Annotated in this window: 50 protein-coding genes (1 of these 50 running past the window's edge); 30 read left to right on the top strand and 20 right to left on the bottom strand. The window is 60.0% G+C overall.

The features are described from left to right. The 5 genes from AACY11_RS21720 to AACY11_RS21700 form a co-directional block, all read right to left on the bottom strand. Window positions 1-880 carry the 5' end (the start) of an aminopeptidase P family protein gene (locus tag AACY11_RS21720; protein WP_339464771.1) on the bottom strand. Its footprint begins 929 nt before the window's first position, so only the first 880 of its 1,809 coding nucleotides appear in the window; the start codon lies at window positions 878-880; its stop codon lies beyond the left edge, outside the window. Between the two features lie 55 nt (window positions 881-935). Next, entirely contained in the window at window positions 936-2,102 is a 1,167-nt protein-coding gene (locus AACY11_RS21715; RefSeq protein WP_339495699.1) for an aminotransferase class V-fold PLP-dependent enzyme, read from the bottom strand. A 205-nt stretch (window positions 2,103-2,307) separates the two neighbouring features. Further along, entirely contained in the window at window positions 2,308-2,922 is a 615-nt protein-coding gene (locus AACY11_RS21710; RefSeq protein WP_339431259.1) for a LysE family translocator, read from the bottom strand. Window positions 2,923-3,023: 101 nt separating this feature from the next. Further along, a complete protein-coding gene (locus AACY11_RS21705) occupies window positions 3,024-3,293 on the bottom strand; it encodes a hypothetical protein (protein ID WP_339431258.1) in 270 nt (89 codons plus the stop codon). 137 nt (window positions 3,294-3,430) lie between these two features. Next, entirely contained in the window at window positions 3,431-3,796 is a 366-nt protein-coding gene (locus AACY11_RS21700) for an antibiotic biosynthesis monooxygenase (RefSeq protein WP_339495698.1), read from the bottom strand. 93 nt (window positions 3,797-3,889) lie between these two features. On the opposite strand from AACY11_RS21700, the gene soxR reads away from it, so the two are divergent. The 10 genes from soxR (at window position 3,890) to AACY11_RS21650 (ending at window position 11,412) form a co-directional block, all read left to right on the top strand. Then, window positions 3,890-4,336 carry a redox-sensitive transcriptional activator SoxR gene (soxR, locus tag AACY11_RS21695; RefSeq protein WP_339431256.1) on the top strand — a complete coding sequence of 149 codons (447 nt, stop codon included), beginning with the start codon at window positions 3,890-3,892 and terminating at the stop codon, window positions 4,334-4,336. 119 nt (window positions 4,337-4,455) lie between these two features. Further along, a complete protein-coding gene (locus AACY11_RS21690) occupies window positions 4,456-4,914 on the top strand; it encodes a VOC family protein (RefSeq protein ID WP_339431255.1) in 459 nt (152 codons plus the stop codon). A 294-nt stretch (window positions 4,915-5,208) separates the two neighbouring features. Beyond that, on the top strand, window positions 5,209-6,408 hold the full coding sequence (locus tag AACY11_RS21685) for a PepSY-associated TM helix domain-containing protein (protein ID WP_339431254.1): 1,200 nt from the start codon (window positions 5,209-5,211) through the stop codon (window positions 6,406-6,408). Continuing rightward, a complete protein-coding gene (locus AACY11_RS21680; protein WP_339431253.1) occupies window positions 6,405-6,947 on the top strand; it encodes a thiamine pyrophosphate-binding protein in 543 nt (180 codons plus the stop codon). Before AACY11_RS21685 ends, AACY11_RS21680 begins: the two co-directional genes overlap by 4 nt. After that, window positions 6,944-7,285 carry a hypothetical protein gene (locus tag AACY11_RS21675; RefSeq protein WP_339431252.1) on the top strand — a complete coding sequence of 114 codons (342 nt, stop codon included), beginning with the start codon at window positions 6,944-6,946 and terminating at the stop codon, window positions 7,283-7,285. The genes AACY11_RS21680 and AACY11_RS21675 overlap by 4 nt, the downstream gene beginning before the upstream one ends. Continuing rightward, window positions 7,282-7,857 (top strand): DUF6162 family protein, encoded by a 576-nt coding sequence (locus tag AACY11_RS21670; protein ID WP_339464773.1) that lies wholly within the window; start codon window positions 7,282-7,284, stop codon window positions 7,855-7,857. The genes AACY11_RS21675 and AACY11_RS21670 overlap by 4 nt, the downstream gene beginning before the upstream one ends. 35 nt (window positions 7,858-7,892) lie before the next feature. Next, window positions 7,893-8,822 carry a metal ABC transporter substrate-binding protein gene (locus tag AACY11_RS21665; RefSeq protein WP_339431250.1) on the top strand — a complete coding sequence of 310 codons (930 nt, stop codon included), beginning with the start codon at window positions 7,893-7,895 and terminating at the stop codon, window positions 8,820-8,822. Continuing rightward, window positions 8,819-9,598 (top strand): metal ABC transporter ATP-binding protein, encoded by a 780-nt coding sequence (locus AACY11_RS21660; protein WP_339495697.1) that lies wholly within the window; start codon window positions 8,819-8,821, stop codon window positions 9,596-9,598. The genes AACY11_RS21665 and AACY11_RS21660 overlap by 4 nt, the downstream gene beginning before the upstream one ends. Continuing rightward, window positions 9,598-10,497 carry a metal ABC transporter permease gene (locus tag AACY11_RS21655; RefSeq protein WP_339495696.1) on the top strand — a complete coding sequence of 300 codons (900 nt, stop codon included), beginning with the start codon at window positions 9,598-9,600 and terminating at the stop codon, window positions 10,495-10,497. Before AACY11_RS21660 ends, AACY11_RS21655 begins: the two co-directional genes overlap by 1 nt. After that, complete coding sequence (locus AACY11_RS21650) at window positions 10,498-11,412, top strand: metal ABC transporter substrate-binding protein (protein WP_339495695.1); 915 nt, start codon at window positions 10,498-10,500, stop codon at window positions 11,410-11,412. 82 nt (window positions 11,413-11,494) lie between these two features. On the opposite strand, the gene AACY11_RS21645 is transcribed toward AACY11_RS21650, so the two are convergent. The 5 genes from AACY11_RS21645 to AACY11_RS21625 form a co-directional block, all read right to left on the bottom strand. Continuing rightward, window positions 11,495-11,719 carry an MbtH family protein gene (locus AACY11_RS21645; RefSeq protein ID WP_221729142.1) on the bottom strand — a complete coding sequence of 75 codons (225 nt, stop codon included), beginning with the start codon at window positions 11,717-11,719 and terminating at the stop codon, window positions 11,495-11,497. 83 nt (window positions 11,720-11,802) lie between these two features. Beyond that, on the bottom strand, window positions 11,803-13,215 hold the full coding sequence (locus AACY11_RS21640) for an aspartate aminotransferase family protein (protein WP_339495694.1): 1,413 nt from the start codon (window positions 13,213-13,215) through the stop codon (window positions 11,803-11,805). A 143-nt stretch (window positions 13,216-13,358) separates the two neighbouring features. Beyond that, window positions 13,359-13,844, bottom strand: coding sequence for a GNAT family N-acetyltransferase (locus AACY11_RS21635; RefSeq protein ID WP_339495693.1), 486 nt, complete (start codon window positions 13,842-13,844; stop codon window positions 13,359-13,361). 129 nt (window positions 13,845-13,973) lie between these two features. Then, the gene (locus tag AACY11_RS21630; RefSeq protein WP_339431244.1) at window positions 13,974-15,296 is read right to left on the bottom strand and encodes an ATP-binding protein; all 1,323 of its coding nucleotides are present in this window, start codon (window positions 15,294-15,296) and stop codon (window positions 13,974-13,976) included. Beyond that, the gene (locus AACY11_RS21625; protein ID WP_221729146.1) at window positions 15,296-15,976 is read right to left on the bottom strand and encodes a response regulator; all 681 of its coding nucleotides are present in this window, start codon (window positions 15,974-15,976) and stop codon (window positions 15,296-15,298) included. Before AACY11_RS21625 ends, AACY11_RS21630 begins: the two co-directional genes overlap by 1 nt. A gap of 270 nt (window positions 15,977-16,246) precedes the next feature. On the opposite strand from AACY11_RS21625, the gene AACY11_RS21620 reads away from it, so the two are divergent. The 5 genes from AACY11_RS21620 (at window position 16,247) to dsbG (ending at window position 21,148) form a co-directional block, all read left to right on the top strand. Then, a complete protein-coding gene (locus tag AACY11_RS21620; RefSeq protein WP_339431243.1) occupies window positions 16,247-16,939 on the top strand; it encodes a hypothetical protein in 693 nt (230 codons plus the stop codon). A 76-nt stretch (window positions 16,940-17,015) separates the two neighbouring features. Then, window positions 17,016-17,708: a hypothetical protein gene (locus AACY11_RS21615; RefSeq protein WP_339431242.1), complete on the top strand. Its 693-nt coding sequence runs from the start codon at window positions 17,016-17,018 to the stop codon at window positions 17,706-17,708. A gap of 91 nt (window positions 17,709-17,799) precedes the next feature. Next, window positions 17,800-19,533, top strand: coding sequence for a protein-disulfide reductase DsbD (gene dsbD, locus AACY11_RS21610; RefSeq protein WP_339495692.1), 1,734 nt, complete (start codon window positions 17,800-17,802; stop codon window positions 19,531-19,533). Continuing rightward, window positions 19,533-20,402: a TlpA disulfide reductase family protein gene (locus AACY11_RS21605; protein WP_339495691.1), complete on the top strand. Its 870-nt coding sequence runs from the start codon at window positions 19,533-19,535 to the stop codon at window positions 20,400-20,402. The genes dsbD and AACY11_RS21605 overlap by 1 nt, the downstream gene beginning before the upstream one ends. Continuing rightward, window positions 20,378-21,148: a thiol:disulfide interchange protein DsbG gene (gene dsbG, locus AACY11_RS21600; RefSeq protein ID WP_221729151.1), complete on the top strand. Its 771-nt coding sequence runs from the start codon at window positions 20,378-20,380 to the stop codon at window positions 21,146-21,148. The genes AACY11_RS21605 and dsbG overlap by 25 nt, the downstream gene beginning before the upstream one ends. Window positions 21,149-21,256: 108 nt before the next feature. On the opposite strand, the gene AACY11_RS21595 is transcribed toward dsbG, so the two are convergent. Next, on the bottom strand, window positions 21,257-22,072 hold the full coding sequence (locus tag AACY11_RS21595) for an alpha/beta fold hydrolase (RefSeq protein WP_339431239.1): 816 nt from the start codon (window positions 22,070-22,072) through the stop codon (window positions 21,257-21,259). A gap of 121 nt (window positions 22,073-22,193) precedes the next feature. Continuing rightward, window positions 22,194-35,192 (bottom strand): non-ribosomal peptide synthetase, encoded by a 12,999-nt coding sequence (locus AACY11_RS21590; RefSeq protein WP_339495690.1) that lies wholly within the window; start codon window positions 35,190-35,192, stop codon window positions 22,194-22,196. 366 nt (window positions 35,193-35,558) lie between these two features. Between AACY11_RS21590 and AACY11_RS21585 the strand changes: the two genes are divergently transcribed. Continuing rightward, window positions 35,559-36,113 carry an RNA polymerase factor sigma-70 gene (locus tag AACY11_RS21585; RefSeq protein WP_339431237.1) on the top strand — a complete coding sequence of 185 codons (555 nt, stop codon included), beginning with the start codon at window positions 35,559-35,561 and terminating at the stop codon, window positions 36,111-36,113. Window positions 36,114-36,250: 137 nt separating this feature from the next. Here the strand turns inward: AACY11_RS21585 and AACY11_RS21580 are convergent, their stop codons facing one another. The 3 genes from AACY11_RS21580 to AACY11_RS21570 form a co-directional block, all read right to left on the bottom strand. Next, complete coding sequence (locus AACY11_RS21580) at window positions 36,251-37,264, bottom strand: GNAT family N-acetyltransferase (protein WP_339495689.1); 1,014 nt, start codon at window positions 37,262-37,264, stop codon at window positions 36,251-36,253. Between the two features lie 86 nt (window positions 37,265-37,350). Then, on the bottom strand, window positions 37,351-38,148 hold the full coding sequence (locus AACY11_RS21575; protein ID WP_339431235.1) for a substrate-binding periplasmic protein: 798 nt from the start codon (window positions 38,146-38,148) through the stop codon (window positions 37,351-37,353). Window positions 38,149-38,240: 92 nt separating this feature from the next. Next, the gene (locus AACY11_RS21570) at window positions 38,241-38,864 is read right to left on the bottom strand and encodes a TetR/AcrR family transcriptional regulator (RefSeq protein ID WP_221729157.1); all 624 of its coding nucleotides are present in this window, start codon (window positions 38,862-38,864) and stop codon (window positions 38,241-38,243) included. Between the two features lie 184 nt (window positions 38,865-39,048). On the opposite strand from AACY11_RS21570, the gene AACY11_RS21565 reads away from it, so the two are divergent. From AACY11_RS21565 to ppnP, 8 genes are all read left to right on the top strand, one after another. Next, complete coding sequence (locus AACY11_RS21565; RefSeq protein ID WP_339431234.1) at window positions 39,049-40,839, top strand: acyclic terpene utilization AtuA family protein; 1,791 nt, start codon at window positions 39,049-39,051, stop codon at window positions 40,837-40,839. Between the two features lie 12 nt (window positions 40,840-40,851). Beyond that, window positions 40,852-41,721 (top strand): SDR family oxidoreductase, encoded by an 870-nt coding sequence (locus AACY11_RS21560; RefSeq protein WP_339431233.1) that lies wholly within the window; start codon window positions 40,852-40,854, stop codon window positions 41,719-41,721. Window positions 41,722-41,724: 3 nt separating this feature from the next. After that, window positions 41,725-43,341, top strand: coding sequence for a geranyl-CoA carboxylase subunit beta (gene atuC / locus AACY11_RS21555; protein WP_339431232.1), 1,617 nt, complete (start codon window positions 41,725-41,727; stop codon window positions 43,339-43,341). A 30-nt stretch (window positions 43,342-43,371) separates the two neighbouring features. Then, a complete protein-coding gene (atuD, locus tag AACY11_RS21550) occupies window positions 43,372-44,529 on the top strand; it encodes a citronellyl-CoA dehydrogenase (protein ID WP_339431231.1) in 1,158 nt (385 codons plus the stop codon). After that, window positions 44,526-45,323: an enoyl-CoA hydratase/isomerase family protein gene (locus AACY11_RS21545; RefSeq protein ID WP_339431230.1), complete on the top strand. Its 798-nt coding sequence runs from the start codon at window positions 44,526-44,528 to the stop codon at window positions 45,321-45,323. The genes atuD and AACY11_RS21545 overlap by 4 nt, the downstream gene beginning before the upstream one ends. 52 nt (window positions 45,324-45,375) lie before the next feature. Then, window positions 45,376-47,337, top strand: coding sequence for an acetyl/propionyl/methylcrotonyl-CoA carboxylase subunit alpha (locus AACY11_RS21540; protein ID WP_339464787.1), 1,962 nt, complete (start codon window positions 45,376-45,378; stop codon window positions 47,335-47,337). Window positions 47,338-47,407: 70 nt separating this feature from the next. Further along, the gene (locus tag AACY11_RS21535; RefSeq protein WP_339431228.1) at window positions 47,408-47,950 is read left to right on the top strand and encodes an exonuclease domain-containing protein; all 543 of its coding nucleotides are present in this window, start codon (window positions 47,408-47,410) and stop codon (window positions 47,948-47,950) included. Window positions 47,951-48,021: 71 nt separating this feature from the next. Next, window positions 48,022-48,306 (top strand): pyrimidine/purine nucleoside phosphorylase, encoded by a 285-nt coding sequence (ppnP, locus tag AACY11_RS21530; protein WP_221729165.1) that lies wholly within the window; start codon window positions 48,022-48,024, stop codon window positions 48,304-48,306. A gap of 75 nt (window positions 48,307-48,381) precedes the next feature. On the opposite strand, the gene AACY11_RS21525 is transcribed toward ppnP, so the two are convergent. Together AACY11_RS21525 and AACY11_RS21520 are read right to left on the bottom strand one after the other, a co-directional pair. Beyond that, window positions 48,382-49,188, bottom strand: coding sequence for an MOSC domain-containing protein (locus tag AACY11_RS21525; protein ID WP_339495688.1), 807 nt, complete (start codon window positions 49,186-49,188; stop codon window positions 48,382-48,384). A gap of 91 nt (window positions 49,189-49,279) precedes the next feature. Beyond that, window positions 49,280-50,215 carry a chemotaxis protein CheV gene (locus tag AACY11_RS21520; RefSeq protein ID WP_339431226.1) on the bottom strand — a complete coding sequence of 312 codons (936 nt, stop codon included), beginning with the start codon at window positions 50,213-50,215 and terminating at the stop codon, window positions 49,280-49,282. 453 nt (window positions 50,216-50,668) lie between these two features. On the opposite strand from AACY11_RS21520, the gene AACY11_RS21515 reads away from it, so the two are divergent. The 3 genes from AACY11_RS21515 to AACY11_RS21505 all read left to right on the top strand — a co-directional run bounded on the left by AACY11_RS21515 (window position 50,669) and on the right by AACY11_RS21505 (window position 53,164). Continuing rightward, window positions 50,669-51,139 carry a hypothetical protein gene (locus tag AACY11_RS21515; RefSeq protein WP_339431225.1) on the top strand — a complete coding sequence of 157 codons (471 nt, stop codon included), beginning with the start codon at window positions 50,669-50,671 and terminating at the stop codon, window positions 51,137-51,139. A 475-nt stretch (window positions 51,140-51,614) separates the two neighbouring features. Beyond that, on the top strand, window positions 51,615-52,508 hold the full coding sequence (locus tag AACY11_RS21510; RefSeq protein WP_339495701.1) for a sensor histidine kinase: 894 nt from the start codon (window positions 51,615-51,617) through the stop codon (window positions 52,506-52,508). After that, window positions 52,505-53,164 (top strand): response regulator transcription factor, encoded by a 660-nt coding sequence (locus AACY11_RS21505; RefSeq protein WP_339431224.1) that lies wholly within the window; start codon window positions 52,505-52,507, stop codon window positions 53,162-53,164. The genes AACY11_RS21510 and AACY11_RS21505 overlap by 4 nt, the downstream gene beginning before the upstream one ends. Here AACY11_RS21505 and yegS read toward each other — a convergent pair. Further along, a complete protein-coding gene (gene yegS / locus AACY11_RS21500) occupies window positions 53,148-54,065 on the bottom strand; it encodes a lipid kinase YegS (protein ID WP_339431223.1) in 918 nt (305 codons plus the stop codon). The genes AACY11_RS21505 and yegS overlap by 17 nt on opposite strands. 313 nt (window positions 54,066-54,378) lie before the next feature. On the opposite strand from yegS, the gene AACY11_RS21495 reads away from it, so the two are divergent. Next, complete coding sequence (locus tag AACY11_RS21495) at window positions 54,379-54,687, top strand: hypothetical protein (RefSeq protein ID WP_339431274.1); 309 nt, start codon at window positions 54,379-54,381, stop codon at window positions 54,685-54,687. A gap of 61 nt (window positions 54,688-54,748) precedes the next feature. Here the strand turns inward: AACY11_RS21495 and AACY11_RS21490 are convergent, their stop codons facing one another. Next, window positions 54,749-55,975 carry a molybdopterin molybdotransferase MoeA gene (locus tag AACY11_RS21490; protein WP_339495687.1) on the bottom strand — a complete coding sequence of 409 codons (1,227 nt, stop codon included), beginning with the start codon at window positions 55,973-55,975 and terminating at the stop codon, window positions 54,749-54,751. After that, window positions 55,959-56,498, bottom strand: coding sequence for a molybdenum cofactor biosynthesis protein B (moaB, locus tag AACY11_RS21485; protein ID WP_339431221.1), 540 nt, complete (start codon window positions 56,496-56,498; stop codon window positions 55,959-55,961). Before moaB ends, AACY11_RS21490 begins: the two co-directional genes overlap by 17 nt. An 81-nt stretch (window positions 56,499-56,579) precedes the next feature. On the opposite strand from moaB, the gene mobA reads away from it, so the two are divergent. Next, the gene (mobA, locus tag AACY11_RS21480; RefSeq protein ID WP_339495686.1) at window positions 56,580-57,182 is read left to right on the top strand and encodes a molybdenum cofactor guanylyltransferase MobA; all 603 of its coding nucleotides are present in this window, start codon (window positions 56,580-56,582) and stop codon (window positions 57,180-57,182) included. Window positions 57,183-57,260: 78 nt separating this feature from the next. Continuing rightward, window positions 57,261-57,482 (top strand): YgdI/YgdR family lipoprotein, encoded by a 222-nt coding sequence (locus AACY11_RS21475; protein ID WP_339431219.1) that lies wholly within the window; start codon window positions 57,261-57,263, stop codon window positions 57,480-57,482. Window positions 57,483-57,671 lie beyond the last annotated feature (189 nt).

Here is a 57,671-nt window from a genome sequence, read left to right as displayed (position 1 = left end):
CGCCGCTGTCGAGGTTATCCAGCAGACCGCTGGTGACTCGCGCCGGATCCACCAGCAGGCTGGCGCCATTCGGCACAGCGCGCAAGGCGTCAGCCACTTCGCTGTAATCGCGCAGCGTCACGCCATCTTTTTCGAGCACTGCGCGCAAATCTGCATCAACCTTGCTCAAGGCCACGAACAGCGTGGCTTGCTGTTGATTGATCAACGCGAAGGAAACAAACACCGGGTTGAACGAAACATCGCCGCCACGCAGGTTAAACAACCATGCAATGTCGTCGAGGGTGGCGATGAAATGCCAGTCTGCTCCGCGCTCCTGCATGGTTTCGCGAAGTTTGCCCAGCTTGTCGACACGGCTGACAGTCGCCTGTGGCGGCAGATGCTGATAGATCGGGGCATTCGGCAGACTCGGCCGATCGCTCCAGACTTCCTTCAGCAAATCGATATCGGTACGCAGTCGAGCGCCGCGTGCTTCAAGTTTACAGCTCAAGGTGCGCGCCGAAGCCACAGCCATTACTGCACCATCGACGGCAACCACACTACCTTGCGGCGTCTGCTCGGCCAGCCAGTCCAACGGACTCGGCTGACCCGGTTGCAACTTGACCAGTTCGATACCGCTACCCTTGAGTTCCTTGGTCGCCTGCTCCCAGTAACGACTGTCAGCCCAGACGCCGGCGAAATCTGCGGTGACAATCAAAGTCCCGACCGAGCCGTGGAAGCCCGAAAGCCATTGCCGGCCTTGCCAGTAGCCCGGCAGATATTCCGACAAATGCGGGTCGGCCGACGGCACCAACAACGCATGAATGCCTTCGCGGCGCATCAGTTCGCGGGTCTGCGCAAGGCGCTGGGGCACCGATCCTTCGGTCGAGGTCTGGTTACTCATCATGTCTCCTGCCAATCACTTCATCGTGATTATTCGTAGCCGTTAGGTCGGCTGGTTAAAGACCTGTCGCCCAGAATGCCGGAGCACTGGCGCAGGCGGTTTTGATCAATTCTACGGCCTTGTCGATATCCTCGGCCGTTGTAAAACGGCCAAGGCTCAAGCGAATAGTGCGTTCGGCTAGACGTGCGTCATGCCCCAACGCCAACAGCACATGGGACGGCGCGTTGCTTGCCGAGTTGCAGGCCGAGGTTGCGGAAAACGCCATCGAATGGCTCAGCGCCGCGCTGTTGAACTCGCCTTCGCCGAAGGTCAGGCTCAAGGTGTGCGGGATACGGTGGCTCGCGCTGCCGTTGAGATTGACGCCCGGCAAGCTCAGCAGTGGTTCGAGCAGACGCTCGCGCAGCGCGACGATGGACGTCTTCTCTTCATCAAAGGAGGCTGCAGCCAAGGCAAACGCCGCGCCCATACCGGCAATCTGGTGGGTCGCCAGAGTCCCGGAACGAAGCCCTCCCTCGTGGCCGCCGCCATGGATCTGCGCCTGCAAACGTTGCTGCGCCCGCGGGCCGACATACAGGGCGCCGATGCCTTTGGGACCGTATAGCTTGTGCGCCGAAAACGACATCAGATCGACCGGCCACTGCGCCAGATCGATTGCCACTTTGCCGGCACCTTGAGCCGCATCGACATGGAACAGTGCTTGGCGGCCACGCACGACCTCGCCGATGGCGGGGATGTCGTTGACCGTGCCGAGTTCGTTGTTGACCAGCATCAGTGACACCAGAAAGGTGTCATCGCGCATCGCTTCGCTGACAGCCTGCGGCGTGATCAGGCCGTCGGTGTCCGGCACAAGATAGGTCACGGTGATGCCGGCGTCCTGCAATTGGCGGGCGGTATCGAGGACGGCTTTGTGTTCGATCTGGCTGGTAATGATGTGGCCGCCCGGCACACCGCGCGCTTGGGCCACGCCTTTGAGGGCGAGGTTATTGGACTCGGTGGCACCGGAGGTCCAGACGATCTGTCCGGCTTGCGCACCCACCAGTTCGGCGACTTGCCGGCGAGCCTGCTCGACCGTTTTCCGGGCCTGCTGGCCGAACGCGTGGGAGCTGGAAGCCGGGTTGCCGAAATTACCGTGAAACCCCAGACATTCGATCATCACCTGGATGACACGCTCGTCCACCGGTGTGGTGGCGGCGTAATCGAAATACAACGGACGTGTGTTCATAAAAGACTCGCAGAGCGTGTTCCGGGATCAGGAGGCTCGTGTCTGCAAACGGCACAGCGCAGCCTCGTGAGCTGCGCGTCGGTTGGAGAGCGTCATCAATACCTGATCGGATGCCGTTAAAGAAGAACAACTTCATTTAAAAGTGCGTAGGAACGCTCCTGAAGCCGAGCTTAACAGGCATCGGGCCGGCGATTGAAGCAATGCGTCAGCTAAAGCTTTCGAGAAGTAACGGGTACAGCGAAATCAACAGCAACGTGGCCATTCCCCAGTTGAAAACACGCAACCAGCGCGGATCCTTCAGCACATTGCGCAATAGCGTACCGCACGCGGCCCAGACGCCGACGCTCGGTAGATTGATGATGGCGAACACGGCGGCGATCACCAGCACATTGGTGAAATAACCCTGCATCGGCGTGTAGGTACTGATGGCACCGATGGCCATGATCCACGCCTTGGGATTGACCCACTGGAACGCTGCAGCACCCAGATAGCTGATCGGCTTGCCTTCGCCTTGCGCGCTGTCACCGACAGGCCCGGAGCGCGCGATTTTCCACGCCAGATACAGCAGATATACGGCGCCGACGTAGCGCAGCACCGTATAAAGAATCGGATAGTTCTGAAATACCGCGCCCAAACCAAAACCCACCGCCACCACCAGAACAAAGAAGCCGCAGGTGATGCCGAGCATGTGCGGGATAGTACGGTTGAAACCGAAATTTACCCCCGATGCCAGCAACATGGTGTTGTTCGGCCCCGGCGTAATCGAGGTGACAAGGGCAAACAGGGCAAAGCCCAGCAGAAGATCAAGCGAGAGGGTCATGGTGGGCAATCCATCAAGGTCATTCAGATGTTGACCCTATCCCACGCAGCCCAGTAAACCCACGGACAGTTAGGTAAAACTTCAAGCAGTACAGTTGCCTTTCAGCTTGAGCGGCCATGCAGCTGTACGGCACGCTCGGCGCTCATTTCGCCTTGTTTATCGAAACCAAATGCTTTGGGTGACTGGCCAAGCAACAAGGCTTTTTTCGCGTGATATTCGTCAAAGGACAAACCACTGCGATTGAGGGCCTCCATCGCCAACTCACGGGTTTCTTCGGGGGTGTAGGGACGTTGTTCCGGGGAGACATGGGTGGCACATCCGGCAAGCACGGAAACCACGAGCAACAGCGAAAGGGTCAGTAAACGATTCATGGGGAGCGTCCTGGCAAGCAGTGTGGAGTCGATGGACAAAGGCTACGCCCGGCCGCGCTCGAGCAAAAATCAACGCTCTCGATAGTGGCTATCAGAATTTGACCATTTCCCCGCAAATGGCTGATCCGGTTTTCGATCTACCCGACCAGATGGCAGTGCAGTGCATCGTCCTGACTGCGGGCGATGCTGCTCAGCACCTGGAACGAATTGAACGTGACGGTTTTCGCTTGATGGGCGCGGATCAACTGCCAAAAATCCTGCTCACCATTCTCGAAACTGCTGAATGCCGCCTCCCCGGCCTCGCGGCTCTGCCATTGCAGAAAACTCAACACCCGCCGGCCATCGTCGCTGGCCTGCACGCTGGCGCTGACAAACCCCTCGTAGCGCAGGGCCAGACGCTCGGTTTGCACCGACAACGCCAAGACCAGTGCCGTTTGCTGCCGAGGTTCGATCTCGAATTCGATCAACTGGGTGAAGCTACGATTTTTCGCTGATGCTTGCATGAAAAGCCCCCTCGTATCTGTATGACGAATCTTGCGACTCGAAGGATCGCAGGGTAAAACCTCTAGTTAAGTCAAGGTCAAGAGCTGTTTCAGATGATCACCAAAGAAAACCTACACAAGCCGTTAAGCGTGGGTGAAGTCGCGGCCCGCAGCGGCGTTGCAGTCACCGCCCTGCACTTTTATGAAGCCAAGGGGTTGATCAAAAGCCAGCGCAATGGCGGAAATCAGCGGCGTTATCCACGCGCAGTGCTACGGCGGGTAGCGCTGATCAAGGTTGCACAGCGCCTGGGCATTACGCTGGCGGAGATTGGCGAGGCATTGAAAATCCTGCCGGATGATCGTGCCCCGACCGCGGCGGACTGGAAGATCCTGTCGCAGCAGTGGCAGCGCGAACTGGATGAGCGGATCAACCAACTGACGCTGCTGCGCGACCGACTCAATGGCTGCATTGGTTGTGGCTGCCTGTCGATGGAGGCTTGTCCGCTGCGCAATCAGGGCGATGTGCTGGGAGAACAAGGACCCGGGCCGCACTTTCTCTAATACGGATATGGGGTGCTGCTCGTCGGGCAAAAATCCTCGCCGCAAGGACAGTTCTATAGTGAATTTTCCACCTGTGGGGTGGAGCCACATCTCTTCGAATAAAAATCAGGGAGAACGTCATGAGCGTCAAACCCATCCCGGAGGGGTATCACAGCATTACCCCATACCTGGGCATCCAAAAGGCCGCCGAGGCCATCGATTTCTATAAGAAAGCCTTCGGTGCCACGGAAGTCATGCGCCTGGCCATGCCCGATGGCGGCATCGGCCACGCGGAACTGCGTATCGGCGACAGCGCAATCATGCTCGGCTCGCCGTGTGATCAAGGGCCACTGAGCAGCCCCGACAAAGCGGTATCGGTCGGTTTGCATCTGTATGTGACTGATGTCGACAAATCATTTCAACGGGCGCTGGACGCCGGGGCGACGACGGTGTCCGAGGTCAAGGACCAGTTTTACGGTGATCGCAGCGGCACGTTGAAGGATCCCTATGGGCATTTGTGGTTTCTGGCCACACGCAAGGAGGATCTGACAGAGGAGCAAATCAGGCAGCGGGCAATGGAGATGTTCAGTCAGGGTTAGATTTTTGCGTGGCAGGTCTGGCCTCCTCACGAGTAAGCCCGCTCTCACAGGGTTGTTTGGCGCGGTTGCTTCACCTGCCAGCGCTACTTACCGAGATCCCCAAGAGCAGTTCTGGATCATCCGGAGAATTGCGAAACATTTACTTTCATATCGTTTATCGGGATTTGCTTCGCTCATCCGTCTTATAGGGATACAGGCCTTTCGCGTAGGCAAAAGCCACGACTGCGCCTTTCAGGGACGCCAACTACGAAGCCCGTAGTCACGCGGCCTTTCACCGAATCAAGACGCGTAATCATGTCGAAGAAATCCCGCTCCAAACTGTGGTTCCTGGCACATAGCTGGCTTGCATTGCCCATCTGGTTTTTTGTCCTGATCGTCTGCGTCACCGGCACGCTGGCGGTCGTCAGCCAGGAGATTGTCTGGCTGGCCAACCCGCAAATGCGCGCCAGCCAGCCCTCAGACGATGCCCCGCTGCTCAGCTACGACCAGATTCTGGCTGCGATCAAAAAGGCCGAGCCCCAGACACTGGTGCAAAGCATCAGCCGTCCGGACGAATCACACTTTGCCCTTGATGTCGAAGTCAGCTACCCCGACGGGCGCTCACTGACGGTCTACGTCAACCCGTACACCGGCGTCATTCAGGGCACTGCGCCCGCCTTCGACTTCAAGGCTTTCACCCGCGCCCTGCATGGCTGGTGGCTGGTGCCATTCACCAACGGTTTCAGTTGGGGGTGGTATCTGGTGTCGTTTCTGGGCGTGCCCATGCTGGTCTCGTTGATGACCGGACTGGTGGTCTACAAGCGCTTCTGGAAAGGTTTTCTGCGTCCGACCCTGCGTGTGCGCCACGGAGCACGCATCTTCTGGGGCGACTTCCATCGACTGTGCGGCATCTGGTCGATCTGGTTCATTGCGGTCATTTCCATTACCGGCATCTGGTTCCTGATCCGGGCGATTCTGTTTGATAACCAGATTTCCATCTCCAGCGAACCGATCATCCCGGCCATGTCCCGAGAAAGCGTACCCGTTTCAGCAACAGGCACGCCGCCGCCACATATCAGCCTGGATCACGCCATCGAGATCGCTCAACAGAAGATTCCGGGGCTGCAAGCCAGTTTTGTCAGCCTGCCGGGTAACGCCTACAGCCACATGAGCGTCGGCGGTCGCGGCTGGTATCCATTGATGTTCCAGACCGCGACGCTCAACCCGTACAACGGTGACCTGGCCGCTTTACGGTTACTGTCCGATCGCTCCTCGCTGGAGTTCGTAACCGAATCCATGCGCCCGCTGCACACCGGTGACTTCGGCGGAATCTGGATCAAGCTGATCTGGTTTTTCTTCGGCCTGCTGCTGAGCATGATGGTGCTCAGTGGCCTGCTGATCTGGACCAAGCGTACCGCGCTGGCGACCGCCAACGCGCTGAAGCGCGAGGACAAGAAAACCCGCATCAAGGCGCAAGCGGCCATGAGCCGTGAACCTTCGCAGGCCAGCCTGTGAGCAAGTCAACCTTGATCAAGCGGCCATCCCGACTGTCTCGCTTCTGGCACAAGTGGCGGTTTCACATCAATGTTCTGCTGTTGTTGATCCCCCTGGGCTTCATGCCCAAATACTTCGCCGATGCCTCATTGTTTCGCGGCGACAGTGGCCTGGGTCAGCACGAGATCGGTGATATCCAGGTCGGGCCCTGGAGCCTGCGATTGGCCGAACTTCGCAATGAAGCCCCCATCCTCACGGGGCCGGCCGGCTATATGAAGAGTTTTAGCGCGGCCCTCTGCGAGACCTGTATCGAACAGGTCAAGGCCACCTATCTGCGCATCGGCAAGCCGCGCAGCCTGCGTGCAGCCGGCGTGATCTTCTTCGGTACGCCTTACCGAATGGGCACACAACTGCCGATCCCGGAAAAAACCAAAGCTGACGCCGAACTGTGGATCACCCTGGAGGGCTGGGACGGCAGCATGCATCAGGCCTCGATTCCCCTGAGCCAGGCCTCCCCCGCCACCATTGCCTGGCTGAACAAACAAGGAGCCAACCCATGAGCCCCGCTCAACGCCCTTCCCGTCTGCGACTGAGGGCCGCGCTGCTGGTACTGTGCGCCGGCTTCAGCGCCGGCGCCCTGGCGCACAACCCGATGTGCGAGTGCAAAGCCATTGATGCCGAGCAGATCAAATGCACCGGCGGTTTCTCCGACGGCAGCGGCGCGCCGGGGGTAACCCTCGACGTGATCGGCTACGACGAGACGATTCTGGTGCCGGGCAAACTCGGTAGCGACTCGACCCTGACCTTCAAGAAACCCGGCACCGAGTTCTACGTACTGTTCGATGCCGGTCCGGGGCACGTCGTGGAAATCGACCAAGCGGACATCGAGGCACCATGAGTACGCCAACCACCCAAGTTGTGCGCCCGGCTGGAGCCGGCCATGAAACCCTCAACGTTTTGCTGCTGTGCCTGCTGATCCTCGCGATAGCAGGTTCCGTGGTGGCATGGCGCAGGGTTTCCCACGAACCGGAGCCCGTTGCCAGCCATCAGTTCGATGCCCGGCGCGACCTCAGCGCCGCCGAGCAGGGCATTTATGCCGATCTGCGCGTGACGCTGGACGAAATCCAGTTGCTGCGCGAAGAACAGAAAACCCTGCCGTCCCCACAAGGCCTGGCCGATGAAGGTTTCGCCCCGTTTGCTCAGGACGTCAGCGCGATCAGCCGTGGCGGCCATGCCTGGCAAATACTCGCGGACAGCGCCTACTTCGGCCATAGCCAGACACCCGCCGTCGCCGGTTCGTTTCTGATGCGCGTAACCGCCGATGACAAGGCTGCACCGGATATCTGGCTCAATCGTGATGCGGGTCTGCAAGCGCCACCGAAACTGACCGACACCGCCCTGTCCGCCGCCGGGTGGAAACAGATCGTCGCGCAATACGATGCCGGGGTTACCCGCGAACATCGTCATTGATTCCTCGCCCTTATTCGAGAGAAGACCGCTTGCCCATGTCTATTTCATCGCCTCGCCGTCCGTTATTACGTTTGTTTCTAGCGGGCCTTTGCGCCTGCCTGCTGAGCCCGCTAGCGAGCGCCGATCCGGCCAAACGCCTGCGTATCGGCATCACCTTGCATCCTTATTACAGCTATGTGGCGAACATCGTCGGCGACAAGGCTGAGGTCGTGCCGCTGATTCCTGCGGGTTTCAATCCGCACGCCTACGAACCCCGGGCCGAGGACATCAAACGCATCAGCGGTCTGGATGTGATCGTGCTCAACGGTGTCGGCCATGATGATTTCGCCGACCGCATGATCGCGGCCAGCGAAACGCCAAACGTCAACACCATCGAAGCCAACGAAAACGTGCCGCTGCTGGCCGCCACCGGGGTCGCCGCACGCGGTGCCGGCAAAGTCGTGAATCCGCATACGTTCCTGTCGATCAGCGCCTCTATCGCGCAGGTCAACAACATCGCTCGCGAGCTGGGCAAACTCGATCCGGACAACGCCAAGACCTACACCCAAAATGCCCGCGCCTACGGCAAACGCCTGCGGCAGATGCGTGCCGATGCGCTCGCCAAACTGACCCAGGCACCCAACGCCCAATTGCGCGTCGCCACGGTTCACGCCGCTTATGACTACCTGCTGCGCGAATTCGGCCTGGAAGTGACCGCGGTGGTTGAACCGGCCCACGGTATTGAACCGAGCCCGAGCCAGTTGAAAAAGACCATCGACCAGTTGCGCGAACTGGACGTAAAAGTGATTTTTTCGGAAATGGACTTCCCATCCACGTATGTCGACACCATTGAGCGTGAGTCAGGCGTGAAGCTGTACCCGCTGTCGCACATTTCTTACGGTGAATACGCGGCAGACAAGTACGAAAAGGAAATGACCGGCAACCTCAACACCGTGGTTCGGGCGATTCAGGAGTCCGGCGCATGACGGTAAAACAAACCCTTTCTGACGCATCCAGATCCGCTGTGAGAGCGAGCTTGCTCGCGCAGGTTTCGGGGCCGACGCTGGATTTTGCCGAAGTCAGTCTGACGCTGGGGCGCACCACGATTCTCGACAACGTAACCTTTGAGGTACAGCCCGGCAGCGTGCATGCACTGGTCGGCCCCAACGGGGGTGGCAAGAGCTCGCTGATCAAGACGTTGCTGGGGCAAATGCCGCATCAGGGGCAGTTGAGCCTGCAATGGCCCGGCATGCCCGGCACCATCGGCTACGTCCCGCAGGCGCTGGAATTCGATCGCGGTTTGCCGATGACAGTCGACGATTTCATGGCCGCCATGTGCCAGCGCCGGCCGGCGTTTCTCGGATTGAGCAAGCGCTACGCCGGCGCCATCGGTGCGGCACTGGAGCGCGTCGGCATGCAGGACAAACGCAAACGCCGCATGGGCGCGCTGTCCGGCGGTGAACGTCAGCGAGTGCTCCTCGCGCAAGGGCTGATCCCGGCGCCGCAACTGCTGGTGCTCGACGAACCCATGTCGGCTCTGGACGAAGCCGGGATCCAGGTATTCGAACGCCTGCTCGGCGACTGGCGCACAGCGGGCATCACCGTGCTGTGGATCGAACATGATCTGGACGCGGTCGGGCGTCTGGCCGATCGCGTCACCGGTCTCAACCGTCGCGTGCTGTTCGACGCCACACCGCAACAGGCATTGACTCCGGAACGCCTGCTGAGTTTGTTTTCGACCCATCCACGGAGCGTTGCCTGATGAGTTATGAAGCCTTTCGTCTGATGGTCCAGGGCTGGGCCTCCTCCGGTTACCTGCCCGAAGCGCTGGCCTATGGTTTTGTGGTCAATGCATTGCTTGCCGGTCTGTTGATCGGCCCGGTACTCGGTGGCCTCGGCACGCTGGTGGTGGTCAAGCGCTTCGCGTTTTTCTCGGAGGCGGTGGGCCATGCGGCGCTGACCGGCGTGGCCATCGGCATCCTGCTCGGCGAACCCTACACCGGACCTTACGGCAGCCTGCTCGGTTACTGCCTGCTGTTCGGCATCCTGCTCAATTACCTGCGCAACCGCACCGGTCTGGCACCCGACACCCTGATCGGCGTGTTCCTGTCAGTGTCGCTGGCATTGGGCGCGAGTCTGCTGCTGATTCTGGCGGGCAAGATCAACGTGCACATTCTGGAGAACGTGCTGTTCGGTTCGGTGCTGACCGTCAACGGCAACGATCTTGCAGTGCTGGCCATCGTCGGTTCGCTGGTCATGGCGCTGGCCCTGCCGCTGTACAACCGCATCATGCTCGCCAGTTTCAACCCGCAACTGGCCGCCGTGCGCGGCGTGGCCGTAAAGACTCTGGATTACCTGTTCGTGATTCTGGTGACACTGATCACCGTCGCGGCCGTGAAAGTCATCGGCGCAATTCTGGTGGGCGCCCTGCTGGTGATTCCGGCGGCGGCGGCGCGTTTGCTCAGCCAGTCGCTCAAGGGCTTTTTCGGGTGTTCGGTATTGATTGCCACCGTCAGCACCCTGTGCGGGATTCTCGCGCCGATCGTGTTTGATCTGCCGATTCCGTCCGGCGCCGCGATCATTCTGGTCGCCGGCATCGCCTTCGCCCTCGCCGCCATCGCGCGCGGTGTCATCCCCAGTCTGAAAGGGAACCTTGGATAAATGGCTTTTTCATTGCGCAACCTGACGTTGGCCATGGCCCTGTGCGGCGTGGTCGCAACGCCTTTGATGGCCGCCGAAAGCGCCAAAACCCTGCGAGTGCTCGCCTCGCTGCCAATCACCTATGGCCTGGGCGAGGTGCTGCTCAAAGGCACCGACGTCAGCCTGGAACGTGCGGCACCGGCCAACCTGCCGGGCAGTCGCCAGACCGCCTACTTCACCGGGCGCGGCGCGCCGGCGTTGAGCAAACTGGCAACCGGCGCCGATGCGGTGATCGGTGTGCGCTCGCTGTGGGCCGATGATCCGCTGTACCCGATCGCCCGCCGCAGCAACATCCGTATCGTTGAAGTCGATGCTGCCCGTCCGGTCGACGGCGCCCTGCCCGGCATCGCTGTGCAACCGGGGTTGAAGGTCGATGGTTTGAACAGTCAGCCATGGCTGGCGAGCAACAACATGGGACGCATGGCCGACGTGATGGCCGCCGATCTGGTGCGTTTGGCACCGACCGCCAAGCCGAGGATCGAGGCGAATCTGGCGGCGTTGAAACAGCGCTTGCTCAAGCTCAGCGCCGACAGCGAAGCGCGTCTGGCCAGTACCGATAATCTGAGTGTGATGAGCTTGAGCGATCACTTCGGGTATCTGATCGGCAGCCTGAACCTGGAGCTGATCGGTCAGGACCCACGCCCTGATGCTGACTGGGCACCTGAAGATCTGAAGCAACTGACGGCGACGCTAAAAGACAATGAGGTGGCGCTGGTGTTGCACCATCGACAGCCGTCGGAGGCGGTAAAAGCGGCGATTGCTGAATCGGGTAGTCGGCTGTTGGTGTTGAGTACAGATGCGGCGGACCCGGTGGCTGAACTGGAAGGCAATGTCGACGAGTTGCTCAAGGGGTTGAGTGCAGTTACAGCGCATTAACGCTCTACATGATCAAATCCCGGAAATGACAAAACCCGCTGACTGCATCCAGTCCAGCGGGTTTCTTTTTTTGCCTGGCCGCTTATTGAGCGGCTGTCAGACCTTCCATCTTCTGGCGCAGGCTCAGCGGACGCATGTCAGTCCAGACTTCCTCGATGTAGGCCAGGCATTCCTTCTTCAAGCCGCTCTTGCCCACGGTGCGCCAACCCTCTGGCACGGCTTTGTAATCCGGCCAGATCGAGTACTGCTCTTCGTGGTTGACCACGACCTGAAAGAGGATGTCCTCGCGGTCGAATACTGACGTCATGCTGATTCTCCATCGTTGTAAGGGTGGGCTGCTCGAAGGGTGCAGCCGGGTATGTAGAAAGAACGTTCGGCGTGGTGAAAAATTTAGAGTGCCGCGATGGCCGCGCCCAGGGCGCGACCGAAAATCTCGGCAACACGGTCGATCTCGGCAGCGGTGATCACCAGCGGCGGCAGGAAACGCACCACCGCGCCATGACGGCCACCCAGTTCCAGAATCAAGCCACGCTTGAGGCATTCGCGCTGCACCAGTGGCGCCAGTCGCGCAAACGACGGTGGATGGCCGAGCGCATCCGGGGCGCCATTCGGATCGACCAACTCGACACCAAGCATCAAACCGCGACCACGAACATCGCCCAGTTGCGGGAAATCCCGTTGCAGGATGCGCAGGTGCTCACTCAAACGCTCGCCCATGGCGGCGGCGTGTTCGCACACCCTGTGTTCGACCAGATACCGCATGACCGCAGAGCCTGCAGCCATCGCCATCTGATTGCCCCGGAAGGTACCGGCGTGGGCGCCTGGTTGCCAGGTGTCGAGCCAGTCGCGATAGACCACCACCGCCAGCGGCAGACTGCCGCCGATGGCTTTGGACAGCACCACCACGTCCGGGGTGATGCCGGCGTGTTCAAAGGCGAACATCTTGCCTGTACGGGCGAAACCGCTCTGGATCTCATCGACAATCAACGCCACGCCAGCCTTCTCGGTGATCCGGCGCAAACCGCGCAGCCATTCGATATCGGCGGGGATCACACCGCCCTCGCCCTGCACCGCCTCGACGATCACCGCCGCAGGCAATTGCACGCCCGCTTCAGGATCGTTCAGCAGGTTTTCCAGATAGCTCAGGTTTGCCTTCACCCCCGCCGCGCCACCGAGGCCAAACGGGCAACGGTAGTCATACGGGAATGGCATGAACTGCACGCCGCTGCTGAGCAAAGCCCCCAGCGGTTTTTTCGGCCCCAGGCTGCCCATCAGGCTCAATGCCCCCTGGCTCATGCCGTGATAACCGCCGGAGAACGACAGCACCGTACTGCGCCCGGTGGCAGTGCGCACCAGTTTCAACGCCGCTTCCACTGCATCAGTGCCGGTCGGGCCGCAGAACTGGATTTTCGCTTGCGCCGCCAGCGCCGGGGGCAGCAGGCCGAACAGATCCTGGACAAACTGATCCTTGACCGGGGTGGTCAGATCCAGCGTATGCAGCGGCAATTCATCGGCCAGCACCTGCTGGATCGCCTCGATCACCACCGGATGGTTATGCCCCAGCGCCAACGTGCCGGCACCGGCCAGGCAGTCGATGAAAGTACGCCCCTCGACGTCTTCGACATACAAGCCCCTGGCGCGCTTGAGTGCCAGCGGAATGCGGCGTGGATAGCTGCGGGCATTGGATTCCTGCCGGGCCTGACGGGCCAGCAATGGCGATTCATTGAACTGATACAGGGTTTCCGCTGGCGCCGAGATGACCCGGGCCGACGACGCTTCGATAAGGCTGGTGGCGACTGACATCTCTCGACTCCTCAATTGGCTATGGATAGCGACCAAAACAGCACACCCGACAATTACGCATTCCAGTCACGGCGCGCACTTGCAGGTTTTCCTGTTCTGGAAACGCTTAAGCGAGGTGAGGATTTAGGCCCTTGATCGACTCGTCATCCGGGCAACGGCAACGGCTTGTACATGGGCAGGACCTGCAAGCCTTGGTGTGCCAGGGATGGTTCGGATTCGTGATACCCCAGATGACGATAAAAGGCTTCACCGGTGCAAGTGCTGTTGAGGTGGGCGTGAAGCGCCCCCCGAACCCGCAGCCAGCCTTCAAGATCATTCATCAGCGCCCGCCCCACGCCACGGCGAAAGGATTGCGGCTGTACATAGCAGAACACAATGTCGCCGCTGACCCGGGCCATGCCGACACCGACCGGTTTGTCCGCCTGCAAAGCGATACTCAAGTAGAAGTGCGGATCGGCGAGCCGGGCACTGATGGCGTCAGCGCTATGCTGTCGGGTCCAGCCACTGACGAGCAGCGGGTCATTGCGATGATCGAGCGCACAACCGAAACGGATCGAATGTTCGATGATACGGCTGATGATTCCGACATCGGCCAGAATGGCCGGACGAGTGCAGATGGGTGCTTCCATGGCGCAGTTCCCTCAATCCATTGAGTCAAAGCTTGGATGACCTTAACCCCAAGCCAGCCGGATAGCGAACGCCGAGAAGTTACATTTGATGAGCCAAAACACTGATCCTTTGTGGGATTCATGCTGGATTCAGGCCGGTTGCAACGGCATGGTCAGTTCAACCCGCAACCCGTCCGGGCGGCTGTCGAAATGCAGCGCGCAGTCGCAACGCTGGACGATTGCCTGAACAATCGCCAGGCCCAGGCCGCAGCCCGTGCTCTGGCCATTGCGCCAGAAGCGCTGGGTCAGATGCTGCAGATCGTCCTGCGCAATGCCGGGGCCGTGGTCACGCACGACAAAGCGTACGCGGTTGCCGATGGTTTCCAGGCTCACCTCGACCGCACAGTCCTCGGGCGTGTGGCGCAGGGCGTTGTCGAGCAGATTGCGCAGCGCGGCAATCGACAGCACCGCTGGCATTTGCAATGGCGCTGCCGAGAGATTGGCCGGCACCTGCAATTCGATCCGCTGACGTTCACCACCCGTGGCGTCCTGAATGGCGAGTCTGGCCACTTGTTCGGCGCTGCATTGCGAACCGTCATCAAACGAGAGACTGCCCTCAACCCGCGCCAGCAACAGCAACTGCTCAAGTGTGCGATGCAGACGGTCGGCGCCCTCCTCGGCCCGTGCCAGCGACTGATCGCGGGCACTGCCGTCGGTCATGCGTGCCACTTGCAGGTGCGTCTTGATCGCCGTCAGCGGGCTGCGCAGTTCGTGGGCCGCGTCACCGGTCAGGCGACGTTCACGTTCGATGGTCTTGCCGATGCGCTGGAACAACTGATTCTGGGTGTCGAGCAAAGGCTTCAGTTCGCTGGGAAACGACTGCAACTGCAACGGCTCAAGCGAATCGGCATTACGCCGCATCAAAGCTTCGCGCAGACGGTTGAGCGGCGCCAGCCCTTGGCCGATCCCCAGCCACAGCAGGCACAGACATCCGAGTAACGCCACCCCCACCGGCACCGACGCCGCCAGCAGGATCGACATGTTCAGGGCTTCGCGTTCAATCTGCCGGTCCGCCGTGGTGATCCGCACATCGCCCCGGGCGAGGGTGAAACTGCGCCACGGCGCGCCGTCGATCATCTGGTCGTGGAAGCCCATTTTCTCGGCCTCCAGCGCTTGTTCAGGATGGTTGTGACTGCGGGCGAGAATCTCCCCGCGCAGCGAACTGACCTGACAGGCCATGCCGCCGGGAATGTTCAGTTGCTCGGCACTGAAATGAGTGCCCTCTCCTTTGCTCGGCAAGGCCGGCAGTTGCTCCAGCAGCCCGGCAACCATGCGTGCTGAAGCCACCAGACGCTGATCGAGGGAAAACATCATCTGATTGCGCAGATCGCTGAGCATCCACGCCGCTGCCAGCGCCCAGATCAGCGCAAACGCAGCGCCGAGGGTCAGGCTCAGGCGCAATCGCAGACTCATCACTTGTTCTGATCTCCACCATCGGCCGGCCCGAGGCGATAGCCCAGCCCTCGCACAGTCTCGACAATGCCTTTGCCCAGTTTGCTGCGCAGGTGATGGATATGCACGTTCAGCGCGTTGCTTTCCAGCTCATCATTGAAACCGTAGACGCTGTCTTTCAATTGTTCGGTGGAAAGCACTCGGCCCCGGTTGTGCAGGAGGGCTTGGAGCAGCGATTGTTCGCGTCGCGACAAATCCACCGGCTGCCCGGCCAGGGTGGTTTCACGGCTGCTCGGGTCGTAGGTCAGCGCCCCGTGTTCAATCAGGTTGACGCTGCGCCCGGCCACTCGACGCAGCAGGGTTTGCAGACGCGCAAAAAGCTCACGCAGATCAAACGGTTTGAGCAAGTAATCGTCAGCGCCAGCCTGCAAGCCGTTGACGCGGTCGGTGACCGAATCGCGTGCAGTCAGAATCAGCACGGGAATCTCCAGGCCTTGTTGGCGTAGCTGCTGCAACAGTTTGAGCCCATCTTCGTCGGGCAGGCCGAGATCAAGCACCATCACGTCAAACTCGGCGACCTTGAGTATCGCCCGCGCCTTGGACGCGGTGTTGACGTGCTCCACAGTCAAGCCCTGGGCAGTGAGACCGGCGACGATACCGCTGGCGATCAACTCATCGTCTTCACAAACCAGTACGTGCATGGCAGCTCCCTGAGCAAAAGACGTGAGTGAAGCAAGTGAGGATTAAGCCGCAATTATGGCGATCCCCGCGTGTGACGCAAAGCACAGCGAACAATCGAGCGGGCCAGCACCCTGTGATCGCCCACTCCAATAGTCGGATGTTGCGCTAGATCATGTCCATCCAGCGCTTCCAGAAATAAAAAACCACACCTTTTCACTACATACAAATAACTTTTCCAGATAGTTTGAACACGCCTCACAAAAACAACCCTGATTAAATGGACTTAAAACATGCGTCAATTAAAAAACTTCGTCGCCGTCGACTGGCGCTCTGGCCCCGATCGCATTTACTTCTTTTTCAAAGACACCGACACCTATTCTCGATTCGATATCGGCGACCGACAAGTGCCGGACGGCTATCCCGGCCCCACTAAAGGCAGCTGGGACAAGTTCGACCCGTACACCAAACACTTGCGCTTCGGCTTCACCACCACGTCACTGGGGTTTAACGCCGGCAGCGACGAAGATATCGCCTGGCTGTTCTTCTACAACGGCGACACGCCGACAGTCTGCAAGTACAACCAGGACGAAGACAAAGTATCGGGCATTTACAAATTGGCCGACACGCTCTGGAAGCCGATACTTCCTTACTTTGACAAGATCATTACCGGTACATGGGCAGAGATTACGGGCCATTCTTTCCTGTTCAGATTCATCCTCAATGACGGGCATTACCTGACGTTCGACTTCAGAGCAAAAACACTGACCCGCAATGCGTTGGGCCAGCATAGGCTGGGCGCCCTTGTTCCTTATAAAAACCGGATCATCACCGGCGCACAAAATGATCGGACTTTCGCAGACAGCTATTGGTATATCTTCCTGACCGGCAACCAATACCTTGTTTACAACATACTGACAGACCGGCTCGTATCCGGCCCGCACAACATCAATGAAACCAATTGGCCGGGGCTGCTGCGCGACTGAGCCATTGTGTGACAGCCGCCGTACAAACAAACCTTAAAGCAGCAAACTTACCACTTTTATATGAATGGAATCAGACATGCCTGAATTAAAAAATTTTGTCGCTGTGGACTGGCGCGCAGGAGAAGACCGGATTTATTTTTTCTTCAAAGACACCAACACCTACTCACGCTTCAACATTGGTGACAATGAAGTACCGGAGGGGTACCCCACACCTGTCAAGGGTCGCTGGGACACTCTCAATGACGTAAAAAACCTGCGTTTCGGCTTCACTACAACCGGAATCCCTCGGGAGAAAGTATTCTTCGATGACCGCGATATTCTGTGGTTGTTCTCTTATCAGGATAAAACTCCGGTGGTGACGTGGTACAACCAGGATACCGACAAAGTCATGGGCCACCAGCTCCTCGAACATTCAATGTGGCACCGCCTGAAACCGTACTTTGAGCGAATTATCGGAGGTACCTGGTGGCCGATTCTCGCAAAAGACAAATATTTCCGGTTTCTGTTAAGCGATGGCACTACCCTCAGCTTAAACCTGGCACGCGACACGATCAGTCACAGAACGATCAACGAGAATAATTGGCCGGGCTTGTCGCGCTATAAACATCGAATGATTTCCGTTGCACAAAATGATCGTACATCGGACAGCTCAGTTCTTTACATTTTCCTGACCAACCACGAGTACCTGAGATACGACATGGACAATTCACTAACGTACGGCCCAATGTCGGTCAATGACGGTACCTGGCCAGGACTGTTGCGTGACTGACTCGCCAAGAGGCTTCACAGGGCGCGGTTAATCATCGGTTAATCGCCACCGCCCATTCTGCGCTTCACTTGCACAGGGACAAGGCTCCTACATGCGTCATTTCTTTCTACTGTTTGCGCTTCTGATTTCGAGTCTGGCCCAGGCAGGAAACAATCCATTTGAAACAAAACCCGAGTTTCTACCGGTCGACCAGGCGTTCGCGCTCACGTCCGAACGCCTGGAATCCGGTGAAACCCAGCTATTCTGGCAAATTACAGACGGCTACTACCTGTACCAGAAACGCCTGAAATTCGACGGGCTGACGGCCGAGCAGCAGCCGGCACTGCCCGAGGGCGAATCCCACAGCGACGAGTTTTTCGGTGAACAACCGGTGTATCGCCAAGGGCTGGAGGTAAAAATTCCTGCGGCGGCCACCGGTCAAATCAAAGTCAGCTACCAGGGCTGTGCCGATGCGGGCTTGTGTTATCCGCCGCAAACCCGGGTCATCGACCTCGGGGGCGAAGCGCAAACCAATGCGAGCGCCGAGGCACCGGATCAAGCCCTGGCCAGCAGCCTGCAACAACGGGCGCTGGGCTGGAGCCTGCTGGTGTTTTTCGGCCTTGGCCTGCTATTGGCGTTCACCCCTTGCACATTGCCGATGCTGCCCATCCTGGCCGGGATGATTGTCGGCAGTGGCGCGACGCCACGTCGCGGTTTCGCGCTGGCCAGCAGTTATGTGATCTGCATGGCACTGGTGTATGCCGCGATGGGCGTGATCGCCGCACTGCTGGGGGCGAACCTGCAGGCCTGGTTGCAAAATCCTTGGCTGCTGGGTGCCTTCGCCGCCGTGTTCGTGGTGCTGGCATTGCCGATGTTCGGTTTCTTTGAACTGCAATTGCCGGTCGCGCTGCGGGACCGACTGGAACACGCTTCGCGCAGCCGCACCGGTGGCAGCCTGATTGGCGCGGGTGTACTCGGCGCGCTGTCCGGTTTGCTGGTGGGCCCCTGCATGACCGCGCCACTGGCCGGTGCGCTGCTGTACATCGCACAGAGCGGTAACGCCCTGCATGGCGGTCTGATTCTGTTCGCGCTGGGGATCGGCATTGGCGTACCGCTGTTGCTGCTGGTGACGGTCGGCAATCGCTTCCTGCCAAAACCCGGTGACTGGATGAACCTGCTCAAAGGCGTGTTCGGCTTCCTGTTCCTCGCCACCGCATTGTTGATGTTGCGCCCGGTGCTGGATCCGTCTTTGTGGCAGGGTTTGTGCGGTGCCCTGTTGTTGATCGCCGCTTATAGCGCCTGGAAACAATCCGAAGGTTATGGCCGGGTTGCCCAGATGTTCGGTGCCACGTCCTTGCTGCTCGGGTTGTGGGGCAGTTTGCTGGTGATCGGCGCCGCTGGCGGCAGCGACGATCCGTACCAGCCGTTGCAGGTCTACAGCGCCGGCCGTGTCACCAACGCCGCAACGAGTGGCCATGACGCGTTCACCACTCTCAAGGATCCGGCGGCACTGCAACGCGAACTGGATACCGCCAAGGCCCAGGGCCAGTGGGTGCTGCTCGATTACTACGCCGACTGGTGCGTGTCGTGCAAAGTCATGGAAAAGCAGGTGTTCGGCAAGGACAAGGTGATGCAGGCACTGAGCGATGTGCGCCTGCTGCGACTGGATGTCACCGCCGACAACGCCGCCAGCCGTGAACTGCTCGGTCGCTACAAAGTACCGGGACCACCCAGCTTCGTGTGGATCGGCGCCGACGGCAAGGAACGCCGTAGCCAGCGCATTACCGGTGAAGTCGATGCCGATACGTTCCTGCAACGCTGGACCGCCACCCGGGACGCCAACTGATGCTGACCTTCACCCTCGGCACGTTTGCCATCGCGCTTAATCACCTGCTGCTGATCAGTGCATTGGCACTGGCAACCTTTGTTGGCTGGCGGGTGGCCAAGCGTGGTGGCGATAACCCCGAGTCAGCGTTGTTCAGCCTGTTTCTGCTCGGCATACTCGCGGCCCGCATCGCATTTGTCGCCATGTACTGGAGCCACTATCGCAATGATCCGTGGCAGATCATCGACCTGCGCGATGGTGGTTTTCTTGCCTGGCCGGGGGTGATCGTATTGCTGTTGGCGGCGCTGTATCGTGGCTGGCGTCGCCCGGGGGCGCGTCGACCGCTGGGGTTCGGCGTCGCCAGCGGCGTGGCCTTCTGGCTGCTGGCGACCTTGTCGTTGAATATCTACGAACAAGGTACCCGCTTGCCGGACATCTCTCTGCGCAACGCGGCCGGGGAGACCATCAAACTCAGCGACTATCAGGGCGGGCCACTGGTGATCAACCTGTGGGCGACCTGGTGCCCGCCCTGCCGGCGGGAGATGCCGGTACTGGAAAGTGCCCAACAGCAACGCCCCGATTTGACCTTCCTGTTCGTCAATCAGGCCGAAAGCATGCAGAGCGTGGCGACGTTTCTCGAAACCCAGGGTCTGAGCCTGAGCAACGTGTTGTTCGACCGTGGCGGCCGCCTGGGTCAGGCCGTGGGTTCCATGGCATTACCCACTACCCTGTTCTATAGCCCTGACGGCCGGCTGTTGGCCAGTCATCTGGGCGAACTGTCCAACGCCAGTCTGGCCCGCGCCCTGGAAAACTTCGACGCCCCGAACCGAGCCACAGGCCCGGCCACCTCTGCAAGGAAACTGCCATGCACCGCCTCCGCCACCTGCTGACGCTGACCCTGGGCACAGCCCTGCTCCACCTGCCGTCCGTTCAGGCCGCTGAAGAGTTACCGGCCGCGATCAAAAAGATCGAAGCCAAAGGCGCAAAAATCGTCGGCCAGTTCGACGCCCCGGACGGCTTGCGTGGTTATGCCGCGCAATACCAGAACCGTGGCATGGCGCTGTACCTGACCCCGGACGGTCAACACGTTTTGCTGGGCAACCTGTACGACGCCGACGGCAAGGACCTGAGCAGCGAACCGCTGCAAAAACTGGTCTACGCGCCGATGGCCAAGGAAGTCTGGGCCAAGTTTGAAGCGAGCAACTGGATTCAGGACGGCAACAAGGATGCACCCCGCACGGTGTACCTGTTCAGCGACCCGAACTGCCCGTATTGCAACATGTTCTGGGAACAGGCACGGCCGTGGGTCAACTCCGGCAAGGTGCAATTACGGCACATCATGGTCGGGATCATTCGCGAAGACAGCCCGGGTAAATCTGCTGCGCTGCTGGCCGCCAAGGATCCGGCAAAGGCCCTGCAAGACCACGAAAAGGCAGGCAAGGGCAGTTCGCTCAAAGCGTTGAAAGACATCCCGGCGGCGGTGCAGACCAAACTGGCGGCAAACATGCAGTTGATGGAAGACCTGGACCTGCAAGCCACGCCAGCGATTTTCTATATGGACGACAAGGGCGAACTGCAACAGCAACAAGGCGCGCCGACGCCGGACAAGTTGGCGAAGATTCTTGGGCCTAAATAACACTGGACATTGTTGAGGCTACTGCCCCTTCGCAAACGAGCCCGCTCCCACAGTGGAATGCCATCCTTCTGTGGGCGCGGGCTCGCTCGCGAAGAACGATGACGCGGTCTAACCGTTGCGCTCACTCAGGAAGTTGAACAGCACTTGAGTCACAAACGCCGGATTCTCCAGATTGGAGATATGCCCCGCCTCTGGCACCAGTACCCACGGGCAACCAATCAGCTCTGCCATTTCCTGCGCTTCCGACGGTGGCCGTGGTTTGTCCTGATCGCCGCACAGCACCAGTGTGGTCGCTGCATTCAGCTCACCCAAACGCGGCAACAGGTCATCACGACCAAAGGTGATGCGCCCCATCGGCACGATGCTTTCGCGTAGCCGGTCAGCAGTGTAAGCCGCGAGTTTTGCGCGAAAACCCTGATACAACGCCGACTGCGGATCAATGCCCGGCCGGAAGAAGATCGGCACGACGATGTCGAGCAACTGTTCAGAGATTTCCCCGGTTTCCTCGATCTGTTTAAACAGCGAGAAGTAGTACTGACGGGTGGGTTCGGGTTCGACGCCAACGTAAGTGTCCATCAGCACCAGCCCCTTGAGCCGCTGCGGTGCCGACAGCGCCAGACGCACGCCCCACATGCCACCCACCGACAGCCCGACCAGCGTGACCTTGTCGATGCCCAGATGATCGAGCAACGCCTGCGCCTGACGGGCAATGTCATCCAGCGACTGAGTGCCATCGGGCAGCCGCCCGGATTCGCCATGGCCCCACAGATCCAGCGCAATCACTCGATAGTGCGGCGATAACGCGGCGATCTGCGGCGCCCACATGGCCTGGTCCCACAAATAGCTGCCGGCCAGCAACACGGCGGGGCCTGTGCCTTGATCAATGTAATGAAGTGCTTGTCCGTCCACCGTGAAAAAGGGCATCGATTCACCTGCGCGGTAAAAAAGTGAACCGGCAGACTGAGCTGCCGGTTCGGGGTCGTCAACCTTGAAAAGGTACTCGAATGTGGCGGTTGAAGTGTGTTGAGTTCAATGATGCCGGAGACTACAAACCCTCCAGCTGCGCCATCAGATCATTCAAGCGATCCACCTTCTCCTCGGTGATATCGCTGGCCGCCAGCCCCTCAATGTATTCGGCCAGCGCCTCGACCGTGCTGCACTCGAACATCGCCCGCAGCGGCACGTCGCGTTGCAGGGTTTTCTGCACCCGCGAAGCAATCTGCGTGGCCAGCAAAGAATGCCCGCCCAGCTCGAAGAAGTTGTCGCGCACGCCGACCTTCTCGACCTTCAACACCTCAGCCCAAATACCCGCCAGGGTCTGCTCAAGCTCATTGCGTGGCGCCCGATAATCGCGGCTCTGCAACTGACCGATCTCCAGCGCCGGCAACGCTTTGCGATCCAGTTTGCCGTTGCTGTTGAGCGGCAACTGCGCAAGCCACAACCAGTGCAGCGGCACCATGTACTCCGGCAATTCGCTGCGCAGGCGTTGTTTGATGCGCTCCAGACGTTCGTCGGGGTTGAGCGCGCAATCCGCCGCAACCAGATAGCCGACCAAGTGCTTGCCGTTGACGCCCTCCTGCACCCCGACCGCCGCATCGCGCACTTGCGGTTGTTCGTGCAGACGCGCTTCGATCTCACCCAATTCGATCCGGTAACCGCGAATCTTCACCTGATGATCGACGCGGCCGACGTATTCCAGCACGCCATCGCTACGCCGCCGCGCCAGGTCACCGGTGCGATACAGACGCTCGCCCGGCGCACCGAACGGATTCGGTACAAACACCGGCGCAGTGCGCAGCGGATCGCTGACATAACCGCGCCCGACCCCGGTGCCGGCCACGCACAATTCCCCCACCGCACCCAACGGCACCAGTTCCAGCGCGCCATCAAGCAGATGCAGCACGTTGTTGTCGGTGGGTGTGCCGATCGGCAGATAGCTGCCGCGAGTCGAGGCCATGTCCACACGGTAGAACGCCACGTCATCGGAACATTCCGCCGGGCCGTAAGCGTTGACCAGACCGATCTGCGGGTAACGCTGCAGCCATTGGTGCGCCAGCTCCGGCGGCATCGCCTCGCCGGTCGGTAGCATCCAGCGCAGACCGTCGAGGCTCAGGTGATCCGAGGCCAGCATGCCCTGAATCAGTGACGGCACGCTCTCCAGCACAGTGATGCCCTGCACCTGCACATGCGCCAGCAAACCTTGCGGATCGTGGGCGATGGTGTTCGGCACGATGTCCACTCGCGCCCCGAACAGCGGCGCGGCGAGGAACTGCCAGACGGAAATGTCGAAGCTTTGCGAAGCGGTCTGCGCGATCACGTCGGCCTCGCTCAAATCGAGGTACGGGCGCTTGCTCAACTGGTTGTTGAGCATGCCGCGCTGTTCGACCATCACACCCTTCGGCAAACCGGTGGAGCCCGAGGTGTAGATCACATAAGCGAGGTTGTCCGGGCCACTGTGAATGCCCGGGTTTTCCATCGACGTCGCCAGGGCCTGAACCTCTTCCCAGACCAACAACCGTGGGCGGTTGGCGCAACTGAATTCGTCCAGCAAGACCTGCGCCTGTTCACGGCACGCCTCGCTGCACACCAGCACCGGCGTGCGGCTCAGTTCGATGATCCGTTGCAGACGCTGACTCGGCAGGCCCGGGTCCAGCGGCAGGTAACCGGCACCGGCCTTGAAGCTGCCGATGATCATGCCCAGCAGATCGAGGTTACGTTCGGCCAGCAACGCCACCGGTTGATCCATCTGCACGCCGGCCGCAACCAGTGCATGACCAAGGCGGTTGGCGTTGTGGTTCAGCGCCTCGTAGCTCAATTGCTGATCGAGATAACGGGCGGCGATGCGTTGCGGATGTTGCGCAACCTGCGCTTCGAACAGCGACACGTAGCTGTGCTCCAACGGATAGTCGTGAGCGCTCTGGTTGCAGCCGTGCAGCAGAAAATCTTGTTCTTCGCGACCCAGCAGCGGCAAATCGGCCATGTCACCATGGAAGCCGTCGATCAGCGCCAGCAGCAGTCGCTTGAACTCGCCGAGCATGCGCTCGACCGTCGATTCGTCGAAATAACGCTGGTCATAAGACAGGTGCAGACCGAGGTCATCGCCCGGGTAGCACACCGCCGTCAGCGGGAAGTTGGTGTGGGTGCGGCCCGAATCCGAGGTTGCATTCAGGCTCTGCGCCCGGTCCAGCACCGAGACTTCCACCGGGGCGTTTTCAAACACGAACAGGCTGTCGAACAGCGGCTGGCCTTTGGGCAATTCGCTCTGTTCCTGAATGTTCACCAGCGGCAGGTATTCGTACTCGCGCAGTTGCATGTTGCTGTCGAGCAGACCACTGAGCCACTGACGCACGCCACAGCGCTGATCGTCCGCCGGCATCTGCACCCGCAGCGCGACACTGTTGATGAACAGGCCAACGGTGCGTTGCATCTGCGGCATGTCCACCGGACGCCCGGCCACGGTGACACCAAATAGCACGTCACGATCACCGCTCAGGCGTCGCAGCACCAGTGCCCACGCCGCTTGGGCGAAGGTGTTGATGGTCAGTTGGTGGGCCTGCGCCAGCTCACGCAGACGTGCACCGTCCTCGACATTGAGACGGGTGTAGCGGTCGCCGACGATCATGCCGCCGCTGTCACCGGCGTGTTCACGCAGGAACGGCCGGTCGCTGGGGATCGGCGTGGTGCGTTCGAACCCTTGCAGATTCTGCTGCCACCACTGCCGCGCCTCGGCCAGGCTCTGGCGTTGCAACCAAGCGATGTAATCGCGATAGCGCGGCGGCACCGACAACTGTGCTTCGCGGCCCTCGCCGAGGGCGGTGTAGATCTCGAAGAAGTCGTTCATCAACAACGAACGGCACCAGGCATCGATAAGGATGTGGTGGTTGCTCATCATGAACCAGTAACGCGCCGCGCCAACCTTGATCAGACGCAGGTGGAACGGTGCCTGATCGAGCAGATCGAAGCCGGCCTCGCGCTCGCTTTTGAGCAGCGCTTGCAGCTTGGGTTCCTGCTCGGTGTCGGCGATGGCGCTCCAGTCCAGATATTCGATCGGCGTGCGCCCCGGGGTGTGGATCACTTGCAGCATGTCTTCGCCGACGTTCCAGCAGAACGACGCACGCAACGCTTCGTGACGGGCGACCACCGCTTGCCAGGCCTGAGCGAAACGCTCGGGGTCGAGTTCGCTGTTGATGCGATAACGATCCTGCATGTAGTACAGACCGGTGCCCGGTTCGAGCAAGGTGTGCAGGAGCATGCCTTCCTGCATTGGGGTCAGCGGATAGACGTCTTCGATGTGCGCGGCCGGCACCGGCAAGGCATCGAGTTGTGCCTGGGTCAGTTTGGCCAGCGGGAAGTCCGACGGCGTCAGGCCGCCGGCCTCGCTTTGCACGCAGTGAGCGATCAGGCTTTGCAGTTCGCCGAGGTAGGCAGCGGCCAGCTCATTGATGGTCTGCGCGTTGTAACGCTCGGCGCTGAAGGTCCAGCGCAGCAGCAGTTCACCGCCATAGATCTGACTGTCGATGCTCAACTCGTTCGGCAGCGGCGCCTGTGGATCGTGGGCGGCACCGACCGGCTCGTCCAGCGGACGGAACAGCGCATGACTGCCGAAACTCTGGTCGAACTGACCGAGGTAATTGAAGGTGACCGGCGCATTCGGTAACGCCGCCATGCTGCGCTGGCAGACGTCATCGGCCAGATAACGCAGCACACCATAGCCCAGACCTTTGTGCGGCACGGCGCGCAGTTGTTCCTTGATCGCCTTGATCGAAGCGCCCTGCCCGGCAGCCTCTTCGATATTGTGCGGGGTCAGGCGTAATGGATAGGCGCTGGTGAACCAGCCGACGGTGCGGGTCAGGTCGATCTCGTCGAACAGGGTTTCGCGGCCGTGGCCTTCGAGTTGAATCAGCGCCGACGGCTGACCGCTCCAGCGGCACAAGACGCGGGCCAACGCAGTCAGCAGCAGGTCGTTGACCTGAGTGCGATAGGCACGCGGCGCCGCTTGCAGCAGTTGTTGAGTGCGCTCGGCATCGAGTCGCACGCTGACGGTTTGCGCGTGACGATGGTGTTGGTCGCCCTGCGGGTTTTCGCACGGCAGGTCAGCGTTCGGGCCGGCCAGTTGCGACTGCCACCAACTCAATTCTTCACGCAGGGACTCGCTGCCCGCGTAAGCCTGCAAGCGTGCCGCCCAGTCCTTGAAGGCGCTGGTTTTCGCCGGCAGTTTCAGCGACTGCCCGTTGTCGAGTTGGCGATACACGGTTTGCAGATCGTCGAGCAATACCCGCCACGACACACCGTCAACCACCAGGTGATGGATAGCAATAAACAGACGTTGCTGCCCTTGCGGGCCGTCGACCAGCAAAGCGCGCAGCAACGGGCCGTTTTGCAGATCGAGACGGCGCTGGGCATCGGCGAACAGTGCTTCACACTTGTCCATCGACGTGACACGCACCTGCCACAACACGACCGCTTCAGACACGGGCTGATGCGTCGCTTGCCACTCGCCTGCGACTTGGCTGAAACGCAGGCGCAAGGCATCGTGCTGTTCAATCACTGCCCACAGTGCCTGCTCCAGACGATGAGGTTCCAGCCTCACGGTCGGTTCCAGCAACAACGCCTGGTTCCAGTGCTGACGCTCAGGGATGTCCGTGTCGAAAAACCAGTGCTGGATTGGCGTCATTGGCGACTCGCCAACAACCCGACCTTGTTCGGCCGTCACCTGCTGCGTGCGACTGGCCACAGCGGCCAGCGTCTGCACGGTCTGGTGCTGGAACAGATCACGCGGGCTGAAATGAATACCCTGCTGTCGCGCACGACTGACCACTTGAATCGACAGGATCGAGTCGCCGCCGAGTTCGAAGAAGTTGTCGTTGAGACCGACCCGTTCGACGTTGAGCACGTCGCACCAGATCTGTGCCAGGGTCTGCTCCAATTCACTGTTGGGGGCGACGTAGTCCTGACGATTGAGCTCCGGATCCGGCGCCGGCAAGGCGCGGCGGTCGAGTTTGCCATTGGCCGTCAGCGGCATGCTTGCCAGCAGAATCAGGTGCGTCGGCACCATGTAATCCGGCAGTTTTGCCTTCAGATGCGACTTGAGGGCTTCACGCAGTTCGGCCTGTCTGGCTTCGACTTGATCGGCAAGCGCCGTCACCAGATAGGCCACCAATTGCTGACCGCTCGGTGTGTCCAGTGCCAGCACCACCGCTTCACGGATCGCGTCGTGATCGAGCAAGCGCGTTTCGATTTCGCCCAACTCGATACGGAAACCACGGATTTTCACCTGATGGTCGATGCGCCCCAAGTACTCCACCAGACCGTCGGCGCGCTGGCGCACCAGGTCGCCGGTGCGGTACATGCGTGCGCCATCGGTCGCAAACGGATCAGCGACAAAGCGTTCGGCGGTGATGCCCGCACGGTCGTGATAGGCCTGAGCCAGTCCCGCGCCGCCAACGAACAATTCACCCGTCGCGCCTTGCGGCACCAGCGTCAGATCAGCGTCGAGAATGTAAGCGACGCGCGCGCCGATCACGCTGCCGATCGGCACGCTGCCGGCGCCTTCTTCCAGCACCTGGGGAGCGAGACTCGCCAGCGGCATGACCACGGTTTCGGTCGGGCCATAAGCGTTGAAGAACAGGCTCGGTTTGAACGCTGCACGAATGCGCTGCAGGTGTTCGCCGGTCAACGCTTCGCCACCGGTGATGATCATGCGCACCGGGAGGATGTCGTTTTGCGTCGCCAGCCATTGCGCCAACTGGCTGCCATAGCTGGGGGTAAAGCCAAGAACGTTGATGCGATGACGGCGAATCAGCCCGCAGATTTCTTGCGCATCCCACTGCCCTTGCGCCCGCAGCACAACGTGCGCACCGCTGAGCAACGGCACCAGCAGACGCTCGGTGGCGGCGTCGAAGTTGATCGAATAGAAGTGCAGCTCGCAGTCATCCGCACGCATGCCAAAACGCGCGATTACCGCGAGGCAGTGCATGGCAATTTCACCGTGACTGACCACTACGCCTTTCGGTTTGCCGGTCGAGCCCGAGGTGTAAATCAGGTACGCCTGATGTTGCGGCAGGCTAATGAAGGGCAGCTCGGTGGCCGGGTAATCGGCCAGTGCGGCGCGATCATCCTCCAGGCACCAGCGCGCCACGCTCGACGGCAATGAGCCCAGGGCTTTGAACAGGGCGCGGTCACTGAGCAGCAGCCCGATGCGGCTGTCTTCGATCATGTAATGCAGACGATCGAGCGGGTATTCCGGGTCCAGCGGCACATAAGCGCCGCCGGCCTTGAGGATCGCCAGCAGGCCGATGACCATTTCCAGCGAACGCTCCAGCGCCAGACCAACCCGCACTTGCGGCCCGACGCCGCGCTCACGCAGCGCCCAGGCCAGACGATTGGCGCGGGCATCGAGTTCGCTGTAGCTCAGGGTCTGTCCGGCGAAAGTCAGGGCCGGTGCGTCTTTTCGCGCCAAAGCCTTTTCGGCGAACAGGTGATGGATGCACTGATCAAGGCGATGCTCGCCCGGTTCCACGCCGAGGCTGTCGAGCAATCGCTGGCGTTCAGGTTGATCGAGTAGCGGCAGTTCGCTGAGGCGTTGTTGCGGATCGGCGATCAGTGCTTCGAGCAGGTTGCACCAATGTCTGGCCATGCGTGCGATGGTCGGCTCATCGAACAAATCCGTGCTGTAGGTCAGGCAGCAACCGAGGCGATGGTCCAGGTCGGTGACTTCCAGATTGAGGTCGAACTTGGTCGCCCGTGCATCGTTGGCCAGGTACTCGACAGTCATGCCGGCGAGCGTGCGGCTCTGTTGGAACTCCCAGCGCTGCACGTTGCACATCACCTGGAACAGCGGGTTGTACGCGGCGCTGCGCGGTGGCTGCAAGGCCTCGACCAGATGATCGAACGGCAGGTCCTGATGCGACTGGCCTTCGATCACCGTATGGCGAACCTGGTCGAACAACTCGCCGACCGACATCTGCCCGTCGAGCTGGCACCGCAGCACCTGCGTGTTGAGGAACGCACCGATCAGCCCTTCGCTTTCCGGACGAATACGGTTGGCAACCGGCGCGCCGATGCGCAGATCGGTCTGGCCGCTGTAGCGGTAGAGCAGCGTGGCGAGGGCGGCGGTCATGGTCATGAACAGGGTCAGACCGTTTTGCGCATTGAACGCCCGAACCCGTGCGGCGAGACCGTCGCTCAGATCGAAGCGAAACAGTTCACCCTGATGGCTTTGCACTGGCGGGCGCGGACGGTCGCCCGGCAATTCCAGCAGCGGATGTTCGCGGCCCAATTGCGCCGTCCAGTAGTCGAGTTGGCGCTGACGCTCGCCGGACTCCAGCCAGTCGCGCTGCCAGACGCTGTAGTCGAGGTATTGCACCGGCAGCGGCTCGAGCGGCGAATCGCGGTCATCGACGAACGCCTCGTACAACGCGCTGAGTTCGCGGGCAAAGATGTCCATCGCCCAGCCTTCGGTGACAATGTGGTGCAGGGTCAGGACGAAGTAATGTTCCTGATCGGCAGTCTTGACCAGGCAGGCGCGCAGCAACGGACCGGTTTCCAGGTCGAACGGCAGGTGCGCCTCTGCGTCGGCCAGTTGCTGGACGTTTTGCTCACGCACCTCAGCGGCGAGTTGGGAGAAATCCTTCCAGCCCATGCGTACACCGGTTTGGGCATGCACTTGCTGACGGGCCACGCCGTCGACGCTGGGGAACGTGGTGCGCAGGGTTTCGTGGCGCAGGATCAGCGCCTGCAATGCCGCCTCGAAATGCTCGACATGCAACACGCCCCGCAGGCGCGCCATGCCGCCGACGTTGTACGCCGGGCTGTCCGGTTCCATTTGCCAGAGGAACCACATGCGTTGCTGTGAGTAGGACAGCGGCACCGACTGACGGCGATCAACTTCAGCAATCGGCGGTTGTCGGTTGGTGCGGCCACTGACCTGGATCAGGCGAATCTGCTCGGCGAAGTCGCCGAGTTCGCTGTGTTCGAACAAGGCGCGCAACGGCAGTTCGACGTCGCAGGCCTGACGAGTACGCGAGATGATTTGCGTGGCCAGCAACGAGTGGCCGCCGAGGGCGAAGAAATCGTCGCGCAGACCGATTTTCGCCAGACAGAGCACTTCGCGCCAAATGCCGGCGATCTGTTGCTCAAGCGCAGAGACCGGTTCGACGTGTTCGCGCACTTGCCATTGCGGCGCTGGCAAGGCGCGGCGATCGAGTTTGCCGCTTGGGCTCAGGGGCATTTCGTCCAGACGCATCAGTTGCGCCGGAACCATGTATTGCGGCAGTTCGGCGGCCAATGCGGTTTTCAGGCGAATGATCTGCGCGTCCTGATTTTCGCGGCCATCAAGGGCCGTGAAATAGCCAATCAGTTGCGCACCGGCGGCGGTCTCGCGCACCTGCACCACGGCTTGGGCAACGCCGTCCTGAGCGAGCAGACGCGCTTCGATTTCTTCCGGTTCTACGCGAAAACCGCGCAGTTTGACCTGCTGATCGAGACGGCCGAGGTATTCGATCACTCCATCCGACGTCCAGCGAGCGCGGTCGCCAGTGCGGTACAGCCGCGCGCCCTGCTCGCCCAATGGATCGGCCACGAAACGTTCGGCGGTCAGTGCCGGGCGGGCGAGATAACCACGGGCCAGACCGCTACCGCTGATGCACAGTTCACCGGGTACACCGGCCGGTACTGGATTGAGATCGGCGTCGAGCACACGGCAGACCACATTGCCCAGCGGTCGGCCAATCGGCGAGCGCTCGCCATCGGCGCGGGTGCAATGCCAATGGGTGACGTTGATCGCGGTTTCGGTCGGGCCATAACGGTTGTGCAGTTGCACCGCCGGCCATTGCGCGAGCACGCGGTTGCGCAGCTCCGCCGGCAAGGCTTCACCGCCAGAGAAGACCCGGCGCAGGCTGGTGCACTCGGCGCTGAGTGGCTCGTCGATAAACAACGCCAGCAGCGGCGGCACGAAGTGCAGCGTGGTCACGCCGTACTGCTGGACCAGTTGGGCGATGCGATGCGGATCGCGGTGCTCGCCGGGGCCGGCGATCAGCAAACGGGCACCGGTGATCAGCGGCCAGAAGCACTCCCACACCGACACGTCGAAACTGATCGGCGCTTTGTGCATCAGCACGTCGGTTTCGTTGAGGCGATAGCTGTTCTGCATCCACTGCAAACGTTCAGCGAGCGCCGCGTGGGTGTTGCCGACGCCTTTGGGTTGGCCGGTGGAACCGGAGGTGTAAATCACGTAGGCAAGGTTGTCGCCGTGCAGGCACAGACCCGGTGCCTGGCTTGGCCAGTTCTCCAAATGCAGCGCGTCCATGGCGATGACGCTGACACCCTCGCTGGCCGGCAAGCGGTCGAGCAGTGCGGTCTGGGTCAGCAGCAGTTCAACGCCGCTGTCGCTGAGCATGTAGGCCAAGCGATCGGCCGGATAATCCGGGTCCAGCGGCACGTAGGCGCCGCCTGCCTTGATGATCGCCAGCAGGCCGATCAACAGTTGCGGCGAACGCTCGGCGGCGATGGCCACGCAGACATCCGGGCCAACGCCTTTATCGCGCAGGTAATGCGCAAGGCGGTTGGCTTGTGTGTGCAACTGGGCAAAGTCGAGGCTGCCGCCCTCCCAGACCAGTGCACTGCGCTCGGGGGTCTGGCGTGCCTGTTCATTGAGCAGTTCCGGCAGCCATTGTTGCGCCGCAGTACACGGCGCAATGCTCCACTGTTGCTGTTGATCGTGCTCGGCGGCAGCCAACAGTTGCAGGTCGCCGATGGCTTGTTGCGGACGTTCACAGACCTCACGCAACACGTTGCTGAAATGCTCGGCCAGACGCTCGATGGTCGCGGCGTCAAACAGCTCATTGGCGTAGTCGAAGGACAGGGTCAGGCGCCCGTTGCGGTCTTCTTCGCTGTGCAGTTGCAGGTCGAACTTGGCTTCGCGGCTGTGCCACGGCAGTTCCTCGGCGAGCAGACCCGGCAGACGTTTGAGCGCACTCAGATCGCGTTGCTGGTGGTTGAACATGACCTGGAACAGGCCTTGCTCACGGGCCTGCGGGAAGGCTTCGAGCAGTTGTTCGAACGGCAGATCCTGATGGGCCTGGGCACCGAGTACGGCGTGGCGGGTCTGGGCCAGCAATTGGACAAACGACGAGCGCGAATCGACTTCCGCGCGCAGCACTTGGGTGTTGATGAAGAAGCCAATCAGACCCTGGGTTTCCAGGCGCGGACGGTTGGCATTGGGCACGCCGATGCGAATATCACGCTGGCCGCTGTAGCGGTGCAACAGACTCTGGAAGGCCGAGAGCAGCAGCATGAACGGCGTCGCTTCGTGCGCCTGCGCGGTGTTGCGGATCGCTTCGCTGAGGCTGACGCTCAGACGCACCGTGTGTCGTGCGGCGCTATGAAGTTGCTGAGCCGAGCGCGGATGATCGGTGGCCAGTGCCAGGGTCGGATGCTCATCGCCCAACTGCGCTTTCCAGTACGCCAGTTGCCGCTCGCCCTCGCCTTGCGCCAGCCATTGACGCTGCCAACTGCCGTAGTCGGCGTACTGAGTAGGCAACGACGCGAGACGGGCGGTAGCACCTTGGGAGGCGGCGGCATACAGGCGCGAGAACTCATCGATCAGCACGTTCAGCGACCAGCCATCAGCGATGATGTGATGCATCGTCACCAGCAGTTGGTGGTCTTCGTCATCGAGACGAATCAGCTTCACCCACAGCAACGGACCTTTTTGCAGATCAAAGGGAGTGCGCGCTTCGTCCTCGCGGATTTGTTGCGCACGGGTTTCACGCGCATGCAATGGCAGATCGCTGATGTCGATCCGTTGCAGGTTGAATTGAGCCGTCGCATCGACTTGCTGCAGGGCCACGCCGTCACGCTCCAAGAAGCGCGTGCGCAGGGATTCGTGGCGTTCGATCAGTTGCTCAAAGCTGCGGCGCAAGGCGTCTTCGTCCAGCTCACCGCGCAAACGCAAGGCACCGGGAATGGTGTAAGCGCTGCTTTGCGGGTCCAGTTGCCAGGTGATCCACAAACGATTTTGTGCCAGCGATTGCGCCATCGGCTCAGTGCGCGGCACAACGGCGATTGCGCCCTGAGCGTGGCCGCCATCTTCTTGCTGTTGCGCCACGGCGGCGGCAAAAGCAGACAGGGTCGGCGCTTCAAACAGCAGGCGCAGGTTCAGTTCCAGGCCGAGTGCTTCGCGAACACGGGCGATCACTTGGGTGGCGGCGATGGAGTTACCGCCGAGCAGGAAGAAGTGGTCATCGTTGTTGACCTGTTTGACGTTCAATTGCTCGGCCCAGATGTGGCCGATCAGGGCTTGCAGGTCAGTGGTTGGCACGGCCGGTTCGGTGCTGGAGGCTGCAGCCGAAGGGAACAGCGCGTAGCTGTCGAGGCTGCCATCGGCCAGACGAAGGCGGCAGGCCGAGCGCTGAAGTTTGCCGCTGGACGTCTTCGGCAACGCGCCCGGATTGAGCAGCACCACCACGCTCGGTGCTTGCTGACAAGCCTCGGCCACCGCTTGGCGAATCGCGTTGATCAGCGCTTCGGGCGCCAGGATTTTCTGCACGCTGCGGCTGATTTCTGCGGCAATGCCGATGCCCTCTTCGCCATCCTGGCTGATCGCAAACGCGGCCACGCGCCCCTTGCGCACCACTTCCACTTCGCGCTCGACGATTTGCTCAATGTCCTGCGGATACAGGTTGTGACCGCGCACGATCAGCATGTCTTTCAAACGACCGGTGATGAACAGCTCACCGTCGCGGCTGAAACCCAGGTCACCCGTGCGCAGCCAGGTGCGACCGGCGTGCTGAACGAAGGTCTTGGCACTGGCCTCGGGGTTGCGCCAATAGCCCTGAGCAATGCTCGGGCCGGCCGCCCAGACTTCACCGACGGCGTTATCGGCAAGTGCTTCAAGACGGGCGGGGTCGACGATCAGCACCGCATGTTCCGGCTGACTGATGCCACAACTCATGATCGGGCTGCCGTCACCCGGCTCGGCGCGGTTTTGTGCCAGCGCCTGATCGTCCACGCGCAGCGCAGCAATGCCCGTGCCGCGCGGTGTGCCGGCGACAAACAGTGTGGCTTCGGCCAGGCCGTACGAGGCCATGAAACTGTCTTCACTGAAACCGCACACGGTGAACTTTTCGGCGAAACGTTGCAGGGTGTCGAGGCGGATCGGCTCGGAGCCGGAATACGCCACACGCCAGCGGCTCAGGTCGAGACGCTCAAGCGCCGATTCGCTGACCCGTTCGCTGCACAAGCGGTAAGCGAAATCCGGCCCGCCGCTGATGGTGCCGCCGTATTGGCTGATCGCTTCGAGCCAGCGCAACGGCCGGCCGAGGAAGTACGCCGGCGACATCAGGATGCACGGCACACCGCTGAAAATCGGCTGGAGCAAACCGCCAATCAGCCCCATGTCGTGGTACAGCGGCAGCCAACTGACGATCACGTCGTCGGGGTTCACGTCGATACCAAAACCGTGTCGGATCAGCAATTCGTTGGCCACCAGATTGCCGTGGCTGACTTGCACGCCTTTGGGCAACGCGGTGGAGCCGGAGGTGTATTGCAGGAAGGCGATGTGATCCGGCGACAGGGTCGGTTCAACCCAACGCTCGGCCAGAGCGTTGTCGAGGGTGTCGACGCACAGCAACGGCGGCGCCCCTTCGATCTGCTGCAAGGCGTCACGCAGATCTGCACTGGTCAGCAACAGACGCGGTTCGGCGTCGGCGATGATCGACAGCAATCGCGCCTGATGGTGACGACGGGCAGACTCCGGTGGATAGGCCGGTACCGCGATCACCCCCGCGTACAGACAACCAAAGAACGCCGCGACGTAATCCGGGCCGCTGGGAAACAGCAGCACCGCACGATCACCGAACCCGGCTTCGGCCTGCAACGCGCCAGCAATGCTGCGTGCACGCTGATCGAGTTCGCGATAACTGAGCACCACAGCCTGCTCTTCGTTTTCGGCGAGAAAACGCAAGGCCAGTCGATCCGGCGTCAGGGCCGCGCGGCGCTGGAGGGCGTGGACCAGGGTGCTGGGGAGTTCGAACGCGTCGGTCATTGGGTGTCCTGCCTGAATTCGGCTTGCTAGTGGAATCGGGTTGCTGCGTCACGCCCTTCGAGGGCATGCAGGGCGCGGTCTACGCCGACCACGCAAGGCATGGGAATGCTGTCTGGCCGGGGTGGTGACCCCGCAACCATTCACCAATGAGAACGGACGACGTCTTGAAATAATTAGTCGCCAAGCGGGCTAGCCAATGGCGCCGGGGTGCGGCGGCGTGTCGCACCTCCCAGACCGCACCTTCATGGATCATTAATTCTCTTTCTCAATTGACAATCATTATCATTCAACATAATTTGTCGCTCGATGTGTAGGACGCCCCTCCCCCAGGCGCCCCACTAACCTATTGGCAGCAAGGTGATTTCCATGACGGAACAAGTATCCACAGGCAGGTGCGATTCACCGCTACTTCAGGCCTTTGTCGACAACCGACTGATTCTGGTCAAAATTGCAGCGCGCATTACCGGCTGCCGATCGCGGGCCGAAGACGTGGTGCAGGATGCGTTTTTCCGACTGCAATCGGCGCCACAGATCACCTCGTCGATCAAGGCTCAACTGAGCTACCTGTTCCAGATCGTGCGCAACCTGGCCATCGATCACTACCGCAAACAGGCGTTGGAGCAGAAGTATTCCGGCCCTGAAGAGGAAGGGCTGAACGTAGTCATTCAGGGTGCTTCGCCAGAAATCTCGCACATCAACTTCTCGACCCTGGAACACATCGCCGACGCCCTGACCGAGCTGCCCAGCCGCACTCGCTATGCGTTCGAGATGTACCGCTTGCACGGTGTGCCGCAAAAGGACATCGCCAAGGAACTCGGCGTTTCGCCGACCCTGGTCAACTTCATGATTCGTGATGCGCTGGTGCACTGCCGCAAGGTCTCGGGCAGTCGTCGGGATGCCGTGGCGGTGGGTCGTCGCTAACCCGCAGAGTTTTCAGCGCTCCCAATCGCGAGCAGGCTAGCTTCCATACTGGATTTGTCTTGTTCATCAAACCCATGTGGACGCGAGCCTGCTCACGAAGGCGGCCTCTGGATCACTCAGATCCTGAGGCCCGATCATCAAGCCAATGTGCACCGATCAAAAAACCGCTCACGCCCCAGAATCATCAGCGCTGCGCGTTTGTGCGGGAAGTCGAACTCTTTCTCGCAATGAAAGCACTGGTTCTGCATATGGCCGATCATCTTCGCGTTGTCTGCACGGGGTTCAGCGACCACCCGTTGAGTGCGCGGATCATCGAGAAACAGGTAATGCACCAGCGCCGATAACCAACTCGCCACTTTGTGCGGGCCACGGTGATCTTCCTCCCCTACCAGCATGTGAATGCCGCGATCGTAATTGTCCGCGTCGTAGAACGGTGCAATGCGATCCTCCTTGGCCCAATAGGCTTCGAAATAGGCAAACGGCTGATCATCGAAACAACCGATCAGGGTCAGGGTGTGCGGGTCGGTGTCAAGCTTGGTCAGGTAGTCGCGATGCTGTTCAAGGCTGCCCTCTTCCTGCCAGAAACTGGCCACCCGCGGACTGTTCTGCCAGCGATTGAAGCGCGGCAGGTCTGCTTCGATTTCGACGGTACGCAGGGAAATCCAAGCGCCCAGACGCGCATCAAAACGCCGATAAACCTCGCCGCGCGGCTTCACCGGTCGCAACGGATGGCGCTTGCCAGCGCTGACAACCATTTGCTGCGGATAGCTGCCAGTCAGCGAAGCGCCGAGCCACGGTTGCGGCAGTTGCCAGAACAGCGTGCGTTCGCAGCGGTATTCACCCGCCACGTCGGTGCTCACCAGCAAACCGCTGAGCAAGGCCTGCGTCGGTGGCTGATCCAGTTGCCAAGTCAATTGCTGGCACTGCGGGTCCCGCGCGAACAGCCAGTAACAGGCAGCCCACAGCGCCTGGCCTGGCGGCAGGGCAAAACGCTCATCGATCTGGATCGGCCCCTTGGCCTCGCGATCCAGACGCAGACGAATCAACGGTTGCCCGTCCAGACTCAGGCTCAGACGGCTTTCGGTTGCATCGGCTACCAATTGGCTGCCCGATGGCAAGGCCAGGGCAGTCAGGTCATTCAGATTGGACATGGGTCGGGCTCACGGTAATCGTTGACAGTTAAACGATGGAACGTGAGCCAAGAGGGGAAATTTAGGTTTGGAGGTCAATCAGTGCCTCAGCGATGAGGCACTGGCACCACGGCAATCTGGTACGGCTGGAAAATCTTCAGCATCTCGCCGTTGTCGCGCAAACCCTGTAGCAGCTTGCCGAACGCTTCGCCACTGATCGGCGCGGTCGGGCGAAGAATGGCGTAGTGGTGATAGACCTGATCAATGCGTTGCGACACCAACAACTCATCGCGCACCTTTTCGTTACGCAGCAGGTAATCACTCAAATAGGAGCGGGTCACCAGCGCGATATCCGCCCGCCCGCGCAGCACCATCAGCAGGTTGCTGTCGTGGGAATAGGTTAGCGTGGCGTTGAAATGCTGCGTGAGGAATTTTTGGTCGGCGTTGAAGTTGGCAAATTCGTAGTGATAACCACTGAACAACGCCAGGCGTTTGCCGGTGAGGTCGGCAAAGTAGTTCTGCTGGCGACCCTCCTCGCGCTGCGCGACGAAGATCTCGGCATCTTCAAGGCCCATGTCGACGTCGGTGTGGGGAATCTCCTTCCAGCCCCAATCAGGGTTCTCGAAGATTGCCATGTCGATCCGGCCTTGCTTGAAATCGCCGAAACGTCGGGGAATCGACGTCGGCACAAGCACGAACTGATAGTCGCTTTGCAGGCGATTAAGCGCCTCAACCAACTGGGGTAACAGACCGGTATCGGCACCGTTTTCCGGGCGAACGGTGTAAGGCGGAAAATGCGCCGCGCCGACCCGAACCAATTGCGCTGCCTGAGCGGGCAATACCCATAGTGCAGCCAGCACTGCGAGCGCTAACCCCGCGACTGTCCGAATTGGCGAAAACTTCAAAACACCCCACTCCCCGAAAAAATATCGATCAATGCATTCAAGCTAGGCGGTTTTGCCCAGTTAGCCAGTTTCCCGGACGGATAGAAAGCGCCTCAACGCTCTTCGAGGACCAGAATCAGGGCTTCATCCGCCAACTGATCAAGGCTCAAACTGCCACCCGCGCGAAACCAAGTGGTCGTCCAGGACAGTGCGCCAGTGAGGAAACGTCGGGTAATAAATACATCGCCGCGGATAAACCCGGCGTCCTTGGCCTCACCGAGCACTTGCAGCCAGATGTCTTCATAGACATCGCGCAACGCGAGAACCTTGGCCTGACCTTCCTCGGACAAAGAGCGCCATTCATAGACCAGCACCGCCATCGCTTCGCCGCTGCCGCCCATGATCGACTGCAACTCGCAACGGATCAGCGCCAACACCCGCTCACGCACGCTGGTCGCTTCGGCGAGCGCTGCGCGCATCAACGCGGTGTTGTAACGAATGGTTTCTTCCATCACGGCACGGAGAATTTCATCTTTGCTTTTGAAGTGATGAAAAATGCTGCCCGACTGAATCCCCACCGCGCCGGCCAGATCGCGCACCGTGGTGCGTTCATAGCCTTTATTGCGGAACAGATGAGCCGCCACCTGCAGCAGTTTGCCGCGAGCGCTGTCCGGGTCGGTCAACTGGCCTGCATCGACCAATTCGCGCATGACCCTGAGGGCTTTTTGCTCGTCCACCCGTTCTCTCCTACAGTCGATCAGTCTGTTGCCCCCTGAAACCGCAGGGTTGCGCGCAATTTAAGCCGCTGGCGACGACCAAGCAAGCGCTCGGGCAGAAGATAGTTTCAAGTGTTTACAAACCAAGCGCTTGCTTGGTAGCCTCCAGACACTTCTGTCGCAGGTTCCTGAGTCGGAGATAAAAATGCCAACCACCGTCCGCATCGGATGCGCCAGTGCCTTTTGGGGTGACACGTCGACCGCCGCCGCTCAGCTTGTGGCAGGAGGACGCCTGGATTATCTGGTGTTCGATTACCTGGCCGAGATCACCCTGTCGATCATGGCTGGCGCACGCATGAAAGACCCACAGACCGGATTCGCCAGCGACTTCATCGACGTGCTGACGCCGCTACTGCCGCAACTGGCCGAGCAGAAAATCCGTGTCATCAGTAATGCCGGCGGGGTCAACCCGCTGGCTTGCGCCGCCGCCCTGCAAGCCGCCTGTGACAAGGCTGGCACTGCGCTGAAAATCGCCGTGCTGCTGGGCGATGACCTGCAACCGCAACTCAAGTCACTCACCGGCCAAGGCATCACCGAGATGTTCAGCGGCGCCCCGCTGCCACCAATGTGCGTGTCGACCAACGCCTACCTCGGCGCACCGGGCATTGTCGAGGCACTGCGCCTGGGCGCCGACATCGTCATCACCGGGCGGGTGGTCGACAGTGCCGTGGTCAGTGCAGCGCTGGTGCACGAGTTCGGCTGGTCGTGGCATGACTACGACAAACTCGCCCAAGCCGCGCTGGCCGGGCATATCATCGAATGCGGTGCGCAATGTACCGGCGGTAATTTCACCGATTGGCGCGATGTTCCGGATTACGAGCACATCGGCTTCCCGATCGTAGAGGTCAGCGCCGACAGCCAATTCATCGTCAGCAAGCCCGAGGGCTCCGGCGGACTGGTCACACCGCTGACCGTCGGCGAACAGTTGCTCTATGAAATCGGCGATCCACAGGCGTATCTGTTGCCCGATGTGGTCTGCAATTTCAGTCAGGTCAAACTACAGCAGCAGGGCAAAAACGGGGTGCATGTACAGGGTGCCAAAGGCCTGCCGCCCAGTGACAAATACAAAGTCAGTGCCACGTACCCGGACGGTTTTCGCTGCACCGCCAGTTGCCTGATCGCCGGCATTGACGCGGTGGCAAAGGCACGCCGCGTCGGTCAGGCCATTATCGACAAGACTGCGCAAATGTTCAGCCAGCGTGGCTGGATGCCCTACAGCGAAACCAGCCTCGAACTGCTCGGCAGTGAAGCCACTTATGGCCCCCATGGCCAGCGTCGCGACACGCGAGAGGTGGTGATCAAACTGGCTGTACGCCATCCGAACAAGCAAGCGCTGATCCTGTTCTCCCGGGAGATCGCCCAGGCTGCCACGGGCATGGCGCCGGGGCTCACCGGCATCGTCGGCGGCCGGCCGACGGTGTACCCGGTCATTCGTCTGTTCTCGTTCCTGATCGATAAAAGTGCCTGCACCCTGCAAATCGACCAGGCCGGTGAGCGACACCCCTGCGCCCTGCCCGCATTGATTGCTCTCGACAGCCAGAACCTGCCCATCGCCGATCAACCACCAAAACCTGAGGGCCGCGCCGACGCCAGCGTCGCGTTGGTGAAACTCGCCGTGGCGCGCTCTGGCGACAAGGGCAACCACAGCAACATCGGTGTGATGCCGCGCAAGCCTGAATACCTGCCATGGATCGCTGAAGCGCTGACCCCAGCGGTCATCGTCGACTGGATGAGCCACGTCCTCGACCCGCTCCACGGTCGGGTCGAACGCTGGTACCTGCCGGGCACCCACAGTTTGAATTTTCTCCTGGAAAACGCTCTCGGCGGCGGTGGCGTGGCCAGTCTGCGTATCGATCCGCAAGGCAAAGCCTTCGCCCAGCAACTGCTGGAAATCCAGATCCCGGTGCCGCAGAGCATCGCCGAACAGCTCGACTAGAGGATTGTTTGCATGGCTTACGCGTCGATTTTCAGAGCCGATCTGTTCAGCGGCCAAACCATCATCGTCACTGGCGGCGGCAGCGGCATCGGTCGCTGCACCGCCCATGAACTGGCGGCGCTCGGTGCCAAGGTGCTGCTGGTCGGACGCAAACCTGAAAAGCTGCAGAAGGTCGCCGCCGAAATCGCCGAGGACGGTGGCCGTGCACACTGCAAGGCTTGCGATATTCGCGATGAAGAGGCGGTGAAGGAATTGGTCAAGGTGCTGATCGCCGAGCACGGGCCGATCCACGGTTTGGTCAACAATGCCGGCGGTCAGTACCCGTCACCGCTGGCGTCGATCAATCAGAAAGGTTTCGAAACCGTGCTACGCACCAATCTGGTCGGCGGTTTCCTGATGGCCCGGGAAGTGTTCAACCAGTCGATGAGCAAACACGGTGGCAACATCGTCAACATGCTCGCCGACATGTGGGGCGGCATGCCCGGCATGGGCCACTCGGGCGCCGCGCGTTCAGGCATGGACAACTTCACCAAAACTGCCGCCTTCGAGTGGGGATACGCCGGGGTGCGAGTCAACGCGGTCGCGCCGGGCTGGATCGCCTCCAGTGGCATGGACACCTACGAAGGGGCGTTCAAAGCGGTGATCCCGACCCTGCGTGAACATGTGCCGCTCAAGCGCATCGGCACCGAATCGGAAGTCAGCGCGGCGATTGTATTTCTGCTCAGCCCGGCAGCGGCATTCATCAGTGGCAGCACGCTGAAAATCGATGGTGCCGCCAGCATCGGCTGCCGTGCATGGCCGTTGCACAAGGCGACCCACAGTGACTCATTCAACGGTTTCCACCGCGCTTACCTTCCCGACGTTTTGCAGGACAAGGAGTAAGCCATGGCGCAGATCCAGTCCCAACTCGACCCGCACAGCGAGGCATTCGCCCGCAACCGCGCAGCAATGCTCGCCGCCATCGAACACGTCCAGCAACTGGAACAGAACCTGTTGAACAAGGCCGCCGAAGCCAAGCCGAAATTCGACAAGCGCGGCCAACTGCTGCCCCGAGAACGCCTGAACCTGCTGCTCGACCCCGGCGCGCCGTTTCTCGAACTGGCCAGCCTTGCCGGTTACAAACTGCACGATGACAAGGATGGCAGCGCGGCCGGTGGCGGCTTGATTGCCGGCATCGGTTACGTGTCTGGCATTCGTGCGCTGGTGGTGGCGAACAACAGTGCGATCAAGGGCGGCACGATCTCACCCAGCGGTCTGAAAAAATCCCTGCGCCTGCAACAGATCGCTCAGGAGAACAAACTGCCGGTCATCACCCTCGCCGAAAGCGGTGGCGCCAACCTCAATTATGCCGCGGAGATTTTCGTCGAAGGCGCACGCAGTTTTGCCAATCAGGCGCGGATGTCGGCCATGGGTTTACCGCAGATTACCGTCGTACACGGCTCGGCGACGGCTGGCGGCGCGTACCAACCGGGGTTGTCGGATTACGTGGTGGTGGTGCGCGGCAAGGCCAAGCTGTTTCTTGCCGGCCCCCCTTTGCTTAAAGCCGCCACAGGCGAAGTGGCCACGGATGAAGAATTGGGCGGCGCCGAGATGCACGCGCAAGTTGCCGGGACTGCCGAATACCTGGCCGAAAACGATGCCGACGGGGTACGCCAGGTGCGCGAAATCCTGCGCATGCTGCCGTGGAACGAGCAACTGCCGTGGTTGCCGGAACCGCAATATAAAGAGCCGCTCTACCCCATCGACGAGTTGCTGGGGCTGATACCGGACGACCCGAAAAAGCCCTACGACGTGCGCGAAATCATCGCGCGCATCGCTGACGAATCCTGCTTCCTCGAATTCAAAGGCGAATTCGATCAGCAAACCCTTTGCGGCCAATTGAAAATTCAGGGGCGCGCCTGCGGGTTCATCGGCAACAACGGCCCGATCACCCCCAACGGCGCGAGCAAAGCGGCGCAATTCATTCAACTGTGCGATCAGAGCCAGACACCGCTGCTGTTCTTCCACAACACCACAGGCTTCATGGTCGGCACCGAGTCGGAGCAGCAAGGCGTGATCAAACACGGCTCGAAACTCATTCAAGCCGTGGCCAATGCCAGGGTGCCTAAACTGACGATTGTCGTGGGCGGCTCCTACGGCGCCGGCAACTACGCGATGTGCGGGCGCGGTCTCGATCCGCGCTTCATTTTCGCCTGGCCCAACAGCCGCACGGCCGTGATGGGTGGGGCTCAGGCGGGTAAAGTCCTGCGCATCGTCACCCAAGCCAAGCAGCTCAAGGACGGCCTGACGCCTGATCCGAAAATGCTCGACATGCTCGAACAGGCCACCGCACAGAAACTCGACAGCCAATCCACCGCCCTCTACGGCAGCGCCAACCTGTGGGACGACGGGCTGATCGACCCCCGCGATACGCGCACCCTGCTGGGCTACTTGCTGGATATTTGCCACGAAGCCGACCTCCGCGCCCTGCAACCCAACAGCTTCGGCGTCAGCCGGTTCTGATCGCCACGGATCTTACGGAGAACAATAAAAATGATCTTCACCCCGGAACACGAAGCACTGCGCCGCACCGTCCGCCAATTCGTCGAGCACGAGATCAATCCACATGTCGACGAATGGGAAAAGGCCGGACGCTTTCCGATCCACGACATTTTCCGCAAGGCAGGCGATCTGGGCTTGCTGGGGATTTCCAAACCGGAAAAATTCGGCGGCATGGGCCTTGATTACAGCTATTCGATTGTCGCCGCCGAAGAGTTCGGCACCATTCACTGCGGTGGCATTCCGATGTCGATCGGCGTGCAGACCGACATGTGCACCCCGGCGCTGGCCCGCTTCGGCTCCGATGAACTGCGTGAAGCATTCCTGCGCCCGGCCATCAGCGGCGAGCAGGTCGGCTGTATCGGTGTCTCGGAAGTGGGCGCTGGCTCCGACGTCGCCGGGCTGAAAACCAACGCCCGCAAGGATGGCGACGACTACGTGATCAACGGCAGCAAAATGTGGATCACCAACTCACCAAGCGCTGATTTCATCTGTCTGCTGGCCAATACCTCCGACGACAAGCCGCACATCAACAAATCGCTGATCATGGTGCCGATGAACACACCCGGGATCAGTCTCAGTTCGCATCTGGACAAACTCGGCATGCGCAGCTCGGAAACCGCTCAGGTGTTTTTCGACAACGTGCGCATCCCGCAGCGCAACCGCATCGGCCATGAAGGCGCCGGCTTCATGATGCAGATGCTGCAGTTTCAGGAAGAACGTCTGTTCGGTGCGGCGAACATGCTCAAGGGCCTGGAATACTGCGTCGACAGCACCATCGAGTACTGCAAGGAGCGCAAAACCTTCGGCAACGCCCTGATCGACAATCAGGTCATCCACTTTCGCCTCGCCGAATTGCAGACCGAAATCGAATGCCTGCGGGCACTGGTCTACCAGGCCACCGAGCAATACATCAAAGGCCAGGACGTCACGCGCCTGGCCTCGATGGCCAAGCTCAAGGCCGGGCGTCTGGGTCGCGAAGTCAGCGACAGTTGCCTGCAATATTGGGGCGGTATGGGTTTCATGTGGGATAACCCGGTGGCCCGCGCTTACCGCGATGTGCGGCTGGTGTCGATTGGCGGCGGTGCCGACGAAATCATGCTGGGGATCATCTGCAAACTGATGGGCATCCTGCCGGGGAAAAAAAAATGAGCCCCCTGCCCGATTGCCAGACACTGCTATTGGAGCGGCACGGCGGCGTACTGCACGTCACCCTCAATCGCCCGCAAAGCCGCAATGCAATGAGCCTGCAGATGGTCGCCGAACTGCGCGCGATGCTGGCGGCGGTTCGCGATGAGCGTGCCATTCGAGCCTTGGTACTCAGCGGTGCCGGTGGACATTTTTGTGCAGGCGGCGACATCAAGGACATGGCCAACGCCCGCACTCAGGGTGCAGATGCCTACCGCCACTTGAACCGTGCGTTCGGGGCATTGCTGGAAGAAGCACAACACGCGCCGCAAGTGCTGATTTGCGTGCTGCAAGGCGCCGTGATGGGCGGCGGTTTCGGACTGGCGTGTGTCAGCGATATCGCGATTGCCGATCACCAGGCGCAATTCGGTTTGCCGGAAACCAGCCTGGGCCTGATCCCCGCGCAGATCGCACCGTTTGTATTGCAACGCATCGGCCTGACTGAAACCCGTCGACTGGCGCTGACAGCAGCACGTTTCGACGGCCATCAGGCACGCCGTTTGGGGCTGGTGCATTTTGTCGAGCAGGATGCGCAGGCCCTGGCCGAGCGCCTGGATGAGGTGCTGCAGCATGTCCTGTGTTGCGCGCCGGAGGCGAATGCTGCGACGAAGAAATTGCTGCTGGCCAGTGCCGGGCAACCGTCAAGTGAATTACTCGATGAAGCGGCGCAGTGGTTCAGCGAAGCGGTGACGAGTACTGAAGGCATCGAGGGCACCATGGCGTTCATGCAAAAACGCAAACCCGGGTGGGCCACCTAAAAGCTTCGCGAGCAGGCCAGCACATACACCGCAACTTTCGAGGGAACAGCCCATGCCCGCCATTCAGAAAATCCTGATCGCCAACCGCGGTGAAATCGCCTGCCGTATCCAGCGCACCGCACAGGCCCTGGGCTATCGCACCGTCGCGGTGTTCAGTGAAGCCGACGCCGATGCGCTGCACGTAAAAATGGCTGATCAAGCCGTGCCCATCGGTGCGGCGCCAGTGCAGCAGTCCTACCTGAACATCCCGGCCATTCTCGATGCCGCCCGCCGCAGCGGCGCCGATGCCGTCCACCCCGGCTATGGTTTTCTTTCGGAAAACGCCGCATTCGCCCGCGCCTGCGAACAGGCTGGTTTGACCTTCATCGGACCAAGTGCCGACGCCATCGAACTGATGGGCAGCAAACGTCTGTCGAAAATCGCCATGCTCGAAGCCGGCGTGCCGTGCATCGCCGGCTACCAAGGTGCAGAACAGGACGACAGCACATTGCTGCGCGAAGCCGAACGCATCGGCTATCCATTGATGATCAAAGCCAGCGCAGGCGGAGGCGGACGCGGCATGCGTCTGGTGCACAACGCGTCGCAATTGCCGGCGCAATTGCGTACCGCACGTTCGGAAGCGTTGAACGGATTCGGCAGTGACGAATTGATCCTCGAACAAGCGCTGATCGAACCGCGCCACGTTGAAGTGCAACTGTTCGGCGATCAGCACGGCAACCTTATCTACCTTGGCGAACGCGACTGCTCGATCCAGCGTCGTCATCAGAAAGTCATCGAAGAAGCACCCTGCCCGGTGATGACCGCCGAACTGCGCCAGGCCATGGGTGAGGCCGCGCTCAAGGCCGGACGTGCAGTGAACTACGTCGGCGCCGGTACCGTGGAGTTTCTGCTCGATGCCCGCGGGCAATTCTACTTCCTGGAAATGAACACGCGCCTGCAAGTGGAGCACCCGGTGACTGAGTTGGTTACCGGGCTGGACCTGGTCGCCTGGCAACTGTTGGTCGCCGAAGGACAGCCACTGCCGTTGACTCAGGATCAGGTGCAACTCAATGGCCATGCCATGGAAGTGCGGCTCTATGCCGAAGACCCGGCACAGGACTTTGTGCCGCAAACCGGGCGCATTGAAGCCTGGGAGCCAGCGCTTTTGCACGGCGCACGCATCGATCATGGCCTGCTCGAAGGTCAAACGATCAGCCCGTTCTACGACCCGATGCTCGGCAAACTGATTGCCCACGGTGCCACCCGCGAAGAGGCGCGGCGCAAACTGTTGCGTGCCGTGCAGGACACGGTGTTGCTGGGTGTGCAAAGCAATCAGCGTTTGCTGGTCAGCCTGCTGCAACAGGCGCAATTTGTCAGGGGTGCGTTCAGCACGGCGTTCATTGCCCAGCACTTTTCGGATCACGAAAGCCTGCACAGCTACGTGCCCAGTACCGAACAACTGGCAATCGCCGCGGTGCTGTTCTACCACTCAAGCGCCCGCCTCCACCGCACGGCATTGGCGGGTTGGCGCAACAATGCCAATGTGCCGCTGCACTATCGCCTCGGGCTCGATTCGCAGGACTGGATGCTGCAACTACTCCCGCGCGGGCAAAACACCTTCCAGGTGCTAGTGGCGCAACAGACCCTGGAACTCAAAATCATCGACCACACGCCGCTGGCGTTGACGCTGGAGATCGACGGTTTGCGCCAGCGACACGCCTATCGGCTCAATGCTGAGCGACTCTGGCTGTTCACCCATCCCGGCAACCTGCACCTTGAGAATCGAACTCACGCGGTCATCGGCAGTCAGACCAGCGTCAGCTCCGGCACGCTAAAAGCACCGATGGACGGCGCCATCGTCGACGTACTGGTCAGCGAAGGCAGCGCAGTCAGCAAAGGTCAGTTGCTGGTGGTGCTGGAGGCAATGAAAATGGAGCACCCGCTCAAGGCCGGCATTGACGGCGTGCTCAAGCGGGTGCAGGTCAAGGTCGGCGATCAGGTAAAAAATCGTCAGATCCTGTTGCAAGTGGAGTGAGTCGCCAGGCGCAAACGCAGGGTTTGACTACGCTCTGATGAATCAGGACGCGGAAATCAGGAACCCTGCGATGCCTCACTGGCTGGTCATAGATCTGGAAGCCACCACCGACGAGGGTGGCTGGCCGGTCACCGAAATGGAAATTATCGAGATCGGCGCCACGCTGGTTGATCGTACCGGACGCGAGCAGGATCACTTCCAGCGCTTCGTCAAACCGACACGACGGCCCTTGCTGACGCCGTTCTGTCGCGAACTCACACACATCACTCAAGCCAATATCGACGCGGCGCTGCCGTTGACCGAGGTTTGGCCGGCCTTCGAACGCTGGCTCGGTCAGCATCAGACGCGCCTCGAAGGCTGGGTGAGCTGGGGCGATTACGACCGCAAACAACTACTTCAGGAATGGCAGCGGCTGCAATTCGACAGCGCCTTAAGCCGGGTGCCGCACATGAACCTCAAGCAACGCTTCGCCAAGGCCCGGCGCCTGGAGCGGCCGCTGGGCCTCAATGGTGCGCTGCAACTGGCCGGGATGCAGTTCAGTGGTCAGCAACACCGAGCGCTGGAGGATGCACGCAACACCGCGCGCCTGCTGCCGCTGGTTCTGCCGCTTTAGGGGCGTGACGGCGTTAAAAGCCTTGTGCATACTGGCCGCCTCACTTTTTAGCCCTTTTCGAGGAATCGCCCATGTTTAAAGTCAACGAGTACTTCGACGGCACCGTCAAGTCGATCGCCTTTGGCACCGCTGAAGGTCCGGCGACCATCGGCGTCATGGCCCCGGGCGAATACGAATTCGGCACCAGCCAGCGTGAAATCATGCACGTAGTGTCTGGCGCACTGACCGTCAAACTGCCGGACAGCAACAACTGGGAAACCTTCGCCGCCGGAAGCCAGTTCAACGTGCCGGCCAACAGCAAATTCCAGCTGAAAGTCGCGGTCGACACCGCTTACCTGTGCGAATACCGCGGCTAAACCCAGCGGGTTCATGCGCGATAAAAAAAAAATGCCCGTGTCCAAGGACACGGGCATTTTTCGTTCTGGCATCGATTACTCGAGAATTTCTACCGCCATCCCGACTTCCAGACGACCATTGCCGTCGTTGACCAGATTCTGACCGAACATCGCACCGTCGGCCTGGGCACGGGTTTTCTGCAGGGTCGCCAGCGGTTCACGATCAGCGCTGCGCTCGCCGGTCTGCGGATCAATCGTGGTCAGAATGCAACGCGAGCATGACTTGACCACGCGCAATTCGACATCGCCGATACGGATACGCTTCCAGCTGTCTTCGGCGTACGCCTCGCTGCCTTCGATCACCAGATTCGGCCGGAAACGCAGCATTTCCAACGGCCGCCCGACCTGTTTCGACAGGTGTTGCAACGAGGCTTCACCGATCAGCAACAGTGGAAAACCATCGGCGAAGGCGACTTGGTCGTCGTCCTTGCCAAAACCGGCCTGAGTCGTGCGTGCCCGGTCCAGCGGTACTTGCACCAGACGGGTCGGTTTACCGATGAATTCGCTGACCCAATTTGCCGCTTCGTCACCGGCATCCGGCACACGCAACGTGTCGCGCCAGATGGTCACGCCACGTAACTGCGCATCGCTGGCAGGCAAGGTGATGTCGATTGAAGCATACTCAGGCGCGCTCAAGGTGAGACCACCCTGAGCATTCCAAAGCGCGGACAGCTGGCTCATTTTCGCTTCGGCGCGTTGGGTCAGGAAACGGCCGCTGGCTTCGTCGACCAACATCCAGCGTCGATCGCCCTCCAGTCCCAGCTTGTCCAGGCTGATCCCTTGCAGAACCTCGGCCTTGCCGGATTTCAACGGGTAACGATAAAGCGCGCTCAGACGCAGCATGGCCAACTCCCTTGTGGGCAAAAACGCCACCCTATACGAGCTTCACCCGCGAATCAAAGGCTGACGAGAGGTCAGCCTTCGAACAGATCCATCACGCTGGCACTTCGTCGAGCATCAGACGCTGGCGTACCACGTCGACCAGTTTGTCCGGCTGGAACTTGGAGAGGAAATTGTCGCAGCCAACCTTCTTCACCATCGATTCGTTGAAACTGCCGGACAACGAGGTGTGCAACACCACATACAGACCACGCAGACGTGGATCGTTACGAATTTCGGTGGTCAGGCGATAGCCGTCCATCTCCGGCATTTCCGCATCGGTGAATACCATCAGCAGTTTGTCCGTCATGTTCACGCCGGTATCCGCCCAAGCCTTGAGCATGTTCAGTGCCTTCAGACCATCGCTGGCAATGTGCATTTTCACGCCGAGCTGGCCGAGGGTGTCACGCAATTGCGAGAGCGCCACGTTGGAGTCGTCCACCAACAGGACTTCGCGATCACGGGCGCGTTCCAGCACCGGATCGTCGAGTTTGTCACGCGAGACCTTGGCGTTGTACGGGACGATCTCGGCAAGCACTTTCTCGACATCGATGATTTCCACCAGTTGATCGTCGACTTTGCTGATCGCCGTCAGATAGTGTTGACGGCCAGCACTGGTCGGCGGCGGCAAAATGGCTTCCCAGTTCATGTTGACGATGCGATCCACACCACCAACGAGGAATGCCTGCACCGAACGGTTGTACTCGGTAACGATGATGGTGCTGTTCGGACCAGGTACCAGTGGACGCATACCGATTGCTTGCGACAGGTCGATCACCGGCAACGTCTGCCCACGCAGGTTGACCACGCCGCAGACGAACGGGTGACGCTGAGGCATCAGGGTCAGCTTTGGCAGTTGCAGCACTTCCTGAACCTTGAACACGTTGATCGCGAACAATTGGCGCCCGGCCAGCCGGAACATGAGAATTTCCAGGCGATTCTCACCCACCAGTTGCGTGCGTTGGTCTACCGTGTCGAGAATGCCGGCCATCAATGACTCCTGGGCTTGTTCTGATGAATTCACTAAAAGGGGTTATCGGCGGTCTATGACGAATCTTGATTCCCGCAAAATTCACCATCAAAATGCCATAACGCACCATTGATGTCACATTAACATCATGCTTTACTGGCGCCGTGATTTTCATCTGCTACATTCTTTGCGGCGCGACCTCGGTTTGCACTGTAGGTTCCCGCGCCTAAGGGATTCCCCTAGTAACAATCAGGATCAACCTGATATTCGCAATATCCAATAGCCATTAATGTGACGCCATTCTCATTGCATGAACGGAGTCAGGCTATTGTGTGCGATCGCAGTTCAGTGGCAACAACCCCTCTGGAACCTCTCAGTCTGTGCACCTGCACGTCTGGGCGCGATCTCCCGACGATTCATGATCGTCGTCACACACGGCACTCCCTCACCAGACATGACGTTGTGGAGATAAGCATGCCGATCGACCGTAAAGAGTGGGCGCAACGCTTCCCCGAATTTCTGGTCGAGGCCGAAACGCTCCTGGCCAAGTCCGAAGAATGCCTCAGCCATCTACAACTGATCAGCAACGACAAGGACGCCATCGACTGCATGCTCAGCACGCTGCTCAAGCTTGCAAGCAGGGCTGAGGCCCTGGCGCTTGAGGCTATTTCCGAGTTCTCCCGGCACATTTACGACTTGCTCAACCCGGTGCAGGACCACGTCGACCTGCACGAACAGGCCCTGGTTGCCTTGAAAGATTGCTTCACGCTGATGGCCTGGCAACTTGAACTGGTCGATCAGAGCACCGGACAACTGAGCCTCGATAAAAGTGAACAGGCCTCGCTGATCGATGCCTTCGCCTTTCAAGTCGGTCAAACTCGGTTTCAGCCAGCCCCCACCGCCAAACGTTTGCCCCTCCTGGCCTTTTCGGAGCGACAGGCCTGATCCGGCGCACGCCATGACTGAAGAGGCCGCCAAATGTCGTGATTGAATAGTTCATGCCTGTCAGCGACAAATCGAATTAAATCATCACACCTGACAGCCATGGATATTTCCGGCTGGGCTCAGGGTTTACCTGTGTGTTGAAACTCAACTTCAGGCACGCAGATATCTATTGAACACAATAGATTGACTTTTCCCATTATGGCAATTGTGCCCGACACCACACATATTCCTGACTTCTCGGACATATATAGCAAGCGCGACCAACGGTATCTTAAGTGGTATTATGCCGCCCATTAGTTGCTCTCAAGTTAATGGCACAGTGACTCCACCTATAGGCACTCCAGCGAAGTTGGCAGCCAAACACGATCACTGAACCGCGTTGAAATCAATAACATAATTGACAGCATTTTCAGACAGAGACCCGCCAGCCACCGGCCGGTCTACCCGCAGCGAACATCCATTGGCTCCATCCGTTATGTACGCCAGTCTCAAGTCAATCACCACATGGCCACCCTCTCGGGAAAACGCCCGCCGGTTCACACTCATCCTTTGTGTCGCGGCCACACTTGGCAGCCTGTTGACCTATGGCTTTTCCGCACACATTGGCCTCGGCCTGTTGTTGCTTGACGTCGCGGCTACCACCTGTGTCTGGGTGCAATATCGGCTGTCACGCAAATCAATCAAATTCCAGCCGCAGGAGCTCGCCGACCGCCTGCTCGAAGTCCAGGAAAACGAGCGCCACCGCCTTAGCCGCGAGCTGCACGATGATATCGGCCAATTGCTGACCGCCGCCAAGCTGCAGAGCGACTGGCTCAAACGGCGGATGCCGGAAGACTTGCAGGACCAATGCACCGCACTGTGCGAAACCCTTGAGGAAACGCTCAACAAGGTGCGCGATGTTTCGGCCATTCTCAATCCTCGCCAATTGACCAGCCTTGGCCTTGAAGCCAGCCTGAGAGCACATCTGCTCAAGACATTGACTCATACAAGCGTGCACTGGAGCCTCGATTGCCAGCAGCGCCTTAACGGCATCCCGGAAGAAATGGCGGTCGCCGCCTTTCGCATCACCCAGGAGGCGGTGACCAATATCCTGCGTCACGCGCAGGCGAAAAATCTGGTGATACGCGTGCAACGCCTGCCAAAGGGCCTGACGTTGCTGATCAGCGATGACGGACGGGGATTTGCCCCTGCCGCCAATCCAGGTCGTGAAGGACAGCGAGGCATGGCCGGGATGGCCGAACGGATCGAGCAATTGGGTGGCACCCTGAACGTTATCAGTGAGCCCGGCAAAGGCACTCGAATCGAAGCACTTTTCCCCTGGGCCCCCCGTGCACTCGAACGGGCCAGTACGAATAAGGTTATGCGTTGACTTGCAACTTACTTCTGGTGGATGACCACTCGCTGATCAGGGCCGGCGTGCGCGCTCTGGTGCTGGATATTCCCGGTTACGCGGTGATTGGCGAGGCCAATGACGGCTCGCAATTGCTCGAAATGGTCGAGCAACTGAGTCCCGATATCGTGCTGCTGGATATTTCCATGAAAGAAACCGGCGGGCTGGAAGCTTTGCAACGGTTAAAGCGCGTGCGTGCGCAGAGCAAAGTGCTGATCCTGTCGATGCACACCGACCCTGCGCTGATCATGCAGGCACTGGAGTCCGGTGCCCACGGCTACCTGCTCAAGGACACCACAGCCACCGAACTCGAGCACGCCCTGGAAGCCTTGCGCAACAACGAGCGTTACTTGAGTCCGGCCATCGCCCACACCGTGATCAACCAGGCGCTGACCCGCAATCAGAAGCAGCAACCGGAAACCGCCGACTCGCACAACCTGACTGCCCGACAGCTGGAAATCCTGCGTTTGATCGTACGCGGCAAATCCACCCGGGAAATCGCCAATGGCCTGGGTTTGAGCATCAAGACTGTAGAGACCCACCGTTCGCAGATCATGAAACGCCTGCAAATCTACGATGTGGCGGGCCTTGTACTGTTCGCCGTGCGCGAACAGATCATCAGTCTGGACGACTGACTGATGGCTTGATGGTCAATAGCGGCGAACTCCTCGGCAGGTGAACCTGCAACGCCGCTGGCCGCGCCTCGAACCGCATGCTGCTGCCTTCCAGCGGCTCACCATCAAGATTGATGTACAGCCCTTCAGCGACCTTGATTTCGACCCAAGGCAATCGGGTTCTGACAAACATGTTGTCGATACCGAAACCATCGCTGAGCAGCGACTTCAAGGTGCCGGCCAACTCCTGTGGTGCGGGCAAGATGCTGATATCAAGCAAACCGTCATCGGCCAGCGCCTGCGGACACAATACATGCCCGCCACCCGCCTGACGCCCGTTGCCGATCCCCAATGCCAGCAACTCGCCGCTCCAATGGAAATCCGGCCCTTGCAGCTCACCATAAGCAGCATGCAGCTCACTGAACCGCGACAAACCGGTGAACAGATAGGCTGCACCACCCAATACTTTTTTCAGCTCTTCTGAAGTATTGGCCGTAACCTGACTGCCGAAACCGCCGGTAGCCATATTCAGGAAGACCTGCCCGCCCACTTCCCCCAGATCAATGTCACACGGCGGTACATCAAGAAGTTCAAGCGCATTGGCCGGCTCCAGCGGGATCCCTGCTGCGCGGGAAAAGTCGTTGGCAGTTCCCAAAGGCAATAGCACCAGACTGGCTTTGCCTGGATGCGCCGCAAGGGTTTCGGCGATATCGCGCAACGTGCCGTCTCCGCCGCCAGCAATAATTTTCGTGTACCCGTCCGCCAACGCTTGCTCGACCCATCGCTGGGCATCCCCAGCTTCCCAGGTCAGGCGTACCGCCAACTCCCAGCCTTGCTTGCGCTTGTTCTCTACCGCGGTGCGAACGGCCTCGTTGAGTGCCTGCTTGCCATGCAGAACCAACAGCGCCCGGCGTTCACTCATAGCGTCACTCCCTGAATTGAATCGATTGAAACATGTTGACCGCCGTGTCGCGCAAAAAAGCCACAGCAATGACAATTAATTCAATTGCCGGCCGAAGCGTCCTACACAGCGGTACTTTTTCTTACGAAACATGCGAAATCGGCTCAATTGACCACACAGAACAGTTGGGTCACCGTGTGCCGGCGGTATCAATCATCAATCCGACAACACAAGGATGTGCATGTAATGAGTGGAAACTCCCCAAGGTTTTTTAATAGCTCGAAAGATGAAAAAGGTCGCTGGCGTACATTTGAAACAGCAAGTGGATATGTCCATGTCAAGCCATGAAGCCAGAATGCCAGTGAGTCCGGTTGCCCCTCTCGCCGAATGTCGCGCGAGTCACAAGTCCGATTTCAAAAGCAGCACCAAGACCACTGGAGAAACAGATATGGAACCTCGTGTGACCGAGTTGGAAACCCACCTCAAATACATTCGACGGGACATGGACGAAGTCCGAAGTGACGTCAGAACGATCAAACACCGTCTCGCCTACTCGGCGGGCGCAACAGCCGTAGTGCTGAGTCTGTTGGGTTGGGTGGCCAATAGCCGATTCGACCAGCTTGTTGCACTGATCAGCCATTGACCGAACGAAACATTGCAGGCGTCGACAGGATCAGTCGACGCCTGCATTTGCGAAGCAGGGTTCAGCCCAGGAGATCACTCAGCGGAATGAAGACGACCTCGTCTCCTTCGAGCAGAGTGCCCCCCTCCAATACTTCAACCAATCCGTCTGCCCACGCGGCGCTGCGCAACACACCTGAGCTCTGGTTACGGTAGATAGTCGCCCTCCCCTGTTCAAGACGCCCCCGCAAGTATTCACGCCGATTGCCGGCAACAGGCCAGACAAAGCCTGCTGGCACCTTGAACTTCAGGGGGCCGACATCCCGCACGCCTTGGCGCCTCATCAGGTAAGGCCGAGCCAGCAGCGCGAAAGTCACCAACGTCGAAGCCGGGTTACCGGGCAACCCGATAACGGGCACATTGCGGAAATGGCCAAATATCAGCGGCTTTCCGGGCTTGATTGCCAGCTTCCAAAGGCCCAGTTCGCCCTCTTCTCGCAAAGCGACACCCAGAAAATCAGCCTCTCCCACCGAAACGCCTCCGGTGGAAAGAATCAGATCAACATCCTGCAACTCACCCAAGCGAGCGCGGGTGGCAGCCAGATCATCCGGAAGAATGCCTGCGTCGACCACTTCACAGCCCAGACGCTGTAACCAACTGCACAGCAGCACCCGATTACTGTTGTAGATCTGCCCTGGCCCCAGCGGTTGACCCGGCTCGACCAATTCGTCGCCAGTGGAAATCACCGCCACCCGAACCTTGCGCACAACCGTCAGACCGGCGCAGCCCAGCGAAGCAGCCAAACCTTGCTCAATCGGGCCAAGCCGGGTTCCGGCCGACAGGATCAACTCACCGACCGTTGTTTCCTGGCCTTGTGGGCGAATGTTCTGGCCGATCTTCATCGGTTCGATGAAGCGTACGGTTCCATCAGTCTGAACGTCAGCGTTTTCCTGCATTTCTACGCAATCAGCCCCAGACGGTACCGGCGCTCCCGTAAAGATGCGCGCACAGGTACCGGGTTTCAGAGCTTCGGGAGACTGCCCGGCAAACACCTTTTGACTGACTGGCAGAGGTTCGCCGGTCCAGTCGGCCAGGTTCAGGGCATATCCATCCATGGCGCTATTGGGCCAAGGTGGCAGATCGAGGAGCGAAATCAAATCTTCGGCCAGCACCCGACCTTCGACCAGCGCCAGTGGCAAATACTCATGCTCGACGATTGGCGAGGCTTCGGCCATATCCAGCAAACGCGCCAGCGCTTCCTCGACCGGCATCAGCGAGCCCGTCTTGCCCGGCTTACCCACGGGACTCACAAGGCATCGCCTTTTTCAGATGAGGCACGAAATTGCACGGGCGGTGGCGAGCGTCCAATTGCTCGCCAAGAATGCCATCCCAGCCCGTGCGCACGGCGTTGGTCGAACCCGGCAAGCAGCAAACCAGTGTGCCATTCGCCAGGCCGGCCAGCGCACGGGACTGCACGGTAGAGGTGCCGATATCGGCCACCGATATCTGCCGGAACAACTCGCCAAACCCATCCACTTGCTTGTCGAGCAAGCACGCCACGGCTTCCGGCGTGCTGTCACGCCCCGTGAAACCGGTGCCACCGGTGATCAGCACAACCTGCACGACATCATCGGCGATCCAGTGGGCGACTTGCGCTCGAATTTTGTAGAGGTCATCTTTAAGCAAGACACGCTCGGCCAGAACGTGGCCAGCCGCAGTCAAGCGGTCGACGAAGACCTGACCGGAGGTGTCGGTTTCCAGGGTTCGGGTATCGCTGACAGTCAGAACCGCAATATTGAGCGGCACGAAAGGTACATCAGCCTTGGCTTTCATAGGCTCGTCCAGTTGTAGGGGAAACAGCCCGGTGTTATATCACAGCGCCCCTTTTTTTTGCCGCCCCTCTGGAGAGCAGCCATGACCTTGAAGACGCAACTGCCGCCCTGCTCCATTCTCCTTCTGGCAGGCGGACGCGGCCAGCGCATGGGCGGTCAGGACAAAGGTCTGGTGGAGTGGAGGGGCGACCCGCTGATCGCACATTTGCAGCGCAAGACTCGCTCACTGACTGACGACCTGATCATCTCCTGCAATCGCAATCGCGAGCGTTATGCGCTGTTCGCCGATCAATTGGTGATCGATGACGAGAGCGACTTTCCAGGACCATTGGCGGGCATTCGTGCGGGCCTGAAAGCCGCGCGCCATCCTCACCTGCTGGTATTGCCATGTGATGTTCCGAGTATCGACGCAGCGCTGCTGCACGACATGCGCGAAACCGCCAACCGGCATCCTGACAAACCTTTAATGTTGCGCCACGGCAAGCACTGGGAACCTTTGCTCTGCGTGATTCCGGCCGCCCTTTTACCGGCCTTCGAAGACGCCTGGAACGCCGGTGAACGCAGCCCCGGCCGAGTGATGCGCAGCTTGGGCGCCAATGCCCTGCAATGCCCCGACAACGACCCGCGACTGGCTAACCTGAACACCCCCGACCTGTTAAATTCACACAACACCGTGTCAGACTGACATTATCGAAGGAACTCTGACGTCTTGCGTACGTCTCAAGCTCAGTAACCAAAAGAATTCCCATTCGGAGACACACTAATGACTCAACGGACCCTCGCCACTTTCATGCTCGCACTGGGCCTCGCTACCCTCGCCGGTTGCTCCTCGCCTACAGTGATCACCTTGAATGACGGTCGCGAAATCCAGGCCGTCGACACCCCGCAATACGACGAAGATTCAGGTTTCTACGAGTTCAAACAGCTGGACGGTAAAGAAACTCGCATCAACAAGGATCAGGTTCGTACCGTTAAAGAGCTTTAAGCTCTACGTCGACAACGGATACAGAAAAGCCCGCATTTTCATGCGGGCTTTTTCATGGACACTGTCTCGTCCTGAATAAGGTTTACACCTTCTGGCTTCTTATCAGGAGGGTGCAATGGATACGGGCGCAAAACGTAGTCAGCGCGATTACACGCTGACTTTTAAATTGTCGGTTGTCGACCAAGTCGA

The sequence above is a fragment of the Pseudomonas sp. RA_105y_Pfl2_P56 genome (assembly GCF_963970845.1).
In the GTDB taxonomy this organism is placed as follows: Bacteria; Pseudomonadota; Gammaproteobacteria; order Pseudomonadales; family Pseudomonadaceae; genus Aquipseudomonas; species Aquipseudomonas baetica_A.
This window is presented reverse-complemented; position numbering and strand designations above follow the sequence as displayed.

Excerpts from the sequence above, each read along its gene's own strand:
- AACY11_RS21705 (WP_339431258.1), bottom strand. The coding sequence starts at position 3,293 with ATGAATCGTTTACTGACCCTTTCGCTGTTGCTCGTGGTTTCCGTGCTT.
- soxR (WP_339431256.1), top strand. The coding sequence starts at position 3,890 with ATGATCACCAAAGAAAACCTACACAAGCCGTTAAGCGTGGGTGAAGTC.
- AACY11_RS21660 (WP_339495697.1), top strand. The coding sequence starts at position 8,819 with ATGACGGTAAAACAAACCCTTTCTGACGCATCCAGATCCGCTGTGAGA.
- AACY11_RS21590 (WP_339495690.1), bottom strand. The coding sequence starts at position 35,192 with ATGACCGACGCGTTCGAACTCCCCAGCACCCTGGTCCACGCCCTCCAG.
- AACY11_RS21510 (WP_339495701.1), top strand. The coding sequence starts at position 51,615 with ATGTACGCCAGTCTCAAGTCAATCACCACATGGCCACCCTCTCGGGAA.
- AACY11_RS21560 (WP_339431233.1), top strand. The coding sequence starts at position 40,852 with ATGGCTTACGCGTCGATTTTCAGAGCCGATCTGTTCAGCGGCCAAACC.
- AACY11_RS21625 (WP_221729146.1), bottom strand. The coding sequence starts at position 15,976 with ATGCACGTACTGGTTTGTGAAGACGATGAGTTGATCGCCAGCGGTATC.
- AACY11_RS21620 (WP_339431243.1), top strand. The coding sequence starts at position 16,247 with ATGCGTCAATTAAAAAACTTCGTCGCCGTCGACTGGCGCTCTGGCCCC.
- mobA (WP_339495686.1), top strand. The coding sequence starts at position 56,580 with ATGACCTTGAAGACGCAACTGCCGCCCTGCTCCATTCTCCTTCTGGCA.
- AACY11_RS21665 (WP_339431250.1), top strand. The coding sequence starts at position 7,893 with ATGTCTATTTCATCGCCTCGCCGTCCGTTATTACGTTTGTTTCTAGCG.
- dsbG (WP_221729151.1), top strand. The coding sequence starts at position 20,378 with ATGCACCGCCTCCGCCACCTGCTGACGCTGACCCTGGGCACAGCCCTG.
- ppnP (WP_221729165.1), top strand. The coding sequence starts at position 48,022 with ATGTTTAAAGTCAACGAGTACTTCGACGGCACCGTCAAGTCGATCGCC.
- AACY11_RS21545 (WP_339431230.1), top strand. The coding sequence starts at position 44,526 with ATGAGCCCCCTGCCCGATTGCCAGACACTGCTATTGGAGCGGCACGGC.
- moaB (WP_339431221.1), bottom strand. The coding sequence starts at position 56,498 with ATGAAAGCCAAGGCTGATGTACCTTTCGTGCCGCTCAATATTGCGGTT.
- AACY11_RS21535 (WP_339431228.1), top strand. The coding sequence starts at position 47,408 with ATGCCTCACTGGCTGGTCATAGATCTGGAAGCCACCACCGACGAGGGT.
- AACY11_RS21580 (WP_339495689.1), bottom strand. The coding sequence starts at position 37,264 with ATGTCCAATCTGAATGACCTGACTGCCCTGGCCTTGCCATCGGGCAGC.
- AACY11_RS21640 (WP_339495694.1), bottom strand. The coding sequence starts at position 13,215 with ATGTCAGTCGCCACCAGCCTTATCGAAGCGTCGTCGGCCCGGGTCATC.
- yegS (WP_339431223.1), bottom strand. The coding sequence starts at position 54,065 with ATGAGTGAACGCCGGGCGCTGTTGGTTCTGCATGGCAAGCAGGCACTC.
- AACY11_RS21520 (WP_339431226.1), bottom strand. The coding sequence starts at position 50,215 with ATGGCCGGCATTCTCGACACGGTAGACCAACGCACGCAACTGGTGGGT.
- AACY11_RS21650 (WP_339495695.1), top strand. The coding sequence starts at position 10,498 with ATGGCTTTTTCATTGCGCAACCTGACGTTGGCCATGGCCCTGTGCGGC.
- AACY11_RS21670 (WP_339464773.1), top strand. The coding sequence starts at position 7,282 with ATGAGTACGCCAACCACCCAAGTTGTGCGCCCGGCTGGAGCCGGCCAT.
- AACY11_RS21525 (WP_339495688.1), bottom strand. The coding sequence starts at position 49,188 with ATGCTGCGTCTGAGCGCGCTTTATCGTTACCCGTTGAAATCCGGCAAG.
- AACY11_RS21675 (WP_339431252.1), top strand. The coding sequence starts at position 6,944 with ATGAGCCCCGCTCAACGCCCTTCCCGTCTGCGACTGAGGGCCGCGCTG.
- AACY11_RS21655 (WP_339495696.1), top strand. The coding sequence starts at position 9,598 with ATGAGTTATGAAGCCTTTCGTCTGATGGTCCAGGGCTGGGCCTCCTCC.
- AACY11_RS21495 (WP_339431274.1), top strand. The coding sequence starts at position 54,379 with ATGTCAAGCCATGAAGCCAGAATGCCAGTGAGTCCGGTTGCCCCTCTC.
- AACY11_RS21710 (WP_339431259.1), bottom strand. The coding sequence starts at position 2,922 with ATGACCCTCTCGCTTGATCTTCTGCTGGGCTTTGCCCTGTTTGCCCTT.
- AACY11_RS21645 (WP_221729142.1), bottom strand. The coding sequence starts at position 11,719 with ATGACGTCAGTATTCGACCGCGAGGACATCCTCTTTCAGGTCGTGGTC.
- AACY11_RS21540 (WP_339464787.1), top strand. The coding sequence starts at position 45,376 with ATGCCCGCCATTCAGAAAATCCTGATCGCCAACCGCGGTGAAATCGCC.
- AACY11_RS21615 (WP_339431242.1), top strand. The coding sequence starts at position 17,016 with ATGCCTGAATTAAAAAATTTTGTCGCTGTGGACTGGCGCGCAGGAGAA.
- AACY11_RS21585 (WP_339431237.1), top strand. The coding sequence starts at position 35,559 with ATGACGGAACAAGTATCCACAGGCAGGTGCGATTCACCGCTACTTCAG.
- AACY11_RS21630 (WP_339431244.1), bottom strand. The coding sequence starts at position 15,296 with ATGAGTCTGCGATTGCGCCTGAGCCTGACCCTCGGCGCTGCGTTTGCG.
- dsbD (WP_339495692.1), top strand. The coding sequence starts at position 17,800 with ATGCGTCATTTCTTTCTACTGTTTGCGCTTCTGATTTCGAGTCTGGCC.
- AACY11_RS21595 (WP_339431239.1), bottom strand. The coding sequence starts at position 22,072 with ATGCCCTTTTTCACGGTGGACGGACAAGCACTTCATTACATTGATCAA.
- AACY11_RS21715 (WP_339495699.1), bottom strand. The coding sequence starts at position 2,102 with ATGAACACACGTCCGTTGTATTTCGATTACGCCGCCACCACACCGGTG.
- AACY11_RS21685 (WP_339431254.1), top strand. The coding sequence starts at position 5,209 with ATGTCGAAGAAATCCCGCTCCAAACTGTGGTTCCTGGCACATAGCTGG.
- atuC (WP_339431232.1), top strand. The coding sequence starts at position 41,725 with ATGGCGCAGATCCAGTCCCAACTCGACCCGCACAGCGAGGCATTCGCC.
- AACY11_RS21635 (WP_339495693.1), bottom strand. The coding sequence starts at position 13,844 with ATGGAAGCACCCATCTGCACTCGTCCGGCCATTCTGGCCGATGTCGGA.
- AACY11_RS21565 (WP_339431234.1), top strand. The coding sequence starts at position 39,049 with ATGCCAACCACCGTCCGCATCGGATGCGCCAGTGCCTTTTGGGGTGAC.
- AACY11_RS21690 (WP_339431255.1), top strand. The coding sequence starts at position 4,456 with ATGAGCGTCAAACCCATCCCGGAGGGGTATCACAGCATTACCCCATAC.
- AACY11_RS21475 (WP_339431219.1), top strand. The coding sequence starts at position 57,261 with ATGACTCAACGGACCCTCGCCACTTTCATGCTCGCACTGGGCCTCGCT.
- AACY11_RS21700 (WP_339495698.1), bottom strand. The coding sequence starts at position 3,796 with ATGCAAGCATCAGCGAAAAATCGTAGCTTCACCCAGTTGATCGAATTC.
- AACY11_RS21515 (WP_339431225.1), top strand. The coding sequence starts at position 50,669 with ATGCCGATCGACCGTAAAGAGTGGGCGCAACGCTTCCCCGAATTTCTG.
- atuD (WP_339431231.1), top strand. The coding sequence starts at position 43,372 with ATGATCTTCACCCCGGAACACGAAGCACTGCGCCGCACCGTCCGCCAA.
- AACY11_RS21605 (WP_339495691.1), top strand. The coding sequence starts at position 19,533 with ATGCTGACCTTCACCCTCGGCACGTTTGCCATCGCGCTTAATCACCTG.